Annotated in this window: 43 protein-coding genes, 1 tRNA gene and 1 other RNA gene (1 of these 45 running past the window's edge); 25 read left to right on the top strand and 20 right to left on the bottom strand. The window is 71.5% G+C overall.

Annotation, left to right across the window (positions count from 1 at the left end; all coding sequences use genetic code 11):
• The 6 genes from B7K25_RS13115 to B7K25_RS13090 form a co-directional block, all read left to right on the top strand.
• Positions 1-494, top strand: a 494-nt coding sequence (locus tag B7K25_RS13115) for a transposase (protein WP_144019016.1), incomplete at its 5' end; no start/stop codon positions are given.
• Positions 495-709: 215 nt separating this feature from the next.
• Positions 710-1,447, top strand: coding sequence for an ABC transporter ATP-binding protein (locus B7K25_RS13110; protein ID WP_084106628.1), 738 nt, complete (start codon positions 710-712; stop codon positions 1,445-1,447).
• Positions 1,444-2,178 carry an ABC transporter ATP-binding protein gene (locus B7K25_RS13105; protein ID WP_084106626.1) on the top strand — a complete coding sequence of 245 codons (735 nt, stop codon included), beginning with the start codon at positions 1,444-1,446 and terminating at the stop codon, positions 2,176-2,178. The genes B7K25_RS13110 and B7K25_RS13105 overlap by 4 nt, the downstream gene beginning before the upstream one ends.
• Positions 2,178-3,056, top strand: a complete 879-nt coding sequence (locus B7K25_RS13100) for a branched-chain amino acid ABC transporter permease (RefSeq protein ID WP_084106624.1) — start codon at positions 2,178-2,180, stop codon at positions 3,054-3,056. Before B7K25_RS13105 ends, B7K25_RS13100 begins: the two co-directional genes overlap by 1 nt.
• Positions 3,053-4,255: a branched-chain amino acid ABC transporter permease gene (locus B7K25_RS13095; RefSeq protein WP_084106622.1), complete on the top strand. Its 1,203-nt coding sequence runs from the start codon at positions 3,053-3,055 to the stop codon at positions 4,253-4,255. Before B7K25_RS13100 ends, B7K25_RS13095 begins: the two co-directional genes overlap by 4 nt.
• 3 nt (positions 4,256-4,258) lie before the next feature.
• Positions 4,259-5,587, top strand: coding sequence for an ABC transporter substrate-binding protein (locus B7K25_RS13090; protein ID WP_084106621.1), 1,329 nt, complete (start codon positions 4,259-4,261; stop codon positions 5,585-5,587).
• Positions 5,588-5,949: 362 nt separating this feature from the next.
• Here B7K25_RS13090 and B7K25_RS13085 read toward each other — a convergent pair whose 3' ends face one another.
• The 5 genes from B7K25_RS13085 to B7K25_RS13065 form a co-directional block, all read right to left on the bottom strand.
• Positions 5,950-7,530, bottom strand: a complete 1,581-nt coding sequence (locus B7K25_RS13085; protein ID WP_084106619.1) for a long-chain fatty acid--CoA ligase — start codon at positions 7,528-7,530, stop codon at positions 5,950-5,952.
• A gap of 56 nt (positions 7,531-7,586) precedes the next feature.
• On the bottom strand, positions 7,587-8,801 hold the full coding sequence (locus tag B7K25_RS13080) for an acyl-CoA dehydrogenase family protein (RefSeq protein WP_084106617.1): 1,215 nt from the start codon (positions 8,799-8,801) through the stop codon (positions 7,587-7,589).
• On the bottom strand, positions 8,801-9,838 hold the full coding sequence (locus tag B7K25_RS13075; RefSeq protein ID WP_084106615.1) for a phosphotransferase family protein: 1,038 nt from the start codon (positions 9,836-9,838) through the stop codon (positions 8,801-8,803). Before B7K25_RS13075 ends, B7K25_RS13080 begins: the two co-directional genes overlap by 1 nt.
• A 254-nt stretch (positions 9,839-10,092) precedes the next feature.
• Positions 10,093-10,500 carry a thioesterase family protein gene (locus B7K25_RS13070; RefSeq protein WP_084106613.1) on the bottom strand — a complete coding sequence of 136 codons (408 nt, stop codon included), beginning with the start codon at positions 10,498-10,500 and terminating at the stop codon, positions 10,093-10,095.
• 3 nt (positions 10,501-10,503) lie between these two features.
• Complete coding sequence (locus tag B7K25_RS13065) at positions 10,504-11,151, bottom strand: QsdR family transcriptional regulator (RefSeq protein WP_084106611.1); 648 nt, start codon at positions 11,149-11,151, stop codon at positions 10,504-10,506.
• Positions 11,152-11,262: 111 nt separating this feature from the next.
• On the opposite strand from B7K25_RS13065, the gene B7K25_RS13060 reads away from it, so the two are divergent.
• Both B7K25_RS13060 and B7K25_RS13055 read left to right on the top strand, forming a co-directional pair.
• A complete protein-coding gene (locus B7K25_RS13060; protein WP_084106651.1) occupies positions 11,263-12,498 on the top strand; it encodes an acyl-CoA dehydrogenase family protein in 1,236 nt (411 codons plus the stop codon).
• A gap of 76 nt (positions 12,499-12,574) precedes the next feature.
• Positions 12,575-13,789 (top strand): acetyl-CoA C-acetyltransferase, encoded by a 1,215-nt coding sequence (locus B7K25_RS13055; protein ID WP_084106649.1) that lies wholly within the window; start codon positions 12,575-12,577, stop codon positions 13,787-13,789.
• A 115-nt stretch (positions 13,790-13,904) separates the two neighbouring features.
• Here B7K25_RS13055 and B7K25_RS13050 read toward each other — a convergent pair whose 3' ends face one another.
• From B7K25_RS13050 to B7K25_RS13040, 3 genes are read right to left on the bottom strand one after another with little or no spacing between them, the layout of a single operon-like run.
• Positions 13,905-14,366 (bottom strand): MaoC family dehydratase, encoded by a 462-nt coding sequence (locus B7K25_RS13050; protein ID WP_084106609.1) that lies wholly within the window; start codon positions 14,364-14,366, stop codon positions 13,905-13,907.
• Positions 14,363-15,112 (bottom strand): SDR family oxidoreductase, encoded by a 750-nt coding sequence (locus B7K25_RS13045; protein ID WP_084106607.1) that lies wholly within the window; start codon positions 15,110-15,112, stop codon positions 14,363-14,365. Before B7K25_RS13045 ends, B7K25_RS13050 begins: the two co-directional genes overlap by 4 nt.
• On the bottom strand, positions 15,109-16,263 hold the full coding sequence (locus tag B7K25_RS13040; RefSeq protein ID WP_084106605.1) for a zinc-binding dehydrogenase: 1,155 nt from the start codon (positions 16,261-16,263) through the stop codon (positions 15,109-15,111). The genes B7K25_RS13045 and B7K25_RS13040 overlap by 4 nt, the downstream gene beginning before the upstream one ends.
• 393 nt (positions 16,264-16,656) lie before the next feature.
• Here B7K25_RS13040 and B7K25_RS13035 point away from each other — a divergent pair, with 393 nt between their 5' ends.
• Both B7K25_RS13035 and B7K25_RS13030 read left to right on the top strand, forming a co-directional pair.
• Complete coding sequence (locus B7K25_RS13035) at positions 16,657-18,597, top strand: glycoside hydrolase family 127 protein (protein ID WP_084106603.1); 1,941 nt, start codon at positions 16,657-16,659, stop codon at positions 18,595-18,597.
• Positions 18,598-18,626: 29 nt separating this feature from the next.
• Positions 18,627-19,619: a LacI family DNA-binding transcriptional regulator gene (locus B7K25_RS13030; RefSeq protein WP_084106647.1), complete on the top strand. Its 993-nt coding sequence runs from the start codon at positions 18,627-18,629 to the stop codon at positions 19,617-19,619.
• A 104-nt stretch (positions 19,620-19,723) separates the two neighbouring features.
• Here the strand turns inward: B7K25_RS13030 and B7K25_RS13025 are convergent, their stop codons facing one another.
• The 5 genes from B7K25_RS13025 to B7K25_RS13005 all read right to left on the bottom strand — a co-directional run bounded on the left by B7K25_RS13025 (position 19,724) and on the right by B7K25_RS13005 (position 25,216).
• On the bottom strand, positions 19,724-20,473 hold the full coding sequence (locus tag B7K25_RS13025; RefSeq protein ID WP_084106602.1) for a YesL family protein: 750 nt from the start codon (positions 20,471-20,473) through the stop codon (positions 19,724-19,726).
• Positions 20,470-21,816 carry an arabinan endo-1,5-alpha-L-arabinosidase gene (locus tag B7K25_RS13020; RefSeq protein ID WP_084106600.1) on the bottom strand — a complete coding sequence of 449 codons (1,347 nt, stop codon included), beginning with the start codon at positions 21,814-21,816 and terminating at the stop codon, positions 20,470-20,472. Before B7K25_RS13020 ends, B7K25_RS13025 begins: the two co-directional genes overlap by 4 nt.
• A 1-nt stretch (position 21,817) precedes the next feature.
• Positions 21,818-22,768 (bottom strand): carbohydrate ABC transporter permease, encoded by a 951-nt coding sequence (locus tag B7K25_RS13015; RefSeq protein WP_234988274.1) that lies wholly within the window; start codon positions 22,766-22,768, stop codon positions 21,818-21,820.
• 16 nt (positions 22,769-22,784) lie between these two features.
• A complete protein-coding gene (locus B7K25_RS13010) occupies positions 22,785-23,735 on the bottom strand; it encodes a carbohydrate ABC transporter permease (RefSeq protein ID WP_234988272.1) in 951 nt (316 codons plus the stop codon).
• Between the two features lie 68 nt (positions 23,736-23,803).
• Positions 23,804-25,216 carry a sugar ABC transporter substrate-binding protein gene (locus tag B7K25_RS13005; RefSeq protein ID WP_084106598.1) on the bottom strand — a complete coding sequence of 471 codons (1,413 nt, stop codon included), beginning with the start codon at positions 25,214-25,216 and terminating at the stop codon, positions 23,804-23,806.
• A gap of 427 nt (positions 25,217-25,643) precedes the next feature.
• On the opposite strand from B7K25_RS13005, the gene B7K25_RS13000 reads away from it, so the two are divergent.
• Genes B7K25_RS13000 through B7K25_RS12990 form a run of 3 tightly spaced genes read left to right on the top strand, consistent with a single transcriptional unit; the run spans position 25,644 to position 29,616 of the window.
• Positions 25,644-26,990 carry an alpha-galactosidase gene (locus B7K25_RS13000; protein ID WP_234988270.1) on the top strand — a complete coding sequence of 449 codons (1,347 nt, stop codon included), beginning with the start codon at positions 25,644-25,646 and terminating at the stop codon, positions 26,988-26,990.
• Complete coding sequence (locus B7K25_RS12995; RefSeq protein ID WP_084106594.1) at positions 26,987-28,495, top strand: alpha-N-arabinofuranosidase; 1,509 nt, start codon at positions 26,987-26,989, stop codon at positions 28,493-28,495. The genes B7K25_RS13000 and B7K25_RS12995 overlap by 4 nt, the downstream gene beginning before the upstream one ends.
• A 23-nt stretch (positions 28,496-28,518) precedes the next feature.
• Positions 28,519-29,616 carry an arabinan endo-1,5-alpha-L-arabinosidase gene (locus B7K25_RS12990; RefSeq protein ID WP_084106641.1) on the top strand — a complete coding sequence of 366 codons (1,098 nt, stop codon included), beginning with the start codon at positions 28,519-28,521 and terminating at the stop codon, positions 29,614-29,616.
• Between the two features lie 219 nt (positions 29,617-29,835).
• Here the strand turns inward: B7K25_RS12990 and B7K25_RS12985 are convergent, their stop codons facing one another.
• The gene (locus tag B7K25_RS12985) at positions 29,836-30,861 is read right to left on the bottom strand and encodes a LacI family DNA-binding transcriptional regulator (protein ID WP_084106592.1); all 1,026 of its coding nucleotides are present in this window, start codon (positions 30,859-30,861) and stop codon (positions 29,836-29,838) included.
• 205 nt (positions 30,862-31,066) lie between these two features.
• On the opposite strand from B7K25_RS12985, the gene B7K25_RS12980 reads away from it, so the two are divergent.
• The 4 genes from B7K25_RS12980 (at position 31,067) to B7K25_RS12965 (ending at position 36,209) form a co-directional block, all read left to right on the top strand.
• On the top strand, positions 31,067-32,380 hold the full coding sequence (locus B7K25_RS12980) for a sugar ABC transporter substrate-binding protein (RefSeq protein ID WP_084106590.1): 1,314 nt from the start codon (positions 31,067-31,069) through the stop codon (positions 32,378-32,380).
• 87 nt (positions 32,381-32,467) lie between these two features.
• Positions 32,468-33,379 carry a carbohydrate ABC transporter permease gene (locus tag B7K25_RS12975; RefSeq protein WP_084106588.1) on the top strand — a complete coding sequence of 304 codons (912 nt, stop codon included), beginning with the start codon at positions 32,468-32,470 and terminating at the stop codon, positions 33,377-33,379.
• A gap of 5 nt (positions 33,380-33,384) precedes the next feature.
• On the top strand, positions 33,385-34,278 hold the full coding sequence (locus B7K25_RS12970) for a carbohydrate ABC transporter permease (RefSeq protein ID WP_144019015.1): 894 nt from the start codon (positions 33,385-33,387) through the stop codon (positions 34,276-34,278).
• Positions 34,279-34,280: 2 nt separating this feature from the next.
• Positions 34,281-36,209: a beta-L-arabinofuranosidase domain-containing protein gene (locus tag B7K25_RS12965; protein WP_084106586.1), complete on the top strand. Its 1,929-nt coding sequence runs from the start codon at positions 34,281-34,283 to the stop codon at positions 36,207-36,209.
• A gap of 316 nt (positions 36,210-36,525) precedes the next feature.
• On the opposite strand, the gene B7K25_RS12960 is transcribed toward B7K25_RS12965, so the two are convergent.
• Positions 36,526-37,221, bottom strand: coding sequence for a LytR C-terminal domain-containing protein (locus B7K25_RS12960; protein ID WP_084106584.1), 696 nt, complete (start codon positions 37,219-37,221; stop codon positions 36,526-36,528).
• A 35-nt stretch (positions 37,222-37,256) separates the two neighbouring features.
• Positions 37,257-37,344: transfer RNA gene (locus B7K25_RS12955), tRNA-Ser, on the bottom strand.
• Between the two features lie 64 nt (positions 37,345-37,408).
• Here B7K25_RS12955 and ffs point away from each other — a divergent pair.
• From ffs to recR, 3 genes are all read left to right on the top strand, one after another.
• Positions 37,409-37,505, top strand: an RNA gene (gene ffs, locus B7K25_RS12950) — signal recognition particle sRNA small type.
• 71 nt (positions 37,506-37,576) lie between these two features.
• A complete protein-coding gene (locus tag B7K25_RS12945) occupies positions 37,577-39,796 on the top strand; it encodes a DNA polymerase III subunit gamma and tau (protein ID WP_084106582.1) in 2,220 nt (739 codons plus the stop codon).
• Between the two features lie 58 nt (positions 39,797-39,854).
• Positions 39,855-40,451 (top strand): recombination mediator RecR, encoded by a 597-nt coding sequence (gene recR / locus B7K25_RS12940; protein WP_084106580.1) that lies wholly within the window; start codon positions 39,855-39,857, stop codon positions 40,449-40,451.
• A 176-nt stretch (positions 40,452-40,627) separates the two neighbouring features.
• Here recR and B7K25_RS12935 read toward each other — a convergent pair whose 3' ends face one another.
• Together B7K25_RS12935 and B7K25_RS12930 are read right to left on the bottom strand one after the other, a co-directional pair.
• Positions 40,628-41,887, bottom strand: coding sequence for an ABC transporter permease (locus B7K25_RS12935; RefSeq protein ID WP_084106578.1), 1,260 nt, complete (start codon positions 41,885-41,887; stop codon positions 40,628-40,630).
• On the bottom strand, positions 41,884-42,822 hold the full coding sequence (locus tag B7K25_RS12930; protein ID WP_084106637.1) for an ABC transporter ATP-binding protein: 939 nt from the start codon (positions 42,820-42,822) through the stop codon (positions 41,884-41,886). The genes B7K25_RS12935 and B7K25_RS12930 overlap by 4 nt, the downstream gene beginning before the upstream one ends.
• Positions 42,823-43,031: 209 nt before the next feature.
• Between B7K25_RS12930 and B7K25_RS12925 the strand changes: the two genes are divergently transcribed.
• From B7K25_RS12925 to B7K25_RS12915, 3 genes are all read left to right on the top strand, one after another.
• A complete protein-coding gene (locus B7K25_RS12925) occupies positions 43,032-43,604 on the top strand; it encodes a TetR/AcrR family transcriptional regulator (protein WP_144019013.1) in 573 nt (190 codons plus the stop codon).
• 192 nt (positions 43,605-43,796) lie between these two features.
• The gene (locus B7K25_RS12920; RefSeq protein WP_084106574.1) at positions 43,797-45,068 is read left to right on the top strand and encodes an aspartate kinase; all 1,272 of its coding nucleotides are present in this window, start codon (positions 43,797-43,799) and stop codon (positions 45,066-45,068) included.
• A complete protein-coding gene (locus B7K25_RS12915) occupies positions 45,065-46,135 on the top strand; it encodes an aspartate-semialdehyde dehydrogenase (protein ID WP_084106572.1) in 1,071 nt (356 codons plus the stop codon). The genes B7K25_RS12920 and B7K25_RS12915 overlap by 4 nt, the downstream gene beginning before the upstream one ends.
• 102 nt (positions 46,136-46,237) lie before the next feature.
• Here the strand turns inward: B7K25_RS12915 and B7K25_RS12910 are convergent, their stop codons facing one another.
• Positions 46,238-48,016, bottom strand: coding sequence for an L-lactate permease (locus B7K25_RS12910; RefSeq protein WP_084106570.1), 1,779 nt, complete (start codon positions 48,014-48,016; stop codon positions 46,238-46,240).
• 101 nt (positions 48,017-48,117) lie between these two features.
• Positions 48,118-49,314 carry an ROK family transcriptional regulator gene (locus B7K25_RS12905; protein ID WP_084106568.1) on the bottom strand — a complete coding sequence of 399 codons (1,197 nt, stop codon included), beginning with the start codon at positions 49,312-49,314 and terminating at the stop codon, positions 48,118-48,120.
• A gap of 125 nt (positions 49,315-49,439) precedes the next feature.
• Here B7K25_RS12905 and xylA point away from each other — a divergent pair, with 125 nt between their 5' ends.
• Together xylA and xylB are read left to right on the top strand one after the other, a co-directional pair.
• Positions 49,440-50,630 carry a xylose isomerase gene (gene xylA, locus B7K25_RS12900; RefSeq protein ID WP_084106566.1) on the top strand — a complete coding sequence of 397 codons (1,191 nt, stop codon included), beginning with the start codon at positions 49,440-49,442 and terminating at the stop codon, positions 50,628-50,630.
• A 119-nt stretch (positions 50,631-50,749) separates the two neighbouring features.
• Positions 50,750-51,519, top strand: the 5' portion of a protein-coding gene (gene xylB / locus B7K25_RS12895) for a xylulokinase (protein WP_084106564.1). Its footprint extends 661 nt past the window's final position; the window shows 770 of its 1,431 coding nt (coding positions 1-770); it begins with the start codon at positions 50,750-50,752; its stop codon lies beyond the right edge, outside the window.

The raw sequence follows: 51,519 nt of genomic DNA, 5'->3' as shown, positions 1-51,519 counted from the left end.
AACCTGTCGCGACCGCGATCGCCCGCGCCGAAGCAGCCCGCCTGGCCAAAACCATCCTGGCCACCGACGCCGACCTCAAAGCGAATCAGGCACACATCACCAGCCTGTTGCCCGCCACCCCCGCAGCGGCTCTCCTGACCGAGACCGGCATCGGACCGATCACCGCAGCCGCGATCTATGTGTCGTGGTCCCACGCAGGCCGACTCCGCTCCGAGGGCGCCTTCGCTGCACTAGCAGGAGTCAGCCCCCTGCCCGCATCGTCAGGCAACACCACCCGCCATCGACTCAACCGCGGCGGCGACAGACGCCTCAACGCCGCCCTGCACACCATCACCCTGACCCGCATGCGGATCGATCAAGCCACCCGCGACTACATTGCCCGCCGCCAAACCGAAGGACTCACCCTCAAGGAAATCCGCCGCATCCTCAAGCGCTACATCGCCCGACACATCCACCGCACCCTCACCCACGCCACCGCCACCATGCCCACTTGACGAACATAGAAGCGTCACTTTCGTCGTCTCGACGGTGTTCACGATGAAAGTGGGCCCACTTTCGTCGAGGGGGGGTGGGGTGGGGTGGGGTGGTGTCCGTTCCGCGCGCTTGCGGGGGCGGTCGCTGGGCGGCTGGATCACGATTGTGCAACATCTACATACCGCCCGGTCGGTTTCTGCGCTACAGTGGCGTCAACCGACACGAAGAGGTGCCGATGTCCAGCGAGCGACCCACCGCCAACCGGCAGACGCCGCGCTTGAGCGTGAACGACCTGACCGTGCGCTTCGGCGGCCTCACCGCCGTCGATGCCGTGAGCTTCGAGGTCGGCCACGGCGAGGTGGTCGCGCTCATCGGCCCCAACGGCGCCGGCAAGACCACCGTGTTCAACGCCGTCTGCGCCCTGGTGCGCGGCGAGGGAGAGATCCTCCTCGACGGAGCGCCGGCGCCACGCCGTACCGCGCAGCTCGCCGGCCGCCGCGTCGCCCGCACGCTGCAGGGCCTCGGGCTCTTCGCGGGGCTGTCGGTCCGCGAGAACGTCGCCGTCCCCGTCGCGCGGGAGGCGGACGCGGCGACCCGAGTCGCGCAGCAGCTCGAGCGCCTCGACCTCGCCGTCGTCGCTGACCGCCCGGTGGCGGCCCTCGCCTACCCCGACCGCAAGCGGGTCGCGCTCGCTCGCGCGCTCGTCACCGACCCCCGCCTGCTGCTGCTCGACGAGCCGGCCGGCGGGCTCGGCGTCGACGACATCGATGGGCTCGCGGAGACCGTCCGGGTGGTGGCCGAGGGCGGCTGCTCGGTGCTCCTCGTGGAGCATCACGTCGACTTCGTCATGGGTGTCGCCGACCGCATCGTCGTCCTCGACTTCGGCAAGGTGATCGCGAGCGGGACGCCCGCCGAGATCCAGGGCGACCCGCGGGTCGAGGAGGCCTACCTCGGCGTCCAGGTGGCGTCATGAGCCAGCGCACCGCGACCGGCGTCTCCCTCGACATCGCCGGACTGACCGTCGGCTACGGCGGCGAGCCCGTGCTGCACGGCGTGGGCCTGACGCTCCGCCCCGGCGAGGTCGTCGCCGTGCTGGGAGCCAACGGCGCCGGCAAGACCACGCTGCTGCGCACGCTCGCCGGCCTCGTGCGGCCCACGGCGGGCTCGATCGAGCTGGGCGGAGCAGACATCCTGACGCTACGCACCGAGGACCGTGCGCGACGCGGCCTCGCGCTGGTCCCGGATGGCCAGAGCGTGGTGGCCGAGCTGACCGTGGACGAGAACCTGCGGCTCGGCGCGCTGTGGCGCCACCGCGGGGCCGCCCGTGAGCGCGCCATCGCCGAGATCTACGATCTCTTCGAGCCACTCGCCCGCCGCCGCTCCAGCGCCGGGCACCAACTGTCCGGCGGCGAGCGTCAGATGCTCGCGATCGGGCGAGCGCTCGTCGCGGAGCCCGCGCTGCTCGCCGTCGACGAGCCCTCCCTGGGGCTCGCGCCGCTGATCGTCGGCGACGTCATGACCGCCCTGCGCGACGCCGCCGCGAGCCGCGGGCTGACGGTGCTGCTCGCCGAGCAGAACGTCACGAGCGCGCTGTCGATCGCCGACCGCGGCGTGGTCCTGTCGCTCGGCACCGTGGTCGCCGACGCCCCCGCGGACCTGCTCGCCTCCGACGCCGACCTCCGACACGCCTACCTGGGGTTCTGATGGATCATCTGCTCTTCCTCATCGCCACGGGCCTCGCCCGCGGCGCGATCTTCGCGCTGTTCGCGCTGTCGCTCGTGCTCATCTGGCGCGCCGCCCGCATCATCAACTTCGCGCAGGGCGCGATGGCGCTCGTCGCCACGTACGCAGCCTTCGCCGTGACCGGGATGACAGGCTCGTACTGGGCCGGCCTCGGCGCGGGCATCCTCGCCGGCGCCGCCATCGGACTCGGCGTCGAGCGCGGGCTCATGCGCTTCACCCGCGACTCGCATCCGCTCGCCGGCATCATCGTGGCGATCGGCCTCGTGATGGTGCTCCAGGCCCTGCTCGGCATCTTCTTCGGCCAGCAGCACCGGCCCATGCACACGCCGTTCTCCGACAGCCCGCTCACCGTCGGCGGGGTCCCGCTGCTGTCGCCGTACGACATCTTCGTGCTCGTCGTCGCGCTCGCGGTGATGGGCGGGCTCGCGCTGCTGTTCAACCGCACGTCGATGGGGTTGCAGCTGCGAGCCTCGGCGTTCTCCCCCGAGGTCTCGCGGGTCCTCGGCGTGCGGGTCTCCCTCATGGTGACCGTCGGGTGGATGCTGTCGGCCGCGGTGGCCGCGCTCGCCGCCATGCTGCTCGTCCCCACCGAGCTCGGCCTCAACCCGCACTCCACCGACGTGCTGTTCGTCTATGCCTTCACCGTCGCGGTGGTCGGCGGGCTCGACTCGCCCGTCGGCGCGCTGCTCGGCGGCCTGGTGGTCGGCGTCGCGATGACGCTCGTGACGGGCTACCTGGGCGCGACGTTCGCGCCCATCGGCGTGCTCGTGCTGCTGGTGGTGGTGCTGCTCGTCAAGCCCGGAGGCATCTTCTCCATGAGGGAGGCGCGCAGCGCATGAACCGCATCGCCCCCTCGCTCACCGGAGCTCCCCGCACCATCGTCATGGGAGCCGTCCTGACGGTCGTCGCGATCGCCGCGACCTTCGGGCTCGACCCCTATCGCAACTTCCAGCTCGCGACGATCGTCGCCTACTTCTGCGCCGTCGCAGGGTTGACGCTGCTCGTCGGCCTCACCGGGCAGCTCTCGCTCGGCCACGCGGCCCTCATGGCGGTGGGCGGCTACGCCTACGCGCTCACGGCCTCGCTCGCGACCGACATGGGCCTCGATGGCCTGCCGCGGTTCCTGCTGGGCATGGCGGGGGCCATCGCGGCGTCCACGCTGCACGGGCTGCTGCTCGGGCTGGCAGGCGCCCGGCTCCACGGGCCCTACCTGGCCGGCCTCACCCTCGGCATCGCGATCGCGTTGCCCGCCGTCACCGCCCAGTTCTCCGGGGTGCTCGGCGGCGACCAAGGCCTGCGGATCGACCGCGACGACGTCCCCGCGGTCCTCAGCCGCCTCATCGTGGTCGAGCAGTGGCAGGCGTGGGTCGCGATCATGATCGCCGGCGTCGTCGTGACGGGCCTCGCCGCCGTCCGCCGCTCCAGCCTCGGGCTGCGGATGCGGGCCGTGCGCGACGACGAGACCGCCGCACGCCTCAGCGGCGTCCCCGCCGGGCGCGTCAAGGTCGTCGCGTTCACCCTGAGCTCGGTCGCGGCCGGCGCGGGCGGCGCGGCGCTGTGCTTCGTCACCCAGTCCGTGAGCCCCGGCGCGTACACGCTCGCCTTCTCCCTGCTCCTCGTGGTCGCGGCCGTGGTCGGCGGCCTCGGCAGCATCGGCGGAGCGGCGCTCGGCGCCGCGCTCATCGTGATGCTTCCGTGGCTGGTCGCCACCCTGACGGACCTCGTCGACATGCCCGCCGAGCTCGAGCAGCGCCTCAGCGGCAACCTCGGCCTGCTGGTCTTCGGCGCCCTGCTCATCATCGTGATGCTCGCCCGACCCGGAGGCCTCGCCGGCCTGCGCCGCGGGCGGCGTACCCGGCGCACCAGCGCCGAGGACCCGACGCCGCCGTCGGGACCCGATGCGGTCGCCGCCACCTCCCCGACCGGCGCCACCGCCGCCGACCCGGCACCCGCATCGGCGCTGCGCGAGATGCCGGCGAACGACCAGCCGCGCACGCCCCAGACCGTCCTGCAGTCCCCCACTGAAAGAGAGAGGTGACCCATGTCACAGCAGTTCACCGCACGCCGACTCGCGGCCCTGGCCGGCGCCTCCGCCGTCCTGGTCGGGCTCGTCGGCTGCAGCACGCCGGCCTCCGAGGAGGAGGCTCCGCCCAGCGCCAGCGGGGACGCCACGACGGCGCCCGTCGAACCGGGCGACTCGACCGGTGTCACCGAGGACACCGTCACCATCGGCACGCACACCCCGCTCACGGGCCCGGCGGCCGCCGGATACTCGTCGATCTCGGCGGCAGCCACCGCCTACTTCGCGTACCTCAACGACAACGGCGGCGTGCACGGCCGCTCCATCGAGTACATCGTCAAGGACGACGGGTACAACCCCTCCACCACGCAGACAGTGGTGCGCGAGCTCGTGCAGCAGGACGAGGTGTTCGCGATCGTCAACGGGCTCGGCACGCCCACGCACACCGCGGTGCTCGACTTCCTCAACGAGAACGAGGTCCCCGACCTGTTCGTCGCGTCGGGGTCGACCTCGTGGAACCTGCCGGAGCAGTACCCGTTCACGTTCGGCTACAACGCCGACTACGTCGTGGAGGGCGCCGCGCTCGCGCAGTACGCCGCCGACGAGCACCCTGACAAGAAGGTGTGCCTGCTCGGTCAGGACGACGACTTCGGCGACGCGATGATCGAGGGCGCCGAGCTGGTGTTCGGCACCGGCGGCCTCACCCACATCGAGCGGTACTCGGTGTCCAACCAGGACGTCACCGCGCAGATCGGCGCGCTGCAGGCCGCGGGATGCGAGATCAACCTGCTCGCCACCATCAACGGCTTCACGGCCCTGGCGCTCGGGACCTCGGCGCAGTTCGGGTGGTTCCCGATGTGGTTCTCGTCGTCCTCGGGCGCCGACTACCCGACGCTCGTGACGTACCTCGGCGAGGACGTGGGACCACAGCTCCTCCAGGGCCTCGTCGGCACCAACTACCTGCCGTCGCTCGGGTCCGAGGACGAGTGGGTGACCCTGTTCCGTCAGATCAACGAGGACTACAACGACGGCGCGCCCTTCGACGGCAACACCATCTACGGCATGAGCGTCGCGTACACGTTCGCGGAGGCGCTCGCCGCCGCCGGCGAGGACCCCACGCGGGAGAGCCTGCTCGCTGCCGTCACCTCCGGCGGGCTGACGGGCAACGGCATCGTGCCGCTGTCGTTCTCCGAGGACAACCACGCCGCCTACCTCGGGGTCGGCATCACGATGGTGGACCAAGGCGTCCAGGACTACCTGGGGGCGACGTACGCGGTCGAGGGCGGCACCGTGACCGCCGTCGAGGCCGCGCCCATCCCGCTCGAGAACGACGCGCTGCCGGCTGGCTGACGCTGAGCACCACGGGAGCGGGGGATGCCGGGAGGCATCCCCCGCTTTCGTCGTCTTCGGGGGCGACCGCCGCTCCAGGTGCGCGCCCTCGGTGCACGCTCGTCGGCAGCCGGCAAGCGCATCGGCCCGCCGTCGTGGGGCGCTGACTCGTGGGCGGTGGCCGGTCACGCCGGCAAAGGGCCGATGCGCGGGCGGGGTCACGCGGCTGTGTCACCGGCGGCGCGGCACTGGGACGCGGCACGGGGATGCGGCACTGGGACGCTGCACGGTGACGCGACGCAGTGGCGCGGAGAGCGCCCTGGACACGGCGAGGCGGGGAGGCCCGATGACCTCCCCGCCTCGCCGGGCCGGTTGAGAGCCTCTCAGGCCACCGGCGTGAACTGCTCGACCAGCACCCGCTTGAGCACCTTGCCGCTCGCGCCCAACGGGAACTGCGGGAGCACGTGGATCACGCGCGGGTACTTGTAGGCCGCGATGCGGTCGCGCACGAAGCCGATGACCTCGTCGGCGTCGAGCTCGTGACCGTCAAGGGCCACCACGGCCGCGTGGACCTCCTGGCCCTTGACGGGGTCGTCGACGCCGAACACCGCGGCGCCCGCGACGTCGGGGTGGCGCATCAGCGCGGCCTCCACCTCCGTGGGGTACACGTTGTAGCCGGCGCGCACGATCATGTCCTTCTTGCGGTCCACGATGGTGAGCACGCCGTCGATGTAGGTGCCCAGGTCTCCCGTGCGGAACCAGCCGTCGACGATGGCCTCGGCGGTCGCATCGGCCCTGCCGAGGTATCCCTTGAAGAGGTTGTGCCCGCGCACGACGATCTCTCCCAGGGCGTCCGGCTCGTCGAGCAGCACGATGCGGTCGTCGACCTCGGGGTCGGCGATCGCGGCGTCCACGCCCCACAGCAGGCGCCCCACGGTTCCGGGCCGGATCGGCTCGAACAGCGGGTTCGAGGACACGATGGGCGCGGTCTCCGTGAGCCCGTAGCCCTCGTAGACGTCGCAGCCGAAGGCGTCGCGGAAGGCTTCGAGCACCGCGACCGGAAGGGAGGCACCGCCGGACACGGCGTATCGCAACGGAGGCCGCGCGTCGGCGCGCCGGGCCGCCTCGATGAGGCCCACGTACATGGTCGGGACGGCGGTGAACACGGTCGCCTCGTGCGCGACCATCAGCGCGAGCGCGTCGTCGGGGTCGAAGCGGGGCAGCAGGATGATCGAGGCGCCCACGCGGAAGCCGATGTTCATCACGGCGGTCTGGCCGAAGGTGTGGAACAGCGGGAGGCCGCCGAAGACGATGTCGTCCTTGTTGAGGTCGAAGTTGTCGACCAGCGAGCAGTGGACCTGCTCGATGATGGACAGGTGGCTGCCGACGGCGCCCTTGGGCGTGCCGGTGGTGCCGCTGGTGTAGAGGATGGTCGCGGGGTCGGTCGGTCCGGTCGGGGTGTGCCGCACGATGGGCTCCGCCGCGGCGGCCTCGGCCTCGAGGCGCGGCAGGTCGACCCCGGCGTCCTCGGGCAGCAGCACGGTGACGATCGGCACGCCGGCCTGGGCCGCGGCCGGAGCGGCCTCGGGGAGCAGCGGCGCGGCCACGACCACCAGGTCGGCACCGCTGTCGCGCAGCACGTGCTCGATCTCCTCCGCCTTCAGCAGCAGGTGGACGGGCACCACGATCGCGCCCAGCGCGAGCGCGCCGTAGTACACCCGCGGGAAGTCCGGCACGTTCGGGACGATCATCGCCACGCGGGAGCCTGGCCCGATGCCGCGGTCGCGCAGCGCGCCCGCGTACGCGCGCGTCTGGTCCCAGAGCTCGCTGTAGGTGATGGTCGAGCCGGCGAAGTGCAGCGCGGGCCGTTCCGCGTGACGACGCGCGCTCTCGGCGAGGATGCTCGCGACCGACAGCGTGGCGTTGCCGTTGCGGCTGATGGCGGGGTCGGGCTGGTGAGTCATCGCGGTCTCCTTCGACTGATGATGATGGTGAGTGTGCCGCAGGTCGCGGCGGCGAGTCACACCTTGAGCTCGGCGCGGCCGAGACTCGCCAGGTGCACCTCGTCGGGTCCGTCGGCGATCCGGAGCGACCGGATGCCGGCGTACATCTCGGCGAGCGGGGTGTCCGAGGACACCCCGGCGCCGCCGTGAAGCTGGATCGCGCGGTCGAGGATCTGCTGCACCGCCCGAGGGACGGCGATCTTGATCGCCTGGATCTCGGTCATGGCGCGGCGGTTGCCCACCGTGTCCATGAGCCACGCGGTCTTGAGGACGAGCAGGCGCAGCGCCTCGAGCTGGATGCGGCTCTCCGCGGCCCACTCCCGGATGACGCCCTGCTGCGCCAGGGCGCGCCCGAAGGTGTGGCGCTCGTTGGCCCTGGCTCGCACGAGCGCGACCGCACGCTCCGCGGTGCCGAGGGCACGCATGCAGTGGTGGATGCGCCCCGGCCCGAGACGGGCCTGGGCGATGGCGAAGCCGTCGCCCTCGCCCGCGATGAGGTTCTCCGCCGGCACTCGCACGTCATCGAACGCGATCTCGGCGTGGCCGCCATGGTCGCGATCGTCGTAGCCGAACACGCTCAGCGGGCGCACGATCCTCACGCCTGGGGTGTCCCGCGGGACGAGGATCATCGACTGCTGGCGGTGGCGATCCGCGTCGGGGTCGGTCTTGCCCATGACGATGAAGACCGCCGCGTCGGGGCTCATCGCTCCCGTCGACCACCACTTCCTTCCGGTGACGACGTAGTGGTCGCCGTCGCGCCGGATGCGCGTGCCGATGTTGGTGGCGTCCGAGGAGGCGACGTCCGGCTCGGTCATGCAGAACGCCGAGCGGATCTCCGCTCGCAGCAGCGGCGCCAACCACCGCTCCTTCTGCTCCGGGGAGCCGAAGTCGTTCAGCACCTCCATGTTGCCCGTGTCGGGGGCGGCGCAGTTCAGCGCCACCGGTGCCAGGCGGATGCTCCAGCCCGTCGCCTCGGCAAGCGGCGCGTACTGGACGTTGGTCAGCCCTGCGCCGCCTGACGCCGCGGGGTCCCCGGGAAGGAACAGGTTCCACAGGCCCTCGGCGCGCGCGTGCTCCTGCAGCTGGCGGACGATCGGCCAGGTGCCCCACGAGGTCGGCGACGCGGCGAGCTGCTGGTCGAGGACGGCCTCGGCGGGGATCGCGTGGTCCTGCACGAAGGTCGTGACCCGCTCGATCAGGTCGCGCGTGGCGTGCGTGTGCGCGAAGTCCATCAGTGCACCTCCAGGCCCTGACGGGCGAGCGGCTCGACGAGGGCACCCATGCGCTCGTAGCCCTCACCCACGGTGTCGCCGGCGCGGTAGCGGAAGTGGATGCCCTCGAGGATCACGGCGAGCTTGAACGCCGCGAAGGCGCGGTACCAGCCGAGGTCGGGCACCGGCGCGCCGGCGCGTGCGGCGTAGGCGTCGACCAGCTCGGCGAAGCTCGGGTAGCCGGCGTCGGGGTCGACGGCGCTCGGCGTCGCGGCCGCGGACTCCGCCGGCAGCGCCGCGATGTCCCAGTAGAGACCCATGATGCCGAGGTCGACGAACGGGTCGCCGAGCGTCGCCATCTCCCAGTCGAGGATGGCCGAGATGCGCGGCTCGGCACCGTCCCCCACCACCAGGGCGTTGTCGAGGCGGTAGTCGCCATGCACGATCGCGCCGCGAGGAGACGTGGGGACGTCGGCGTCGAGCCCGTGCGCGAGCTCGTCGAGCAGCGGCGTCTCGCGCGAGCGGGATGCGTCGAGCTGCCGCCTCCAGGTCGACAGCTGGCGTCCGAGGTAGCCGCGCGGCCGCCCGAAGTCGCTGAGCCCGACCGCCTCCGGCTCGATCGCGTGCAGGTCGGCGAGGTGCTCGACCAGCTCGATGCTCAGCCGCCGCAGACCCTCGCGCGTGTACGCGCCGTTCTGGCTCCGATGCGCGAGCACCGTGCCGGGGGCACGCTCCATCACGAAGAAGGGCGTGCCGGTGACGGCGGCTGCCTCGGTGTCGTCGACGATGTCGACGGCCACCGGCACCGGCACATCGGTGGCCGCGAGCGCGGAGATCACGCGGTGCTCGCGGCGCATGTCGTGCGCGCTGGAGAGGACGTGGCCGAGCGGGGGCCGTCGCAGCACGAGCGGGGAGGAGGCTCCGTCGACCGCGTAGGTGAGGTTGCTCCGCCCGCCGGCGATGACCTCGACGTGCAGCGGGCCGCTGGAGCGCTCGGGGTGCTCGCGTGCGAGCCAGGCCTCCAGGCCTGCGACGTCCACGCCGGGAACCTCGGTCATCCTCGACCCGCCTTCGCTCTCGTCATCGGGAGGTGCAACGTCAGCATACCGGATGGTCGGTTTGTGTGGAAGCCGGGATCGGCGCGGGCCCAGGCGCCTGTGCGCGGTGCCCGTCCGCGGTGCCCGTCCGAACTCCCGACTCGCAATGCACGTCCGCGATGCGCGCTGCGACTGCACGGCGATCAGAAGGGCGATTCACGACACCCCTGCGCCGCCAGGGCGCGCGGGGAGCGCGAAGAGCGCCGCGACAGCGGCTAGGCCTGGAGCGACCGCTCGATCTCCGCGCGCATCTGCTCCGGGATGGGGGTCGGCCTGCGAGTGGCCTCGTCCACGAACACGTGCACGAAGCGGCCCGTCGCGATGGGCTCGTGCTCGCCGGCGCGCAGGATCGCGGGGCTCCAGGTGATGCTCGTCGAGCCCAGCCGCTCGAGGCCGACGCCCACCTCGAGCGGCTCCGGGAAGGACGCGGAGGCGGTGAACTCGCACGACGACGCGGCGCACAGCGCGATCACGTCACCCTGGGGATCGAGGCCTCCGTGCGCGATCATCCACGCGTTCACGGCGGTGTCCATCGCCTCGTAGTAGACGGTGTTGTTGACGTGCCCGTACTGGTCGTTGTCGCGCCAGCGCGTGGGGAACGGGTGACGCGTCAGGAAGTCCACGGCTCACCCATCCACGCGCAGCAGGAGGCGGAACGCGGTCGCGGCGCGCTCCGCGCTCGGGGTGTCGCCCGAGATGAGGTCCGCGTAGGTGAACGACTCCGACATCCGCACCAGCAGGTAGCCGAGCCCCGGAGGGTCGATCGCGCCGCCGAGGGGCTCCTCGCCCAGCTCGTCGCGCACGAGCCACGTCGCGGTCGCGACGTAGCGCCGCTGGATGGGGCTTTCCTTGGTCGTGAGCAGCCGCAGGGCGCGGGCGGGCTCGCGGCGGAGGAACTCTCGGAAGTAGTCGGCCGTGATGAGGTCGTCGACGAACCTCGTGAGGATGCCCGCGATGCGCTCTCCCCCGCAGGCACCTCCGACGGCCTGGTCCGCCTGCACGAGCGTCGGCATGGCCAGCGACCACAGCACCTCGCTGAGCAGCGCGTCGCGGTTGCCCACCCAGCGGAACAGCGAGGTGCGGTCGACGCCGAGCGATGCCGCGAGCGAGCCCATGTCGATGCGGCGCCCGTCGATGAAGATCTCCCGCGCGGCATCGAACGCGCGCTTGGCGTCCGGATGGGCGCCGTCGCGGAGCCGGTCGGACAGCCACGACGGCGCGGCGTCCACGCCGACGCTGGCGATGGTGACGACGTGCTGCGGCGCTGAGGTCATAGACGGCACTCTAGCGCCCGACAGCGCTGCTGGTGCAACGTTTCTGATTTTGTCGTGCAACATTTTGGGTTTTGATGCATACTCGTGGTGACACCGATGATCGGAGAGACGATGACGTCGACGACCACCCCCACCGCGTCCCTGCTCGAGGCGGCACCGGCCGACCTGCTCGACGTGGACTTCTACGAGTTCCAGCACCAGCTGACGGACGCCGAGCAGCGCGCGCTGCGCGGCATCCGCGCCTTCCTCGAGGAGGAGGTGCGCCCCATCGCGGACGACCAGTGGGAGCGCGCGGAGAGCCCCCGACACCTGGTTCCCCGGATCGCCGAGCTTGGGCTGTACGCCAACGCCTTCCCGGAGACCGCGCACTTCCCCAACAGCAACATGTACCGCGGCTGGGTGGCTCTCGAGCTCGCCCGCGTCGACGCGTCGCTCGCCACCTTCATCGGCGTCCACTCGGGCCTCGCGATGACCTCCATCGCGGTCGGAGGCTCAGACGAGCAGAAGGCCGAGTGGCTTCCGGTGCTCGCGCGGGGTGAGCAGGTCGCGGCGTTCGGCCTCACGGAGCCCGACCACGGCTCCGACACCGCGCGCGGCCTCGAGACCACCGCGCGCCGGCGCACCGGCCCCGACGGCCGCGACGAGTGGGTGCTCAACGGCGCCAAGCGCTGGATCGGCAACGGCGCCTTCGCGGACCTTGTCGTCATCTGGGCCAAGGACGTCGAGGACGACCAGGTCAAGGGCTTCCTGGTGCGCACCCCCGCCGTGGGCTTCAGCGCGTCCAAGATCGAGCGCAAGCAGTCGCTGCGCGCGGTCGAGAACGCGGACATCGTCATGAAGGACCTCGTGATCCCCGAGAGCGATCGCCTGCAGAGGATCGACGGCTTCCGCGACGTCGCGGTGGTGCTGCGCCTGACCCGGGCGGACGTCGCTTGGCAGGCCCTCGGCGTCGCAGTCGGGGCCTACGAGGCCGCGCTCGCGTACGCCAAGCAGCGCCACCAGTTCGGCAAGCCCATCGCCTCGTACCAGCTGGTCCAGGAGAAGCTCGCGCGGTCGCTGTCCAACATCACCGCGTCGATCGCGCTGTGCATGCGCGTCTCGCAGATGCAGGACGAGGGCATCCAGCGCGACCACCACTCCGCGCTCGCGAAGGCGTTCGTCACGGCCCGCATGCGCGAGACCGTCGCGCTCGCCCGCGAGATCACGGGCGGCAACGGCATCACCCTCGACCACGGCGTGGCCCGGTTCTTCGCTGACGCGGAGGCCGTCTACACGTTCGAGGGCACCTACGACATGAACTCGCTCATCGTGGGCAGGAAGATCACGGGCCTCACGGCCTTCGTCTGACCCGCACCGAGTCACCTTTCACCCCGTCCCGCGTCGCCGACGCGGGCGTCACCCCCTGCCATCGAGGAGGATGCGCATGCCCGAGGCGTACATCGTCGCCACTGCCCGCTCACCGATCGGACGCGCCTACAAGGGCTCGCTGACCGGCATCCGAGCGGACGACCTCGCCGCGCGCATGGTCGCGGCCGCCGTCGAGAAGGTGCCGGGGCTGGACCCGGCCCGGATCGACGACCTCATGATGGGCTGCGGCCAGCCCGCAGGCGAGCAGGGGTTCAACATCGCCCGCATCGTCGCGGTCCTGCTCGGCTGGGACGGCGTCCCCGGCACGACCGTCAACCGGTACTGCTCGTCGTCGCTGCAGACCACCCGCATGGCCTTCCACGCGATCAAGGCCGGCGAGGGCGACGTCTTCGTCTCCGCCGGCGTCGAGTCGGTGAGTCGATACGCGAGCGGCGCCTCCGACCTGCCCGACGCCGTGAACCCCGTGTTCGCCGATGCGCTCGCCCGGTCCGCGTCGCGGACCGCGGCTGGGGCGGACGGCTGGGTAGACCCGCGCGAGAGCGGCTCCCTGCCCGACCCCTACATCGCGATGGGCCAGACGGCAGAGAACGTCGCCCAGCTGCACGGCATCACCCGCGACGAGCAGGACGCCTTCGCCGCGCGCTCGCAGCAGCGCGCCGGGGAGGCGATCGCCTCGGGGTTCTGGGCGCGCGACATCACGCCGGTGACGCTCGACGACGGAACGGTGGTCGCCGCGGACGACGGCCCCCGGCCGGGCACGACGGTCGAGGTGCTCGCGGGGCTCGACCCCGTGTTCCGCCCGGACGGCACGGTGACCGCGGGCAACGCGTGCCCGCTCAACGACGGCGCGGCAGCCGTGGTCGTCGTGTCCGAGCGGGTCGTGGACGAGCTGGGCCTGAGCCCCCTCGCGCGCATCGTCTCGACCGGCGTGAGCGGGGTGTCGCCGGAGGTCATGGGCCTCGGCCCCGTCGAGGCCTCGCGACGTGCGCTCGCGCACGCGGGGCTCGAGATGGACGCGATCGACCTGGTCGAGATCAACGAGGCGTTCGCCGCGCAGGTCATCCCGTCGGCGCGCGAGCTGGGGATCCCCGACGAGCGCCTCAACGTCCACGGCGGCGCCATCGCCGTCGGACACCCGTTCGGGATGACGGGTGCCCGCATCACGTCCACCCTTCTCAACGGCCTCGCCGAGACCGGCGGCCGCTACGGGCTCGAGACGATGTGCGTCGGCGGCGGGCAGGGCATGGCGTTGGTGCTCGAGCGCCTCTGACGCACCACCTCGGACACGGCTCGGGCCCCGCGCACCTGCGCGGGGCCCGAGCCGTCGTCGTGGGGCGAGCGGCGGTCCGGCGCGTTGAGCCGTCGGCTCGACCACCGCATCGGCGCTACTGCGGCAGGGGCACGAACAGACCGATCGTGTCCGCGACCAGCGCTGGGCGCTCCGAGCCCTCGAGCTCCACGGTGGTGCGGGACGCCACGCGGTAGCCCTGCGCGGTCGCGTCGACCCCGGTGATCTCGGTCGCCGCTCGGACGCGTGCGCCGGCGGGCACCGGCTGCACGAAGCGCACCTTGTCGAGGCCGTAGTTCACCGACATCGCGACCTTGTCGACCTGGAGCAGACCCAGCTGCAGGTGCGGCAGCAGCGACAGGGTGAGGTAGCCGTGCGCGATGGTGGTGCCGAACGGGCCGGACGCCGCGCGCTCGGGGTCCAGGTGGATCCACTGGTGATCCTCGGTGGCGTCCGCGAAGGCGCCGATGCGCTCCTGGGAGATCTCGAACCAGTCACCCACGGCGGTCTGTCCGACGGCTCCGGGAAGGTCAGCGGGGGAGGCGACGACGATGCTCATGCCTTGGGCCCTCCCGCCACGTACAGGACCTGGCCCGAGACGAACCCGGCCTCCTCGGAGCAGAAGTACGACGCCGCGGCGGCGATGTCCTCGGGGACGCCGGCCCTGCCCACGGCGGCCTCTTTGGCCATGTGCCCGACGAAGTCCTCGAACGTCACGCCGATCCGCTCCGCGGTGGCGCGCGTCATGTCGGTGACGATGAATCCCGGTGCGATCGCGTTCGCGGTCACCCCGTAGCGCCCGAGCTCGATCGCGAGGGTCTTGGTGAACCCCTGCATGCCGGCCTTGGCGGCCGCGTAGTTCGCCTGGCCGCGGTTGCCCAGAGCGGAGGTGCTGGAGAGGTTGACGATGCGCCCCCACCCCGCCTCGACCTGGTGCTTCTGCACGGCCCGCGTCATCAGGAACGCCCCGCGCAGGTGCACGGCCATGACCGCGTCCCAGTCGTCGTCGGTCATCTTGAACAGCAGGTTGTCGCGCAGGATGCCGGCGTTGTTCACGAGGATCGTCGGCGCGCCCAGCTCCTCCGCGACGCGGTCGACGGCCGCGCTGACGGCGGCGGAGTCCGCCACGTCGGCGCCGACGGCGAGAGCGCGGCCCCCTGCGGCCTCGATGGCGGCGACGGTCTCGGCGCAGGACTCCGCGCTGAGATCGACGGCGGCGACGGCGTACCCGTCCTGCGCGAGTCTCAGCGCGGTCGCGGCGCCGATGCCGCGGGCGGCTCCGGTGACGATGGCGGTGCGGGTCATGCGATGTCCTCTCGGTGGGTGGGGTGGTCGGTTGCGGTGAGGTCGATGAGCTGGCGCAGCTCGGCCCCCGACGCGAGGCGGTCCATCGCCTCGGGCAGGTCGGCGAGGCCGATGCGCGCCGAGACGAGCCGCTCGAGCGGCAACCGCCCCTCGCGCCACAGCGTCACATAACGCGGGATGTCCCGCGCGGGCACGGCGGAGCCGAGGTAGCTGCCGACGACCGTGCGGGCCTCCGCGGTGAGGGTCAGCGGCGAGATGGCGGCGCGCGCATCGGGCGAAGCAAGGCCGACGGTCACCGTGGTGCCGCCGGGCGCGGTGAGCGCGAAGGCGGTCTCGAAGGCGCGGGCGGACCCGGCCGCCTCGATGACGACCTGACCCCGCACCCGGCGGGACGATGCCTCCTCGGGCGAGAGCGCATCGGCCGCCCCCAAGGACCGGGCGAGGGCGAGCTTGCCCGGAACGGGGTCGACGCCGACGACGTCGTGCCCCAGGGCGACGGCGACGAGCAGCGCCGCCATGCCCACACCGCCGAGACCGACGATGACGACGCGGTCGCTCGCGGAGGCGTGTGCCGCGTTCAGCACGGCGCCGCCGCCGGTGAGGACGGCGCAGCCGAGCAGCGCGGCGATGTCGGACGGGACGTCCGCGTCGACCGGCACGACGGAGGTGCGGCTGACGACCGCGTGAGAGGCGAAGGCCGAGACCCCGAGGTGGTGGTGGACGGCCTGCGGCTCCCCGTTCGGGTCGGTGCGACTCAGCCGCCGTCCGCCCCCGACGAGCGCGCCCTCCGCGTTCGCCGCGGATCCGGGCTCGCACGGGAGCCGGCCGTCCGTGCGGCAGCCGTCGCAGGCGCCGCAGCGCGGCAGGAAGGTCATGACCACGCGGGTACCGACGGCGACGTCGTCGACGCCGTCGCCGGTCGCCTCGACGATCCCGGCAGCCTCGTGGCCGAGCAGCATCGGCGTGGGGCGGACGCGGTTGCCGTCGACCACGCTGAGGTCGGAGTGGCACACGCCCGCGCACTCGAGGCGGACCAGGAGCTCGCCCGCCCGCGGGCCGTCGAGCTCGAGCTCCTGCACGGTGAAGGGACGCGACTCCACGAAGGGCGCCGGCGCGCCGGACGCCTCCAGCACAGCTCCCGTGATGCGCATGCGCGACCTCCTCGTCGGCGGCGCTGAGCGCGCCGCACGAGCAAGCATACCGACCGGGCGGTATGGTGTCACGCCCGCGAACTCGAGTTCGACGACCTCCCACCCCCGACAGTACGAACCATCGCCGCGGCGACACGCCGGGCGACACACCGCACCGAGGCGCGACACGCTGGCGTGTCGCCTCGGATTCTGGTTCAAACTGTCGGCGGGGACCGGGTAGTCGGCGGTCGGCGATCGGCGGAGCAGTGGGCACAGCAGCGCCGATGCGGTCGCCGGGTTCTCGCCTCGCTCACCCCGAGCGCACCGAGGGTGGCGCGCGACCCGGTAGGATTTACATCGTTGCAAAGACGCCGCCGGCGAGCCCCGTGCCCGCCCCAACCCGCGCGAGGAACGATGACCGACCAGCCCCGCACCGCGCCGATGCCCGCCGCCCGGACCCCGGCAGCGGAGGACCTCGCGCCGCTGCCCCTCACCGCGGTCACCCTCGCACCCGACAGCGAGCTAGGCGCCTGGCAGCGCCTCAACCGCGAGCGCACCCTGCCCCACGTCGTCGAGCGGCTCGAGACCAGCGGCGTCATGGACAACCTGAGGCGCGTCGCGGGGACGTCCTCGGCGGACTACCGCGGCTTCAACTTCGCCGACTCGGACCTCCACAAGACCCTGGAGGCCATCGCCTGGGAGGCCGCACGGGTTCCCTCGGACCAGCCGTGGGAGGACTTCGTCGAGTCCGCGGCCGCCCTGCTGACGCAGGTGCAGCGCGAGGACGGCTACCTCTACTCCCACGTCCAGGGCCACGACGACCAGGAGGCCTGGCGCGACATGCGCTGGGGCCACGAGCTGTACGTCCTCGGCCACCTCATCCAGGCCGCCGTCGCCCGCTCGCGCGCGACGGGCAACGATGACCTGCTCGCCGTCGCGCGGCGCTTCGCCGACCTCGCGGTGCGCGAGTTCGGGCCCAACTCTGCGCGAATGGACGGGTACTGCGGTCACCCCGAGATCGAGACCGCGCTCGTCGAGCTCCACCGCCACACGGGCGAGCAGGCGTACCTCGCGACCGCGAGCGCGATGGTCGAGCGCCGCGGCACTGGAGCGCTCGGAACCGGCCCCTTCGAGTCCGCGTACCACCAGGACCACGCCCCCATCCGCGACGCCCGCGAGGCGACGGGTCACGCGGTCCGCCAGCTCTACCTGAACGCCGGGGTCGCTGACGTCGTCGCGGAGAGCGCCGATGCGGGCCTCACCGCCGCGCTCGACGCCCAGTGGCGTACGGCTCACGGCTCGAAGGAGTACGTCACCGGCGGCATGGGCTCGCGCCACAAGGACGAGTCGTTCGGCGACCCGTTCGAGCTCCCGCCGGACCGTGCATACGCGGAGACCTGCGCCGCGATCGCGTCCTTCCAGTGGAACTGGCGGATGCTGCTGGCCTCGGGGCAGGCCCGTCACGCGGATGCGATGGAGCGTGCCCTGCTCAACGGCATCGCGTCCTCGACCGGCGTCGACGGCGTGCGGTTCTTCTACTCGAACCCGCTGCAGCTGCGCTCCGGACACGACGGCGCCAGCGAGTACTCGCCCTCGGAGCGGCTCGACTGGTTCGCGTGCGCCTGCTGCCCTCCCAACCTCGCGCGCCTTGTCGCCTCTCTCGGCGGGTACGTCGCGACGGGTTCGGAGAGGTCCGCGCGCGTGCACCTGTACGGCAGCGGCGAGATCCGCATCGGCGCCACCACCCTCACCGTCGACACCCGCTACCCGTGGGACGGCACGGTGCGCATCGCCGTCGCAGGTCCGCTCGAGACGCTCACCCTGCGTGTGCCCTCGTGGAGCACGGAGGCGACGGTCGAGATCGACGGCACGAGCGCATCGGCCCTGCCCGACGCGGACGGCTACGTCCGGGTCGGCGTGCACGACGGCGCCGTCGTGACGCTCGCGCTGCCGATGCCGGTCGAGCTGCTCGCGCCGCACCCGCGGGTCGACGCGGTGCGCGGCTCCGTCGCCCTGCGCCGCGGGCCGCTCGTCTACTGCATCGAGCAGACCGACCTGCCGCCGGGCGTCGCCGTCGAGGACATCCGGCTCGACCCGTCCACGCCCGTGCGCACCGGCCCCGCACTCGCCTCGCTGCGCACCGAGGTGACGCTGCTCACGGAGGCGATCGTGCGCTCGGCCGACGGCGAGCCGCTCGCCACCTTCGCGCCGCGGTCCTCGCATCGGGCCGATGCATCTGGCATGCTTCCAGGCAGAATCAACCTGCGCGCGATCCCGTACGCCCGCTGGGCCAACCGAGCGGCCGGCGCGATGCGGGTGTGGATCCCGCTCGACGAGGAGGCCACCCGCGCGTGAGCGAGACCACCGGCAAGGCGACCGTCACGATGACCGACGTGGCGAGGCTCGCCGGCGTGTCCGTGAAGACGGTCTCGAACGTGGTCAACGACTACCCGCACATCCGTCCGGCGACCCGCGAGAAGGTCCAGAAGGCGATCGACGAGCTCGGCTACCGGATGAACCTCGCGGCGCGGAACCTGCGCCAGGGCAAGACGGGGATCATCGGGCTCGCGGTTCCTGAGCTGTCGCTGCCGTACTTCGCGGAGCTCGCCGACTCGGTGATGCGCGCCGCGGAGTCGCGCGGGATGGTCGTGCTGATCGAGCAGACCGGCGCGAGCCGCCAGCACGAGCTCGACGTGCTCACCTCGGAGCGTCGCCAGCTCACCGACGGGCTGATCTTCTCCCCGCTCGAGCTGGGCCCCGACGACGCGGACGAGCTCAAGGTGCCGTACCCGCTGGTGGTGCTGGGCGAACGCATCTTCGGCGGCGACTGGGACCACGTAACGATGAACAACGTCGACGGCGCCCGTGCCGCCACGCAGCACCTCATCGACCGTGGCCGGCGGCGAATCGCGGTCGCGGGAGCCCACGCGGGCGAGACCATGGGCTCGGCGGCTCTGCGCGTGCTCGGCTACCAGGCGGCGCTCGCCGCCAACGGCATCCCTTTCGATCCCGACCTCGTGCTCGAGGGCGGGCTGTGGCACCGGTCGACGGGCGCGGACTGCGTCTACCGGCTGCTCGACTCCGGCACCTCGTTCGACGCCGTGTTCGGCCTCAACGACGCCCTCGCGATGGGCGCGCTCCACGCGCTGCATGCGCGCCGGGTGGACGTGCCCGGCGAGGTCGCCGTCGTGGGCTTCGACGACACCGAGGACGCCGCCTACTCCGCGCCGACGCTCAGCTCGATCGCGCCGGGACGCGAGCAGATCGCGGACACGGCGGTCGACCTCCTCGCCCAGCGCATCGCCGGCTCGACCGAGCCGTACCGCCGGGTGGTCGCGGACTTCACGCTCGCCGAGCGCGAGTCGACCGCCGGCTGACCGCGCGCCTGCGCCGGACGCCGCTCGCTCGTCGACGCTTGCTCGACCGCGTCACCCGCGCACTGCGCGCGGCTGCGAGGAGGGTGCGTCAGCGCATCGGTGGGTCAGCGCACAGCGGCGGCGCCTGGCTCGTCCTCGTCGTCCTCACCATCGTGACGCGAGTCGACCTTGTCGAGGAAGCGGTCGACGAGCAGCCCGGTGAGCAGGACGGGCACCGCCAGGCCGACGAGGACCAGCAGCAGCGGGAACCGCAGCCCGATGACGAGCAGGGCCACCCCCGTCACCATGCAGCCGAGCGCCGTGAGGGGCGACACGAGCGGGCCCACGAGCACGAACCTGGCGGTCCGCAGCGCCGGGTCCGCGTAGCGGCGCAGCACCGAGGGCGCGTACGAGAGGTAGGCGATCGCGTACAGCCCCACCGCGGCCGATGCGCCCGTCAGGATCGCGGTCAACGCGCCCGACCCGTACGCCTGGAGCACAAGCAGCTCGTACCAGACGAGTCCAAGCGCGAGGATCGCGGGCGCCGTCACGAGGACCGCCCGGCGCCACTGGGAGCGGTACTCGGCCCAGAAGTCGTGCCACAGCGCATCGGAGGCGTCTCCCGACCGCAGCCGCGCGAGCAGCGCGGCACCGGACGTGAGCGCGGGGCCGAGCCCGGCCACGACGAGCCCGAGCACGGTGCCGGCCAGCATCAGGAGCTGGATGGCGACGAGTTGAGCGGCGACCCGCAGCCACACCATGATGCGGCCCGACCAGCCCGGGATCTCCTGCGCGTCCGCCGGAGCGCCCTCGAGGGGCGCGACACCCTTGCGGTCGCGTGCGGGTCTGCGCTCGGTCGCCACGGTCGTCATCATCCCACCCGCGTACCGACGATGACCGTGCCCGCGGGCCCGCGAGCGGCGAAGCTCAGCGTCGCGCGGTCGCGCACGGCGTCCCACGCGGGGAACACGACCGCGTCGACGGGCGCGTCCCCGCCGCGAGTGAAGCGGCCCTGGCCGTGGGCGACCAGGCCCGCGAGCGCATCGGCCGTCACGACGACCTCGCGCGACGAGGCGACCTCCTGCGTGGGTCCTGCCCAGTCGAGGATCTCCCAGGTGCCGATCAGTTCTGCCGCGTCGCCGGGCCACTGGCCCTCGTCGTCGACCTCGCGGTCGCCGGCCCAGGGCTGGACCGCGACGAGGGGCCAGCCACCGTGCGTCCACACGAGCCGGCGCACCTGGACCTCGTGCTGGCGAGGGTCGTCGGGGAAGCGGGTGTGGTGCACGAGCAGCTGGCGGCCTGGCTCGGTCAGCACGGACGCGTGTCCCGGCGCCAGCAGGCCCCGGGCGCCGTCGAGCCGGTGGCTCGCGAGCACGGTGAGGCCGGTGACCTCGGGATCGCTGTCGAGGTCCGTGAGGTCGCGACCCTCGTGGTCGCGGTAGGGGCCGTAGAGGTCATCCGCGACCGCCACGCGCACGTGGTACGTCGACGCGAGCGAGTCGTAGGAGACGACCAGCGCCCATCCGCCGCCGGGACGCGGGATCACGTAGGGGCCCTCGATCGCGGTGTCGACCGAGCGGGGCCGGCGCGCGATGAGGGTGCCGAGCGACGCCGCGGGCGTGCCAGGAGAGGGCGCGTCGAGGGCGAAGCCCGTCGCCGGGTCGATCTCGAGCGCATGCAGGCCGCCGAAGAACGAGCCGTAGATGAGGTGATGGCGCTCGCCGTCGACCACGAGCTGTGCGTCGATCGCGTTGTGCCCGTCGCGGTCGTGCTGCGTGGCGACGACGATCCCAAGGTCGGTCCACGGGCCGCGCGGGTGCGCCGCGACGGCGAGGCCGATCGCGGACGTGCGCGAACCAAAGGTCGACGCCGAGTAGTACATGCGCCACTGGTCGCCGGACTCCGTCGACACCCGCACCACGTCGGGTGCCCACAGCCCGTCGGCTCCGCTCCACTCGCGCGCCGGTCCCGGGACGCCGTCGAGCGCCCACCCGGCGAACTCCCAGTCGACCAGATCCGTCGAGCGGCGCACCTGCGTGCCGGCCCCGGGGAGGGGGCCGTCCGCGTTCGCGTCGGTCGAGAACAGCCAGTACACGCCGTCGTCGTCCCTGACCGCGGTGGGGTCGTGGGCGTTGCGCGCGCCCCAGGTGGTGACCTCGTCGGGCAAGGCCTGCCCTGGCCCCTGCGCGGTGCGCGGGGCCGGCTCGATGCTCGTCATGTCACACCTTGGATCCGGTGAGCGCGACGGACTCGATGATCTGGCGCTGGAAGATCAGGAACACCACGAGGATCGGCAGCACCGAGATGACCGATGCGGTCATGATCAGCGGGTAGTCACGCTGGGTCGCGTACTGCACGTTCATGTTCGCGATGACGACCTGGAGCGTCTGCTTCTCGGGCGAGTTCAGGTAGATGATCGGCGCGAGGTAGTCGTTCCACACCGCCATGAACCACAGGATGAACTGGGCGGCGATCGCCGGGCGGATCAGCGGCAGGATGATCGTCCAGAAGATGCGCAGGTAGCTCGCGCCGTCGATCTTCGCCGCCTCCACGAGGCCGTCCGGCACGTTGTGCAGGTACTGGCGCAGGAAGAAGATCATGATCACGTTGCCGAGGATCACCGGGACGATGAGCGGCAGCAGCGTGTCGACCCAGCCGATGTTCGCGAACATCACGAACTGCGGGATCATCAGCGTCGGGAAGGGCACCATCATCCCTGACAGCAGGACGATGAAGATGAAGTTCTTGCCCGGCAGCCGCATCTTCGCGAGCGCGAAGGCGGCGAGCGAGGAGAACACGGAGCCGACGATCGTCACCGACAGCGCGACGATGAGGGAGTTCTTGATGCCGGACAGGACGAAGGTGTCCTCGAAGACGCGCACGTAGTTGTTCCACACGAACGGATCGGGGATCCACTCGGGCGGGAGCGCGTAGACGGCCTCGGTGGTCTTGAGCGAGGTCGAGACCATCCACAGCAGCGGCGCCGCCATGAAGATCGCACCGATCGACAGGACCGCGAACAGGACCCAGTTGACGGCCTTGTTCTCCTGCGAGCCGCTGCGTGCGGCGAACGGGTTGCGGTCGAACTTCGGGATCGTCCGGTTGGTGCGGGCGAGACGAGCTGACGTGGTCGCCATCCGCGTCGTCGCGGGGTTGGAGGTGATGCTCATGATGGATCTCCTGGGCTCACTCGATCGAGAAGTCGTTGCGGCGGTTGAGGCGGAACTGGATCACCGTCACGATGAGCACCAGGATTCCCAGCACCAGGGCCATCGACGTGGCGTAGCCCATGGAGAGGTTGCGGAAAGCCTGATTCCAGATGTACCAGACGAGGGATGCCGTGCTCCACGAGGGTCCGCCGGTGGGCGTCATGATGTTGATCTCGGTGAAGATCATGGAGCCGGCGATGATGTTGGTGACCACGAGGAAGAAGGTCACGGGGCGCACCATCGGAAGCGTGATGGTGCGGAACCGCTGCCAGGCGTTCGCGCCATCGAGCGCGGCAGCCTCGTAGAGAGACCGCGGCACCGCCTGGACGGCTGCGAGGTACAGGATGGTCGAGTACCCCAGCCCCTTCCAGATCGCCATGATGATGAGCGCCGGCTTGGACCAGGTCGGGTCCATCAGCCAGTTGGGACCGTCGATCCCGAAGATCGCGAGGAACTGGTTCACCAGTCCGAAGTCACCGTTGTAGGCCCACTGCCACAGGATCGCGATCGCGGCGAGCGACGAGATGACGGGGATGTAGTAGACCGTGCGGAAGAAGGTGCGGCCCGGGATCCTGCGCGCCAGCGCGAGCGCCAGCAGGAGCGACAGGGTCAGGCCGATCGGGATGCCGATCATGTAGAAGACGGTGTTCCACAGCGCCTTCCAGAAGTACGGGTCGTTGATCAGCCTGACGTAGTTGTCGAGGCCGATCCAGCTCATCGCGCCCAGGCCGTTCCAGTTGGTGAACGAGGCGTAGACGGAGAAGCCCAGCGGGAACAGCAGGAACGCGAGCCATCCGACGATGGGCGCGGCCATGAAGATGGCTGCCCACGTGTACTCCTTGCGGTGGAGCTTGCGGTTGGCCTTGCGCGAGGCCTTCCGTCGCTCCTTGGTCCAGGAGCCTGCGGTGGTGTCGACGTCGATCGCCACGGTTCTGTCCTTCCCTGAGAGGTCGTGGGGGCCGGCGCTCAGGCACCGGCCCCCACGAGCTCAGATCACTAGCCCTGCGCCTTGGCCTGGTCGGCCGAGACCCACGACTGGTCGAGCAGCATCTGCATCTCGGTCTGCTTCGCAGCGACGTAGTCCGCGGCGGACTGGTCACCGGTGTCGACGACGCTCTCGATGCCGACCCAGAAGTTGTCGTACCACTCCGGGGTGTAGGTCCAGGTGCCCGGCAGCGGGCGACCCTTCTCCTGCGCGATCTCGACGAACGCCTTGGTGTTGGCGGGCCAGCCGGCGGCCGGCGCGTCCGTCTCGAGCCACTCGCCCGTCGCGTAGTCGATCAGGTTCGGGATCTGCACCTTGTTCTCGGCGAGGATCTTCTGCGCCTCGAGGTCGGTCGACAGGTAGGTCGCGAGCTGCGCCGCGAGCTCCTTGTTCTTGGAGTTCTCCGACACGGCGATGCCCAGCGAGCCGATCCAGGTCGCCCAGTCGTCGCCCTCGTTCGCCACGGGGTACGGGATGACGTCGTAGCCGAACACGTCGGGGTTGTCAGCGGCGACCTGGTTGTAGGTGCCGATGTCCCACGGAGCGACCGGGAAGAAGCCGATCTCGCCGGCCATCCACCGCTGGTAGGTGTCGAGGGTCTGCGCCTGCTCGGCGGACGGCGTGACGCCCTCCACGAGGCCCAGGTCAGCGAACCACTGGAGCGCCTCGGCGAACTCCGGGGTGTCGACCGTGACGGTCTTCTGGTCCTCGGAGATCCAGTCGGCGCCGGCGCCCCACACGAACGCCTGCGAGTTCCACACGACGTTGAGGCCGGTGCCCCACTGGTCGAGCTCGCCGTCGCCGTCCTTGTCGACCGTGAGCTGCTTGGCGAGCTCGGTGAACTCGTCGAACGTGAGGGGCTCGTCGGGCGACGGAGCCTCGAGACCCATCTCCTCGAACATCACGGTGTTGTAGCCGAAGCCGAACGGGCCGACGTCCTTGGGCAGCGCGTAGAACGGGTCGCCGTCCTGGCCGCGCTCGCCGCTCTCGACGTCGAAGCGGTAGGCGTCGACGCCGAAGTCCCAGATGTTGTCGATGACCGACTGGTCGACGTACTCGGTGAGGTCCGCGAGGACGTTCGCGTACACGTAGCCCTGGATGCGGCCGGGCTCGACGTAGAACACGTCGGGGACCTGGTTGCCGGCGATCGCCGCCTGGAGCTTGGTCGCGTACTGGTCGGCGTCCGTGATGATCATCGTCACGTCCGCGCCCGTCTCCTCCTCGAAGGCCGCGATCGCGGTCTCGTACGCGAGCTTGTCGTACTCGCCTCCGCGGAACATGAACGTGAGCTCGTTGGGGGCGTCGCCACCCGAGGTGTCGGGCTCCTCGCTCGCGTCGCCGCTGGAGCCGTCGGAACTGCACGCGGCGAGCAGGAGGGCTCCTGCCACCGTCACGGCCGCGGCCGCCATACCCTTCTTACGCATCTGCCTGCCTCTCTGATCATCGTTGATGAGTGAGGTCCAGTCTCTGACCGCTCCGCGGGCCCGCTCTCGCGGTCCGCCTCCCAGTCTGGTCTTCCTTGACCCCAGGCTCGTGAGGTTGACCCGGCGCCAACCTCTTTACAACGATGGAACTGTGACACAGATCTCTCGGGACGGTCAAGTCGAGAACGGTCACAAAACGGTGACGGTGCGTATCATTGCCCATCTATCAGGTATTTTGTTCTCTCGCGGCTCAGTTCCTGGGCTTCCGCCCCCGCGCGTCGCGCTCAGCCGCCGGGCGACCGTGCGTGCCAACGCGCCGCCAGGATTGCGCGAAAGTTGACGAAATGCCCCTCAACTCGGCACCATTTCGTTACAACGTTGTAGACAACGCCGCCTGAGACGATGCGGCGAAGGAGGCTGCTCGACGATGCGCGCTCTCACTCCCCCGATGGGGTGGAACAGCTGGGACTGCTACGGCACCACCGTGACCGAGGCGGAGGTGATGGCCAACGCTGCGGTCATGGCCGAGCGCCTCCTGCCCCACGGCTGGGACACGATCGTGGTGGACATCGCCTGGTACGACCCGACCGCGCGGTCCCACGGCTACAACGCAGACGCGCCGCTCGAGCTCGACGACCACGGCCGGCAGCTGCCGGCGCCCAGCCGATTCCCGAGCGCCGCTGGAGGCAACGGGTTCGGCCCGCTCGCCGAGGCGGTCCACGCGCTCGGGCTCAGGTTCGGGCTGCACGTCATGCGCGGCATCTCCCGCCTCGCGGTCGAGCGCGACCTCCCCATCCTCGGCACGGACTTCACGGCGCGCGACGTCGCCGACCTCGACCACGTCTGCGCCTGGAACCCCGACAACTACGGGCTCGACCACGACCATCCGGGCGCGCAGGCGTACTACGACTCCCAGGTGGCGCAGTTCGCGGCGTGGGGCGTGGACTTCATCAAGGCCGACGACATGCAGGCGCCCTACTTCGAGCGCGAGATCGCGGCGTACGCGCGCGCCATCGAGCGCAGCGGCCGCGACATCACCCTGTCCCTGTCGCCGGGTACCCACCTGTCCACGGAGCACCTGCCGCACCTGCGGGAGCACGCCCAGATGTGGCGCATCTCGGACGACCTGTGGGACCGCTGGGAGGACGTCGCGGCCCAGTTCGCGCGGCTCGCGCGCTGGGCGCCCTTCCAGCAGGCGGGCGGCTGGGCCGACGCCGACATGCTGCCGCTGGGGCGCATCGGCATCCGTGCCGAGCGCGGCGAGCCGCGCGACTCGCGCCTGACGCCCGACGAGCAGCGCACGCTGCTCTCGTTGTGGGTGATGGGCCGCTCGCCGCTCATGCTCGGCGGCGACCTGCCGTCCACCGACGAGGACACCCTCGAGCGCCTGACGAACCCGCATCTCGCGGCCGTGCTCGCGCACAGCGAGGACAACCGGGAGCTGCTGCGCGAGCCGCTCGACGGCGGCGAGCTCATCGTGTGGTCGGCACGCGCCACGGACCACCCGGGACGCGTCTACGCGGCCGTGTTCTGGACCGGCGACGCGAGCCACGAGGCGCGGGTCGAGCTCGCGTCGGTCCTCGGCACCGGCGTGCGCGCGGCCGCCCGCACCGATCTCTGGCCAGGCCAGAGCACCGCGGCCGCCGACGGCGTTCTCGCCGCCCAGATCCCGCCTCACGGGGTCGCGTGGGTCGCGCTCGACGTCGACACGACCACACCCTCCACTCCCGCCGCCGCAGGCACCACCGCCACCCCACCGAAGGACCACCGATGATCCACGCCTCCCTCACCCTCGATCCCGCGTTCCGCGTCGGGCCGGTGCGCCGGCGCACGTTCGGCTCGTTCGTCGAGCACCTCGGCCGCTGCGTCTACACCGGCATCCACGACCCGTCGGCGTCCACCGCCGACGAGGACGGCTTCCGCACCGACGTCATCGAGCTCACCCGCGAGCTCGGCGTCTCGACGGTGCGCTACCCGGGCGGCAACTTCGTGTCGGGCTACCGGTGGGAGGACGGCATCGGGCCCGTCGCCGACCGTCCGCGCCGGCTCGACCTCGCCTGGCACTCCACCGACCCGAACACGGTGGGCGTCGACGAGTTCATGCGCTGGTCCGCGAAGGCGGGGGTCGAGCCGATGATGGCCGTGAACCTCGGCACCCGCGGCATCCAGGAGGCGCTCGACCTCCTCGAGTACTGCAACGTCCCCGGCGGCACGCATTGGTCCGACCGGCGCCGCGCCAACGGCGCGCAGGACCCCTACCGGATCTCCATGTGGTGCCTGGGCAACGAGATGGACGGGCCGTGGCAGATCGGCGCCCGCACCGCGGACGAGTACGGCCGCCTGGCGGCGCGGACCGCGAGCGCGATGCGCATGATCGACCCGGACCTCGAGCTGGTCGCGTGCGGCTCGTCCTCGTCCGCGATGCCGACGTTCGGCGCGTGGGAGCGCACCGTGCTCGACCACACCTACGACCAGGTCGACCTCATCTCGGCCCACGCGTACTACTACGAGGACGAGGGCGACCTCACGAGCTTCCTCGCCTCGGCGGTCGACATGGACCACTTCATCGGCTCCGTGGTCGCGGCGGCGGACCAGGTCCGCGCGGCGCACAAGTCCGCCAAGCGCATCAACATTTCGTTCGACGAGTGGAACGTCTGGTACCAGCGGCGGGCCGAATCCAAGCCGCCGTCGGGCGACGACTGGCCCGTGGCCCCGGTGCTGCTCGAGGACCACTACAACGTCGCGGACGCCGTCGTCGTCGGCAACCTGCTGATCTCGCTGCTGCGCCACACCGACCGCGTGCACGCGGCATCGCTCGCCCAGCTCGTCAACGTCATCGCGCCCATCATGACCGAGCCGGGTGGTCGGTCCTGGCGCCAGACGACCTTCCACCCCTTCGCCCAGGCCTCGCAGCTCGCCAAGGGCGAGGTGCTGCGCGTCGAGGCGAGCTCGCCCACCTACGAGACCGAGCGCTTCGGCGCCGTGCCCGTCCTCGACGCCGTCGCCACGCACGACGAGGAGACCGGCGAGGTCGTCGTGTTCGCCGTCAACCGCTCGCTCGACGAGGAGCTCGGCCTCTCGGTCGACCTCCGCGGTTTCCCCGGGCTTCGCGTCCTTGCCGCGACCAGCCTGTCCAACCCGGACCACACGTGGACGGCGACGGCAGACGATGACGCGTCGGTCGCGCCCGTGGCCAACGCCTCAGCCGCCGTCGCCGACGGCACGCTGACCGCCGCTCTGCCGCCGGTGTCGTGGAACGTCGTGCGGCTGGGACGCTGATGGCGCGCGAGGATGAGGTCACGATGACGGAGGACAGCACCACGAATGGCGCCGATGCGCACGCTGGCTCGCACGCGGGCCGCTGGCTCGGCCTCGCGGCGGCGGGCCTGGGCCTGGTCGCGGTCGGGGCGGGGCTGGTGTGGTGGTCCCCCTGGGACGGCGGTGAGGCCGCCGCCACCCGCATCGGCGTCACCGGCGACATCCGCACCCACGACCCTGCGCTCGTCGTGGGCGACGAGGGCGAGGACTGGTACGTCTACTCGACCGGCGACGTACGGGTGGGCCTCGGCGCCCCGCAGATCAGGCGCTCGTCCGACGCCGGCGAGACGTGGGAGATGGTCGGCACCGCATGGGACGCCCAGACCCGCCCCGAGTGGGTCTACGAGGAGGTGCCCGGCGTGCAGAACTTCTGGGCGCCCGAGCTCTACGAGCACGACGGCACCTGGTACCTGTACTACTCGGCGTCCACGTTCGGCTCGAACCGCTCGCTCATCGGGCTCATGACCTCGCCCACCCTCGACGTCGACGACCCGGCGTACGGGTGGACCGACCAGGGCGAGGTGTGGCGCTCGACGCCCGGCGAGACCAACTACAACGCGATCGACGCCGGCATCGTCGAGGACGAGGACGGCACGCCATGGATGGCCTTCGGGTCCTTCTGGGGCGGGATCCAGATGGTCGAGCTCGAGTGGCCGTCAGGCAAGGCCGCGGCGGGCACCGAGCCCATCTCCCTCGCCACGCGCAACGACTCGCTCAACGCGATCGAGGCGCCGTACGTCTTCGAGCGCGACGGCTGGTACTACCTGTTCGTCTCGCGCGACAAGTGCTGCTCGGGCCTCGACTCGACGTACTCGATCGCCGTGGGCCGCTCCGAGTCCGTGACCGGCCCCTACCTCGACAGCCTCGGCAACGACATGCGCTACAACGGCGGCGACGTGGTGCTCAGCTCGCGCGGGGACATGGTCGGACCGGGCGGGCAGTCGCTCTCCCATGGCTACCTGGGGCTGCACTTCTACGACGCGAGCCTGGGCGGGGAGTTCCGCCTCGACATCCGCGACCTCGCGTGGACGGAGGACGGCTGGCCCGTGGCCTGGACCGCCGAGGAGCTCGAGGACAGCTGAGGCGGGCGCGGGCTGGGAAGCCAGCCCGCGCATCGGCCCTCCGGCGGCCCGGGAGTCCACGCCGTCCACCCGACAGTTCCGAACGTCGAGGAAGCGACACGCCGCGCCGTTGAGCGCGCACGCGCCCCGAACTCGGCGTGTCGGATCGCAGATGTTCGAGACTGTCGGCGGGGACGCGCCTGGGCAGCGCCGATGCGCCCGCTGGGTCCTCGGGGACCGTCACCTGCGCGCGATGGTCGACCCCCGGATGACCAGCTTCACGGGCAGCCGTTCCACTCCGGCCGGAGCGGGGTCGCCGTCGATGGCCGCGAAGATCGCACGGGCAGCCGTTCGCCCGAGCTCTTGGAGGTTCGCGTCGACGCTCGTCAGCTCGGGGCGGGAGTTGGTGGAGAGCACCTGCCAGTCGTCGTAGCCGACCACCGCGACATCCTCGGGGACCGAGCGACCGAGGTCGCGAGCGGTCTCGAGGACTCCGCGAGCGATCTGGTCCGAGCCGCAGACGATGCCGTCGACGTCGGGGTGGCGGGCGAACACCTGCGCGGCGGCGTCCCGACCCCACTGCTCGCTCCACGCGCCGAACAGGGGAGCGCCGAGCGGTGCGAGCCCCGCATCGGCGAGTGCGGCCTGAGAGCCCTCGACACGATCGGTCGCGGCCGCGTAGGAGGGATCGCCGGAGATGTGGGCGATGCGCGTCCGGCCGCAGTCGAGCAGGTGCTGCGTCACGATGCGGCCTCCCACGACGTTGTCAGGCGTGAACGACACGTCGTCGGGGTCGTCCGAGGGTGCGTAGGCGTACACGACCGGGACGGAGAGGTCCTGACCGAGTGACGGACGAGGATCCGTCTGCCGGCCGACGACGATGATCCCGTCGACGCGGCGGTTGAGGAGCGCCTTCAGGTGGTGCTGCTCGCGGATCGCGTCGCCGCGAGCGTCGCACAGGAACACGTTGACCTGGCCGGCGCCGAAGGCGTCCTCGGCTCCCATGAGGATGGGCAGCACGAAGCGCCCCTCGAGGTCGCTCGTGAGCAGGCCCACAGTCCCGGTCTTGCCTTCGAGCAGGCTGCGCGCGAGGGCGTTCGGCGTGAACGACAGGCGGTCGGCGGCGGCCTGCACGCGCGCCCGGGTGGCGGGAGCGACCTGCGCCCTCCCGTTGAGCGCCTTCGAGGCTGTCGACAGCGACACCCCGGCAGCCTCGGCCACCTCGCTGAGCGTCGTGACGCGCCCCGCGCCGTGCGTTCGTGGCACTCCGTCTCCTCCCGCAACCGTTATCGGAATGTAACAGGTGATGACCTGTGACAGGCAAATGTTAACGTGCTACAGTCCCGAAAGGGTTTTCGGTCGCTTTCGCAAGGCGGCGACCACGACCTCTGTCGGGCAGCGACGTCCGGCATGGCTGGCCTCGGCCGGCCCCGGGCACACGCCCGCTCAACGACGAGCACTAGGAGAGAGCATGACCAGCATCCTCAGGAGGCCACGCAAGGTCGCAGCGGGACTCGCCGCCGCCACCATCGCGATCGTCTCGCTTGCCGCCTGCTCCAGCAGCGGCGACGACTCCGAGCCGGGCGGCAGCGCCGGCGAAGCGCCCGAGATCTCGGCCGAAGGCGTCGACGACGGCACCACCCTGACCCTGTGGACCCGCGCGCCCATGGAGAAGCAGGCGAACCTGCTCGTCGAGGCGTACAACGCGAGCCACGAGAACCAGGTCGAGCTGACGGTCGTCCCCAACGACGACTACGTGGCGAAGGTCGGCGCCGCGGCGGGTTCGGACGGTCTGCCGGACCTGTTCGCCGCCGACATCGTCTACGTCCCGAACTGGGTGCAGCAGGGCCTGTTCCAGGACATCTCGACGAGCATCGACGCGCTGCCGTACAAGGACGAGATCAACAAGGGCCACCTGTCCGCGGGAACGTACGAGGGCTCCGAGTACGTGCTGCCCTTCGTGCTCGACCTGTCGATGCTGTTCTGGAACAAGGAGCTCTTCGAGGAGGCCGGGCTCGACCCCGAGGTCGCCCCTGCGAACCTCGCCGAATACGCCGATGCCGCCAAGGCGATCCAGGACCTCGGCAAGGACGGCGTGTACGGCACCGCGACCGGCCTCAACTGCGGCGGCTGCCTCGTCTTCACATGGTTCCCGTCGATCTGGGCCGACGGCGAGGAGGTCCTGAGCGACGACGGCATGGAGTCGCTGCTCGCATCGGACACCGCCAAGGACGTCTACGCCACGTGGCAGGACCTCTGGGCCTCGGGCGCCGTGCTCCCCGCGTCGCAGGACGAGACCGGGGCGACGTGGACCCAGCAGTTCACCGAGGGCAACATCGGCCTGATGTTCTACCCCGCGACCCTGCTGTCGTCGACTCCCTTCGACGCCGGCGTCGCCGGGATCCCCGGACCCGAGGGCGGCGCGTCGACGTTCGTCGGCGGCGACGGCATCGGCATCTCCAAGGACTCGGAGAACGCTGACCAGGCGTGGAACTTCCTCACCTGGCTCATGTCCGAGGAGGCACAGGTCGAGGTGCTCGCGAAGAACAACGACGTGGTCTCGCGTTCCGACTTCGCCAACAACGAGTACGCGGCCACCGACCCGCGCCTGGTCACGATCAACGAGGTGGCCGGCAACGGTGACACCCCAGTCGCGATCAACTTCCAGCAGGCGTTCAACGCGCCGACGAGCCCCTGGCTGGAGCTGGTGCGCAACGCGGTGCTGAACGACACCGGCACGGTGGACGCCGACAACGACGCCATCACCGACGTCCTGTCCCAGTGACGGACGCCCCGTCGGCGGCCGCCACGTCACTCTCGGCCGCCGACGGGGACCCCCGCCCCCACCCCTTCCCCTGAGAGGTCTCGCGCCATGGCCTTCGCCACCGCCGCGCGCGAGAGGCGCCGCTCGACCATGTCGAGCCGCCGCCGGTCCGCACTGACCGGTTGGCTGTACGCGTCTCCGCTCGCCGTGTTCGTCATCGTCCTGTTCATCCTCCCGCTGGGCCTCGTGCTCCAGATGTCGGTCTCCGACTGGCCGCTCCTGGGCGGGAACCAGGGAGTGAACTTCCCGGACAACTACGTCAACGCCATCGACAACCGCTTCTTCGTCGACTCCGTGATCTTCACGCTCAAGTACACGGTCGCCGCGACGGTCCTGCTGATCGGCCTCGGGCTCGGCCTCGCGATGCTCGTCCAGGAGTCGACGCGCTGGAAGGGCTTCCTGCGGTCTTCGTTCCTCATCCCGTCCGCCCTGGGCCTCGCCTCCGCTTCGCTGCTGTTCTACGTGCTCTACTCGCCGTCGGCGGGACCGTTCGCCGACTTCATGGAGCGCACCGGGATCACGTTCCTCGGCACGCCCACCGGAGCGCTGTGGTCGACGGTCTTCCTCATCGTGTGGCGCTACGCGGGCTTCTACATGCTGCTCATGCTCGTGGGCCTCCAAGGCATCCCGGACGAGGTGTACGAGGCCGCGCGCATCGACGGCGCCAGCCGCTGGCAGATCTTCCGCCGTGTCACCCTGCCGCTGCTACGGCCGACGTTCGCACTCACGGTGGTGCTGTGCGTCACCGGCTCGCTGCTCGCGTTCGAGCAGTTCTACATCCTCACCAAGGGCGGCCCCGACAACAGCACCATCACCGTCGTCCAGCTCATCTACAACATGGCCTTCCAGGGACAGAACGACCTCGGCATGGCCGCAGCGCTGTCCATCATCGTCCTGGGTGCGCTGATCGTCATCAACATCTTCCAGCTGCGTGCGTTCCGCAGCCCCGACGAGGAGTGAGAGCCATGACTGCGATCTCCGAGCGCTCCGGCACCGACGCGTCCGAGCTCCACCCCGCCGGCCAGGTCCGCCGCCGCGCGCCGCGCGCCCTCGCTCAGCGCATGCCGTTCTGGGTGTTCACCGGCGCCCTCGCGCTCATCTTCATCTACCCGCTGCTGTGGACCGGCGTGGCCTCCTTCTCGCCGCAGCCCGGCACCGCCCAGGCTGAAGGCTGGGGCGTCGGCAACTACGTGACGCTCGCGAACTACCAGGCCGGCATCTGGCAGTACCTTGCCAACTCGGCGTTCATGTCGCTGCTGACCGTGCTGCTGACCGTGGCGATCTCGCTGCTGGGCGGCTACGCCTTCGCGCGCTTCGACTTCCCCGGCAAGAACGTGCTGTTCCTCGCGACGCTCGCGATCCTCATGGTGCCGTACGCGACCCTGCTGATCCCCCTGTACGTGCTCCTCAACCAGGTGGGCCTCGCGAACTCCCTCGTCGGCGTCTCCCTGGTCCTCACGATGTTCCAGCTCCCGTTCTCGCTGTTCATGATGCGCATCTCGTTCGAGTCGGTGCCCCGAGCGCTCGACGAGGCGGCTCGGGTCGACGGCTGCAACTCGTGGAGCGTGCTGTGGCGGGTGCTGGTGCCCGCGGTCAAGCCCGGGCTCATCACCGTGGGCCTCTTCGCGTTCCTCACCGCGTGGAACGACTTCATCGCCCCGCTGATCCTCATCACCGACACCAACCGGATGACGCTGCCGCTCGCCGTCGCCAACCTCCGGGTGCAGGTGCAGGGAATCGTCGACTACGGCGCCACCGAGGCCGGCGTGGTGATCCTCGCGCTGCCGTGCATCCTCCTGTTCCTGATCCTCCAACGCCACTACGTGCGCGGGTTCATGTCCGGCGCCCTGAAGGGATGACCATGACCACGACTCACACGCCCGTCGCGCCCGTCGCACCCAGCTCCTCGCGGCTGCGCCCGCTCGGGGTCGACGAGGTCACGATCACGGGAGGGTTCTGGGGCCGTCGGCAGGACATCAACGGCTCCGCCACCCTCGCGCACATCAAGGGCTTCCTCGACTCCGAGGGGTGGCTGCGCAACTTCGATCTGGTCGCCGGCGGCGGCATCAGTGCCGGGCGGCGCGGGCGGGAGTTCTCGGACTCGGAGGCCTACAAGTATCTCGAGGCGGCGGCATGGGAGCTCGCGCGCCGACCGGATCCGCAGTTGGAGGCGACCTTCACGGAGACCGTGGCGCGCATCGGCGCCGCGCAGGACCCCGACGGCTACCTCCACACGAACTTCGGCCACGAGGACCAGCCGGCGCGCTGGACCGACCTCGAATGGGGGCACGAGCTGTACTGCATGGGCCACCTCATGCAGGCCGCCGTCGCTCGCGGTCGCACGGCGCCCGGGGCCGACGACGGGCTGGTCGCGATCGCGACGCGTGCGGCGGACCTCATCTGCGACACCTTCGGGCCTGACGGGATCCCGAGCATCTGCGGCCACGCCGAGATCGAGCTCGGGCTCACCGAGCTCGCGCGCCTCACGGGCGATGCCCGGTACGCGCGACAGGCGAAGCTGTTCGTCGACCGCCACGGTGACGGCACGCTCGCGGACATCGAGTGGGGTCGCGCGTACTTCCAGGACGACGTCGCGCTGCGGGACGCCACGGCCCTGCGCGGGCACGCGGTGCGCGCCAACTACCTTGCCGCCGGAGCGGTCGACGCGGCGGTCGAGACAGGGGACGGAGCACTGGTGGACGCGTTGCGCGCGCAGTGGGCCCGCACCGCGGAGCGCCGGACCTACGTCACCGGTGGCCAAGGGTCGCGGCACCAGGACGAGGCCTTCGGCGACGACTGGGTCTTGCCACCCGACCGCGCGTACTCGGAGACGTGTGCGGGCATCGCCTCCGCGATGTTCAGCTGGCGACTGCTGCTGGACAGCCCCGCCACGGAGTACGCGGATCTCATCGAGCGCACCTGGTACAACGTGCTCGCGACGTCACCCGCGGCTGATGGCACCGCCTTCTTCTACGCCAACACCCTTCACCAGCGTGTGCCGGGCACGGTGGCGGCGCCAGACGAGGTGTCGCCGCGCGCGCTGTCCTCTCTCCGGGCCCCGTGGTTCGAGGTCTCGTGCTGTCCTCCCAACGTGGCGCGCACGCTCGCGAGCCTCGCGTCCTACGTCGCGACAGCAGATGGCGAGGGCATCCAGGTGCACCAGTTCGCGCCGTGCCGCATCGAGACGGTCGTCGGAGCGAACCGGGTGCGCGTCGACGTCGAGACCGCCTATCCCGACGACGGCACCATCACCGTGACCGTCGTCGAGGCCCCCGCGGAAGGCGTCGCCCTCTCGCTGCGCGTCCCCGCGTGGGCCGACGGCGCCACGCTCACCACGGCCGACGGCACCGTCGCTGCGGCGCCCGGCACCTACGCCGAGCCCTCGGCACCGCTGGCGAAGGGAGCCGTCGCGGTGCTGGACCTTCCGGTGAGCCCGCGGTTCACGACGCCTGACCCGCGCATCGACGCCGTGCGCGGGACGGTCGCGATCGAGCGCGGTCCGGTCGTCTACTGCATCGAGTCCGTGGACCTCGAGGCCGCGGGCATCTCGGCTCGCGACGACGACCTGTCGCTCATCCGCATCGACCCCTCCGCTGGTGTCGCCCTCGACGATGGCGAGGTGGTCGCCTCCGTGCTTCGCGAGGCCGAGCCGGAGCACGGCTGGCCGTATCGAACGTCCGCCCCCTCAGGCGAAGCGCCTGGCGCGGCGCGGCGGGTCCGGATGACGCCCTATCACTCGTGGGCCAACAGGGGACCCTCGACGATGCGGGTGTGGATCCCCACCGCCTGACCCCGGGACGGCACGGGCAGGGCCGGTGGCCGCGCGCGACGCGGCCGCCGGCCTCGTCCGTTCACGCCCACACCCCGAGCGCGACGCGACGGGGACGCCCTGCCCAGCCCGCGCATCGGCCCTCCGCCGGTCCCGCCGTCCACGCAGTCCAGGCCGTCCACCCGACAGTTTAGAACGTCGGCGCCGCGACACGCCGTGCCGTTGGGCGCGCACACGCCACGAAGGCGGCGTGTCGGATCGCAGATGTTCGCGACTGTCGACGGGGACGCGACTGAGCAGCGCCGATGCGCCCGCTGGGTCCGCGCGGACCCTCGACTCAGCCCTCGGGCGAGGGCGACGGGCTGGGGCTGGCGGTGGCGAGCGGGTTCTCCGGCAGCGTGCGAGGCGCCGGCACGGCCACGACCAGGTTGGCCGGGCGGCACTCGCCGTCGGCGGTCAGCGGCAGGGTCGGCGACAGCTCGGGGGCGAGGGGCTCGCGAAGCTGCGGCGACTCGCCGAACTCCTCACCGAGCACCAGGTCGAGCGTGATGTCGGGGCGGTTGTCGAGGACGAGCCTGGCGTCCGTGAACTGGCGAGCGAGCGTGTACGCGTGCTGCACGCCGGCGGAGCCGAAGTAGATCTCGACGTTGCCGTCGTAGGAGCGCGGCCAGTTGGTGGTGCCGACGACGACGAAGCCTCGGCCCTCGAGCGTGTCCGCCGTGGTGCCCGCGAGGCCAGGCACGTCGGTGCTGTTGTCGACGCGCACCACGACCGCGCTCGGGTCGAGCGGGAGGCTCGCCTCCTCGCCCACCGGCGGGCAGACGAGGTCGACCTCGTCGAGGTCCGCGGCCGGCGACTTGAACTCGGAGGCGAAGGGACCCTCGACGTCGCCGTTGTAGATGGCGGACGCCATGAACACGACGGCGGCGATGGCGATGATGATGACGCCGAAGACGACGATCTGGCGCTCGCGACGGTGTCGACGCACGGCCTTGCGGCGCTTGGGGTCAGGACCCGTCTGCGACTGACTCACGAAACCCCCGACTCGAACGCGGCATAGGTCACTCTTGGCGGAGGATAGGGGATTCGAACCCCTGAGGGCTTGCACCCAACACGCTTTCCAAGCGTGCGCCATAGGCCACTAGGCGAATCCTCCAAGCCCGTAGATGGTACCCGAGCATGGGCGTCCTGGCTAAATCCGCATCGACGCTAGACTTGACGGCGACCCCCCACGTGGCGATATCTCGCCCAACTCCCCCAGGGCAGGAATGCAGCAAGGGCAAGCGGGCTCTGTCGGGTGCGTGGGGGGTCCTCTCATGCCCGCACCCTCGTCGTGGGGTCTGTGGAGGGCCGATGCGCGTGTCACCGGGCGCCGTTAGGCTCGCCCTGTGAGCACCGCCCTGTACCGCCGCTATCGCCCGGACGCCTTCGCCGATGTCGTGGGGCAGGAGCACGTCACGACGCCGCTGATGCAGGCCCTGCGCGCGGATCGTGTCAACCACGCGTACCTGTTCTCGGGCCCGCGCGGCTGCGGCAAGACGACGTCTGCGCGCATCCTCGCGCGCTGCCTGAACTGCGAGCAGGGACCCACGGACACCCCGTGCGGCACGTGCGACTCGTGCGTCGAGCTCGCGCGCGGCGGCGCCGGCTCGGTGGACGTGGTCGAGATCGACGCCGCGTCGCACAACGGCGTCGACGACGCCCGCGAGCTGCGTGAGCGCGCCGCCTTCGCCCCGGCCCGCGATCGCTACAAGATCTTCATCCTCGACGAGGCCCACATGGTCACGACGCAGGGCTTCAACGCGCTGCTGAAGCTCGTCGAGGAGCCGCCTCCGCACGTGCGCTTCATCTTCGCGACCACGGAGCCCGAGAAGGTCATCGGCACCATCCGCTCCCGCACCCACCACTACCCGTTCCGGCTCGTCCCGCCGGCGGTGCTCATCGACTATCTCGGCCAGCTGTGCGAGGCCGAGTCCGTGCAGGTCGAGGGCGGAGTGCTGCCCCTCGTCGTCCGCGCTGGCGGGGGCTCCGTGCGCGACACCCTGTCCGTGCTCGACCAGCTCATGGCGGGCTCCGACGAGGCCGGCGTCACGTACGAGCGTGCGATCGCCCTGCTCGGCTTCACCGACGCCACGCTGCTCGACGACGCCGTCGACGCGATCGCCGCCGGAGATGGCGCGTCGCTGTTCGACGTCGTGGGCCGCGTGATCGGCACCGGGCACGAGCCGCGCCGCTTCGTCGAGGACCTCCTCGAGCGTCTGCGCGACCTCATCCTGCTGTGCGCCGCGGGCGTCGACGGCCTGAAGGCGCTGGGCGAGATCCCGTCCGACCAGCTGGACTCGATGAAGGACCAGGCTCGCCGCCTGGGCCTCGCGCGCGCCTCGCAGGCGGGCGACCTCGTCAACGACGCTCTCACCCACATGGTCGGCGCCACCTCGCCGCGCCTCCACCTCGAGCTGCTGTGCGCGCGCCTGGTCGCCGCTGCGACCGGCGCCGGTGCGCCGCCCGCCGCTCCCGCGGTCGCTGCGGCTCCCCCTGCCGGCGCAGGGACGTCGGCACCCGCAGCGAGCGGCACCGGACCGGGAGGCGCCGGCGCGGACGCCGCTACGGGCGCCGCGAAGGCCCGTGCAGCGGTCGCTGCCGCGCGAGGCGAGGAGCCTCAGCCAGCAGCACCCTCACGAGCAGCCACTGAGGCCGCCAGCGTCGCGCCGCCCGCCGCGCCCGCGGCTCCCCCGACCCCATCCGCCACGGAGGCAGAGTCGACCGCGGCCGCTAAGTCGACCGCGGCCGCTGAACCCAGCGGCGACGCTGAGTCGAGCGGGGGCGCGACGGCCGCAGCCGAGCCCCCACGCGCGCCCGAGCCCACTCCTGAGCCGCAGCGGGCCGAGGAGCCAGCGGCCGCATCGGCGCCACCAGCGTCCGCTGCGCCCGCGACGCCTGCACCCCCACAGCCCGCTCCAGCCGAGCCGGAGCCCGTGCGCGCGCCCACCGGGGACGTGGCCGGGGGCGCCGAGGATGCCGAGCTGGTCCGTCGCCGGTGGCCCGAGGTGCTCGGCACGCTCGAGCGTCGCCGCGTCACGTGGTCGATGGTGAGCCAGAGCGCGCAGGTCGCCAGCGTCAGCGGAGGAGTCCTGACGCTGGCCTTCGACAACGGCGCGCTCGCCTCCCGCTTCACGGGCAGCGCCCACGCGGAGAACGTCGCGCTCGCGGTCCGCGAGACGCTCGGCCTGCACGTGCGCGTCGAGGCCATCCAGGGGCCTGGTGGCGGGCGCCCCGCCACGACACCGGCCGCGGCGCCTGCGCCGCAGCGCGCTCCTTCGGTCGCCTCCCCGCCCCGCCCGGCTTCCGCGCCTGCCGCAGTCGCCGCGAGCGGTGCGGCCGTCGCGGGCGCTGTCGCCGCGAGCGCGGCCAGCGACGAGCCACCGCCGTGGGACGAGCCGCCCCCCGAGGACGAGCCCTCCGAGGACGCGCCGTCGCGGGCCGCGGCCGGCGGTGCGAGCGACGACCACGAGGACATGTCGCCCGACGATGAGCAGGCCCCCGACGCGCAGCTGAGCGGCGCGGACGTGGTGGCGCAGCTGCTCGGCGGCACCATCATCGAGGACTGACGCATCCGCGGCTCGGCGGTGCGCGCCGGCGTCGGTGGCGCCGCCTACGCTTGAGCCCATGTACGACGGCGCAGTTCAGGATCTGATCGACGAACTCGGGCACCTGCCCGGCGTGGGCCCCAAGAGCGCCCAGCGCATCGCCTTCCACCTGCTCGCCGCCGACGCCACCGACGTCAAGCGCCTCGCGGACGCCATCACCACCGTGAAGGAGAAGGTGCGCTTCTGCGAGACCTGCGGCAACGTCGCCGAGTCCGAGCAGTGCCGCATCTGCGCGGACCCGCGCCGCGCCGAGGACCTGCTGTGCGTCGTTGAGGAGCCCAAGGACGTCGTCGTCATCGAGCGCACCCGCGAGTACCGGGGCCGCTATCACGTGCTCGGCGGCGCGATCGATCCGATGAACGGCGTCGGGCCCGACGACCTGCGCATCCGGGAGCTGCTGACGCGCCTCGGTGACGGCGCGATCCAAGAGGTCATCATCGCGACCGACCCCAACATCGAGGGCGAGGCCACCGCGACCTACCTGACGCGCATGCTCGTGCCGATGGGTGTGACGGTGTCGCGGCTCGCCTCGGGGCTGCCGGTCGGCGGCGACCTCGAGTACGCCGACGAGGTCACGCTCGGCCGCGCCTTCGAGGGTCGCCGCCAGGTCTCCTGACGCGTCCCTCGAGGCGCCGAGCGCGCATCGGCCCTCCGGCGGCCGCGCACCGCGCTCCCCGCCCCTCCCCCTCGCCTTCACCACGAAAGTGGACCCACCTTCATGCTCTACCGCGGGTAGGCGATGAAAGTGGGCCCACTTGCGGAAGGGGGGGGGCGGGCCGATGCGCTTGCCGGCTAGGCGACGCGGGTGCCGGTCCTCAGCTTCTTGTAGGGCACGCGCAGCCGGCGGATGACGATCCACATCGAGCCCACCAGCAGCACGCCGGCCACCGACAGACCCAGCCACGGAGCGCGCTCGAGGTTCGCGAGCTCCTGCTGGCGCTCGATCCAGCGGTTCTCGTCCTCGGCCCACATCGCCTCGAGCTCCTCCTCGGACATCTCGGACGCCTCGGCCTCCTGGAACAGCTGCGCGCACTCGTCGTACGCGATGTAGTCGTCGAGCTCGTCGTCGGGCCCGAGCCGCGCGTCCGAGACCATCGAGTGGATGTTCGCGAACAGCCCAGGCGCGGCGCGCCCGTCTTCCTCCCAGGTCTCGGGGTCCACGATCGGCGCCGTCTCCGTGATCATCACGGCCGGGTTGGTCAGCAGGATCCACGCGACGTGCTCCGTGTGGGCGATGGTGTACGCCCACTCGGACTCCACGCACTGGTAGTCGTCGGGGTCCAGCGCGGAGAAGTCCCCGGTCATGTACGCCTCGTTGAGCGCCTCCTCGGCCTCGGGCGCCAGGGTCTCCCAGTCGATGTAGCGGTCGCGCTGCGTGGCCTCCTCGGTGAACAGCAGCGTCGAGACGCCGAACGCGATGAGCGTGCCGATGAGGAAGAAGCCGGTCGTCAGATGGGCGAGCGCCACCGACGCGACGGCGCGCGCCGCGATCGACGACCACGCGAGGCCCACCGCGGTGAACGCGAGCACCACGAGCAGGATCGCGCCGATGGTCGTCAGCATCTCCACCACCGTCCAGCCGGAGCTGAGGAACGTGTAGATGAGGAACGGCGACAACGCGACCAGCGCGAACACCGAGACGGTCCACGACGCGAGCAGCTTGCCCATCGCGATGTCACCCGCGGTCAGGTGCGACATCTGCAGCGGCGCGAGGACTCCCTCGCCGGAGTCGCCGTTGATCGACGTCGCCGACAGCGACGGCGCGATGAGCATGCCGACGCCCAGCACCATGATGAGGACGATCTCGAAGTTGGTCGAGGACAGCTGCGGCGGCGTGAAGATGGCCGCGGCGAGGCAGATCGCGATGACGATCGCGAACAGGATGCCGTAGAGGACGTAGCCCTTGGTCGAGGGGCGCCGGCGGCGCAGCTCGATGCGGGTCATCAGCCCGACGCCGTGGAAGGACGGCAGCCAGGGGTTGCCCTTGCGCGCGGGCGGGTCGACGGGGACGTCGGCGCCGGCGGGGTGCTCGTGCAGAGTGTCCGTGGTCATCGCCGCTCCTCGTTCATCGCCATGTAGGTCTGCTCGAGCGCCGAGCCCGCGGGGCCGAAGCGGTGCACCTGCACGCCCTGGCGGATGAGCCAGGCGAGGGCCTGCGCCGCGTTGGCCTCGTCGGCGATGCGCGTGATCGCGCCCGTCGCGGTGGGCTCGAACTCGACGCCCCCGCGGCTCAGCGCCTCCTGGAGCGCGGCGGGGTCGAGGGCGTCGACCCTGTACTTGAGGCGCGCGTCGGCGACCATGGCCGCGGCGTGCTCGCCCATCGTGCGGCCCTTCGACATGAAGACCGCGTCGTCGACCATCTCGTCGAGCTCGGCGAGCACGTGACTCGACACGAGCACAGCGCGGCCCTCGGCGGCGAACTCGCGGACGAGGTCGCGCAGCTCGACGCGCGAGCGCGGGTCGAGGCCGTTGGCGGGCTCGTCGAGCAGCAGCACCGCGGGGTCGTGCACGAGCGCGCGGGCGAGCGACAGGCGCTGCTTCTGCCCGCGCGACAGCACGCGCGCGGGGCGGTCCGCGAACTCCTCGAGGTGGACGCGGTGCAGCAGCGCCATGCCCCGGGCCCGGGCGGTCGCGCGCGGGATGCGGTACGCCTCGCCCATGAGGGTCAGCGTCTGCAGGCACGTGAGGTTGTCCCACGACCCCAGCTGGTCAGGCATCCAGCCGATCTCCGCGCGCACCGCAGCGGCGTCCGTGCGGGGATCGTGACCGGCGATCGCGATCTCGCCAGCGTCGGGACGCAGCAGCCCCGACAGCATGAGCATGAGCGTGGTCTTGCCGCAGCCGTTGGGGCCGATCAGCGCGGTCACGTGGCCGCGTGGGACGGTCAGCGTCGCGTCCTCGACGGCCTTGACCGATCCGAAGGAGCGCGACACCCCCTCCACCGTGATGGCGTCCGTCCTGACGGGCGCGTCCTGAGTGAGCGTCATGCACCATTCCCTCTGCATCGAGGCGGCCTCGCCGCCGCGGTCGGGCGCAGGGACCTGCGCCGTCGCCATCGGGTTCAGTGTGGCAGGGGCGCGAGCCCCCAACCATGAGGGACATCCCTGATTCTGGGGCGTGTCGCCGTCAGGGGTCGACGCCGGCCCCGCATACTAGTGAGCGTCCTAGATACATAGTCGATGCCCTGGAGGCTCGCATGCCCCGTCCCGCCACCGACAAGCGTGAGCGCCTCACCGCCGCCGCGGCCTCCCTCGCGCACACGCGCGGCCTCGAGCGCACCACGCTGGGCGACATCGCGGCCGAGGCCGGCGTCGCGCCGGGCTCGGTCTACTACTACTTCAAGACCAAGGACGACGTCGGACTGGCCGTGGTCGAAGCGTTGCTCGAGCGCTACCGGTCCCGCTTCGAGGACTGGAACGGCGCGGAGGACCCGCGCGACAGGCTGTCCGCCTACATCGACTCGTACGTCGCGGACGAGCCAGCGATCCGAGCCTCGGGCTGCCCCGTCGGCACCCTCGCCACCGAGGCGCGCAAGCTGAGCGAGGACCTCGGTGACGCCGCGGCAAGCGTGCTGCGGATCACCATCGACTGGGCAGCAGAGCAGTTCGAGGAGCTCGGCTTCGCGCCCGAGGCCGCCCGCGCCCGCGCGCTGCACCTCGTCACCGGCATCCAGGGCGCCGCCACGCTCGCCAACGCGCTCGGCGAGGCCGAGCCGCTCGAGCGCGAGGCCGCCCACCTCAAGCGCTGGGTCGCGAACACGTCGGCGTAGACCCAGCGAGCGCATCGGCCCTCTGGACGCCGCCCTCCCCGCCCCACGGCGTGAAAGTGGGCCCACCTTCATGCTGGAGAAGGTGCGACAACGAAAGTGGGCCCATTTTCTGGAAGCCAGGGGCGGGCACTAGACTGTGTCACCGTGCCCGCGCGGGCGCGCCCACCCCGGTCGAATTCCTGGAGCTCACGCATGCCTCTCGTGGTGCAGAAGTACGGAGGGTCCTCCGTCTCGGACGCCGACGCCATCAAGCGCGTCGCCCGACGCATCGTCGAGACCAAGCGCGCGGGCAACGACGTGGTCGTGGCCGTCAGCGCGATGGGCGACACCACGGACGAGCTCATCGACCTCGCGACCGCCATCACGGACGATCCCGCCCCTCGCGAGATGGACATCCTCCTCACCGCGGGCGAGCGCATCTCGATGGCGCTGCTAGCGATGGCGATCCGCGAGCTCGGCGTCGGCGCGCAGGCGTTCACCGGTCCGCAGGCCGGCGTCATCACCACCGAGCACCACGGCCGCGCGCGCATCATCGACGTCGCGCCCGGTCGTCTCCAGAAGGCCGTCGAGGACGGCGACGTCGCCATCGTCGCCGGCTTCCAGGGGCTGCACCCCGACACCCAGGACGTCACCACCCTGGGCCGCGGCGGGTCGGACACCACGGCCGTCGCACTCGCCGCAGCGCTCGCCGCCGACGTGTGCGAGATCTACACCGACGTCGATGGCGTGTTCACCGCGGACCCGCGCATCGTGCCGTCGGCCCGCAAGCTCGACCGCGTCTCCTACGAGGAGATGCTCGACCTGGCCGCCTCCGGCGCGAAGGTCCTCATGCCGCGCTGCGTCGAGTACGCGCGCCGCTTCGACGTGCCTATCCACGTGCGCTCGTCGTTCTCCGGTCTTGAAGGGACCTGGGTGACGAGCGACACTGACGAGGGAGAAGAGATGGAAGACCCGATCATCGCCGGCGTCGCGCACGACCGCTCCGAGGCCAAGATCACGGTCATCGGCGTCCCGGACGTGCCCGGCTCCGCCGCGCGCCTGTTCGAGGCCGTCGCCACGGCCGACGTCAACATCGACATGATTGTCCAGAACGTGTCGGCGACCGTCACCGGCGTCACGGACATCTCCTTCACGCTGCCGGGCGACTCCGTGCCGCGCGCGACCGCGGCCATCGAGGCCGACCACGACGCGATCGGCTACGCCGAGCTGCGCACGGACGACACCATCGGCAAGATCTCGCTGATCGGCGCCGGCATGCGCTCGAACTCCGGAGTGTCCGCGAAGTTCTTCGCGGCGCTGCGCGACGCGGGCGTCAACATCGAGATGATCTCCACCTCGGACATCCGCATCTCGGTCGTGACCCGCTCGGAGAAGCTCGACGACGCCGTGCGCGCCGTCCACACCGCCTTCGAGCTGGACTCCACCGAGGGCGAGGCCGTCGTGTACGGAGGGACCGGACGATGACCATCACCATCGCCGTCGTGGGAGCCACCGGCCAGGTGGGCACCGTCATGCGCGAGCTCGTCGCGGACCGCTTCCCCGAGGCCAACGTGCGCTTCTTCGCCTCGTCGCGCTCCGCCGGAACCGTGCTCGAGCACCTGGGCGCGGACATCACGGTCGAGGACATCGCCTCGGGCGACTACGCCGGTATCGACATCGCGATCTTCTCCGCAGGAGGCGGCCCTTCCAAGGAGTACGCCCCGCAGTTCGCCGCCGCGGGCGCCGTGGTGGTCGACAACTCGTCCGCCTGGCGCATGGACCCCGAGGTCCCGCTCGTGGTGTCCGAGGTCAACCCGGACGCGCTCGACGAGATCCCCAAGGGCATCGTCGCGAACCCCAACTGCACCACCATGGCCGCGATGCCGACGCTGAAGGCCCTGCACGAAGAGGCCGGCCTGGTCCGGCTCATCGTGTCGACCTACCAGGCCGTGTCCGGCTCGGGCGTCGCCGGCGTCGCCGAGCTGGGCGGCCAGGTGCGCGCCGTCGCCGGTGAGGCCGATGCGCTCGCCAGGGACGGCCGTGCCGTCACCCTTCCGGACCCTCAGGTCTACGTGGAGCCCATCGCGTTCAACGTGCTGCCGTTCGCGGGCGACCTCGTCGGCGACGACTCGAACGAGACGGTCGAGGAGCGCAAGCTCATCGACGAGTCGCGCAAGATCCTCGGGCTGCCCGAGCTGCGCGTGTCCGGCACCTGCGTGCGCGTGCCGGTCTACTCGGGCCACTCGCTGTCGGTCAACGCGGAGTTCGCGTCGCCGCTGTCCCCCGCGCGCGCCTACGAGCTCCTCGCTAACGCGCCGGGCGTGGTCGTCGACGAGATCCCGACGCCCCTCAAGGGCGCCGGTCGCGACGAGACCTTCGTGGGCCGCATCCGCCAGGACCAGGGCGTCGACGACGGCCGCGGGCTCGCGCTGTTCATCGTGGGCGACAACCTGCGCAAGGGCGCGGCGCTCAACGCGGTGCAGATCGCGGAGCTGCTCGCGGCACGGATCGAGGCCCGCGTGGCCGCGACGGCGCCCCAGCTCGGCGCGTAGGCGAGGCGGGCGCGGCGCCCAGCCGGCGCATCGGCCCTCCGACCGCCTCCTGGAGCCCGTCTTCCGCTCACCACGGCCTCAGAGGACCCACCGCGGGAGCGGCTAGACGATCACCCACGTGATCGCGCCCAGGATCACCAGGCACACGGCCGCGACCGGCAGCGCCCGCGTGAGCACCTGGCCCTCGCGGCCCGACAGTCCCACCGTCGCCGCCGCGGCGACCACGTTGTGAGGGCAGATGATGTTACCGATCGCCGCCCCGGCGCCCTGGGCGCCCAGCAGGGGCAGCGGGTCGAGCTCCGCGGACAGCGCGGTCTGGTCCTGGAACTCGGTGAAGAGGATGTTCGACGCCGTCGCGGACCCCGTCATGAACGTGCCGAGCGCACCGACGAAGGGGCTCAGCACGGGCCACAGCGCGCCAGTCGCGGCCGCGGCGACGGCGAGCTGCTCGGTCATGCCTGCCTCCGACATGGTGAACGCGACGGTCACCATCGCCGCGAGCGCCGCGAACACGGGCACGACCTGCAGCGTGGCCTTCTGGAACGCGATGCCCACGTCGCGCCACGCCGCGTGCTGCCACACCGCGCCTGCCACGAAGGCGATCGCGAGGAGCGCGCCCGGGTGGTACAGCGGCTGGATCGACTCGGAGAACGTGCCATAGAGCTCCCAGCTGATGGTCCACGACTGCGTGAGCTCCTTGACCGGCGTGATGAGCCGCGTGACGAGCACGAGCACCACCAGCACGAGGTACGGAGCGGTCGCCGCGAGGAACGACATGCTGGGTGGGGCCGTGACGGCGGCCGATGCGCGCGCGGGGGACAGCGCGCCCGTCGCCTCGGTGGCGGGTGAGCGGGCGGCGGAGGCCGCCGCGCCGCCCGCGGACGGCTCGCCGACCGTCGCGCTGTAGCCGGCGACCGGGCTCGCCGCGGTCGCCCCTGGGGACGGCAGCGCGGGCGCCGTCACGTCGCTCGAGCCCGCCGGAGACCCGGGGTCGGCAGGCGTATCGGTGTCGGGCGCGGTGGTGTCGGGTGCGGTGGCGCTGAGGTCGCCAGTGGCGCTGCCGGGGCCGGGCCGTGCGCTCGCGCGCCGGTTGAGGGCCCATCTCACGACGGCGACGAACACACCGGCGCCGGCGATCGAGCCCACGAGCGACGGCAGCTCGGGACCGACGAACCGCGCGATGAGCAGGTACGGGGTGAAGAACGCGACGTAGGCGACGGCCATCCACTTCCACGGCGCCCCGGCCGTGGGCATGAGGGTGCCAACCATGCGCGCCACCATGAACGCCAGGACCAGGCCGACGGCCGCCATCAGCGGCGCGGTGGCCCACGACAGCTCGAGCGGGTCGTAGTCGACGATGGCGAGCTGCGCGAGGGTAGGCGTGCCGACCGCGGCGAAGGGCACGGCGGACGCGTGCCCGAGCATCGCGGCGACCACGGCCGTGACGGGCTTGAACCCGGCCGCGACGAGGAACGGTGCCGCGAGCGCCACAGGCGTACCGAATCCCGCCGCACCCTCGATCAGCAGGCAGAAGAACCACACGATGAGCAGGGCCGCGACGCGCGGATCGGGGGTGATGCGCGACAGCCCGGCCTCGAGGGCGGACGTCGCCCCCGTGCGCTGCTGGAGATGGTGGATGCCCAGCGCCGGGCCGATGATGAGCATCACCGTGAGGGCGACCCAGCCCGCGCGCGCAAGGACGCCGATGATCCCCTCGAGCTGGCTGAACGGATCGTCCTCGCCGCCGAACTCGAAGGCCGTGATCGCGAGCACGATCGCGCCGAGCGCCGCCGCCGTGCCCGCGAGCACCGCGGACCACTTCGCGACCACCATCAGCAGCAGGATCGCGAGGATCGGCAGCGAGGCGAGCAGCGTCAGCATGGGCGCTCACCCTCAGCGGCGCGACGGACGACGGGAACCATGACCCCAGCGTGCCATGCCTCGCCCGGGTCGCGCAGGGTCGAACGGGACGACGTGCCTGGTCAGGCGGCGGAGCCGGGGTCCGCCAGCAGCTCCTCGAAGCCCAGCTCGGCCGCTCCCACCATGAGCAGCTCGTCGCCCAGCTGCGCAGGCAGCACCTCGACGCTGTCCGCGAGCGGAGAGAACGCCATGTCCTGCAGAGTGTCCGTGAGTCGCGCCGTGCGCAGGGCGTGGAGGGCGCTGAGATAGCCGCCGAGGACGACCGCCTGGGGGTTGAAGGCGGACACGAAGGACGCCATCGCGCGGCCCAGCACGTCGACCTGGCGGTCGATCTCCTCCGCGAGCGCGCCAGAGTCCTGTGCCCGGAGGCTGGCCTCGACGTCGTCGTGGTCGATGGCCTCGGTGGCGGCGGCCTCGAGGCGCTGCAGGTTGACCTCGGTCTCGAGGCAGCCACGCCGTCCGCAGTGGCACCGCTCGCCGTCCGCGCGGATGATCGTGTGCCCGAGCTCGCCGGCGAACCCGTCCGCGCCGCGCAGGATCGCGCCGTCGGTCAGGAGCGACCCGCCGATGCCGGAGACGGAGCCGTTGAGGTACACGACGCTGCTGCGTCCCCTTGTCGCGCCGAACAGCGTCTCCGCGACGAGCGCCGCATTCGCGTCGTTGTCGACCGCGACGGCGACGCCGAGCGCTGCCGCGAGCGGCCTCGCAAGATCCTCGTCCTGCCAGCGCAGGTGCGGCGCGCGTGCGACCACGCCGGTACGGACCCTCACGAGGCCCGGCACCGCGACGCCAGCGCCCACGACGCGGCGCTCGGGCACGCCCGGGGCGCCGACGAGAGCGCGCGCATGCTCGGTGACGGCGGAGACGACCTCTGCGGCGGTCGGCACCGAGGCGAACTCGACGCGCCGGCGCGCGTGCACGACGCCGCCCAGGCCCACGACGCCCAGCACCACCGCGTCGACGTCGGGGCTCACCGCGATGGCCACCACATCGGGATTGGGCACGACCACCGGGCTGGGCCGGCCGACGCCGCTCGCCTCGGGCGCGCGCTCGCTCACCAGACCCGCCCCGACGAGGTCGGCGACCAGCAGCCCGATGGTCGAGCGGTTGAGCCCGGTCGCGCGCGTGAGGTCCGCGCGGGACATGCCGCGGCCGTGGTGCACGAGGGACAGGACCGTCGACAGGTTGTGCCGCCGGGTCGACTCGTTGCGGCTGCCGCGCCCCGGGGTGAGGGTCCGTCCCGGCGTGTGGTCGAGCATCGTCGCTGTCTCCTCTCGCTGACCTGTCGGCATATTTTGACAGGTCACCGCCACAGGCTTATGTTGTTGCCAACAACCTAACAGATGTGCCCACCCACGCATCAATGACGATCGGAGCAACACCCATGGCACCCACGCCCACCCGCGAGGACAAGTTCTCCTTCGGACTGTGGACCCTCGGCTGGCAGGCCCAGGACCCCTTCGGTTCCGCCACCCGCCCCCCGCTCGACACGGTGGAGGCCATCCACGGCCTCGCCGAGGCCGGCGCGTGGGGCATCACGTTCCACGACGACGACGTCTTCCCGTTTGGCTCCTCCGACGCGGAGCGCCAGAAGGCCATCGACGACCTCAAGGGCGCGTGCGACGCGACCGGCATCGTCGTCGAGATGGTCACCACCAACCTCTTCACGCACCCCGTGTTCAAGGACGGCGGGTTCACCTCCAACGACCGCGGCGTGCGCCGCTTCGCGCTGCGCAAGGTGCTGCGGAACATCGACCTCGCGGCCGAGCTGGGCGCCACGACGTTCGTCATGTGGGGCGGCCGCGAGGGCGCCGAGTACGACTCCGCGAAGGACATCCACGCCGCCCTCGAGCGCTACCGCGAGGCCGTCAACCTGCTCGGCGACTACGTCACCGACAAGGGCTACGACATCAAGTTCGCCATCGAGCCCAAGCCCAACGAGCCCCGCGGCGACATCCTGCTGCCGACCGTGGGCCACGCGCTCGCGTTCATCGACTCGCTCGAGCGCCCCGAGCTCGTGGGTCTCAACCCCGAGACGGGCCACGAGCAGATGGCGGGCCTGAACTTCACCGCGGGCATCGCCCAGGCGCTGTACCACGGCAAGCTCTTCCACATCGACCTCAACGGGCAGCGCGGAATCAAGTACGACCAGGACCTCGTGTTCGGTCATGGCGACCTGCACAACGCCTTCTCGCTGGTCGACCTCCTCGAGCACGGCGGCCCCAACGGCGGCCCGGCCTACGACGGCCCCCGCCACTTCGACTACAAGCCCTCGCGCACCGAGGACAGCAAGGGCGTGTGGGAGTCCGTGCGCGCGAACATGGCGACGTACCTGCTCCTCAAGGAGCGGGCACAGGCGTTCCGCGCCGACCCCGAGGTCCAGGAGGCCCTGCAGGAGGCGAAGGTCCTCGAGCTCGGCAAGCCCACGCTGAACGACGGCGAGACCTACGCGGACCTGCTCGCGGACCGCTCCGCGTACGAGGACTTCGACGCCGAGGCGTTCTTCGGCGGCAACGGCTTCGGCTTCGTCCGCCTCCAGCAGCTGGCCACCGAGCACCTCATGGGCGCCCGCTGACCGTCTGAGCTCTCCTCCCCCATGCGCCGCCCGTCCTCGCGTCCTCCTTCGCGCGGGACGGGCGGCGCGCTCCTTCCTCTACCTCCCCTGAACCCCACCCCCTCCAGAGAGGACGCGCGATGACGCTCGTCGCCGGGGTCGACTCCTCGACCCAGAGCTGCAAGGTGGTCGTCCGCGACCTCGACACCGGCGAGGTGGTCCGCTCGGGCCGCGCGTCCCACCCGGACGGCACCTCCGTGCCGCCCGCCGCGTGGTGGAGCGCGCTGCGCACCGCGCTCGACGAGGCCGGCGGGCTGGACGACGTCGCCGCCGTCTCGATCGGCGGCCAGCAACACGGCATGGTCGCCCTCGACGCCGACGGCCGCGTCATCCGCGACGCCCTGCTGTGGAACGACACCCGCTCGGCCGGCGCCGCGGCGGACCTCATCGCCGAGCTCGGCGCCGACGAGCTCGCCACCCGCACCGGCCTGGTGCCCGTCGCGTCCTTCACCTCCACGAAGCTGCGCTGGCTGCGCGACGCCGAGCCCGACAACGCCGCGCGGGTCGCCGCCGTCGCGCTTCCCCATGACTGGCTCACTTGGCGCCTGCGGGGCTACGGACCCGCGGACGAGGCGCCGCTCGGGCCCGTCCTCGACGAGCTCACGACGGACAGGTCCGATGCGTCGGGCACCGGCTACTGGTCGCCCACCAGCGGCGAGTACGACCGCGAGCTGCTGATCGCCGCGCTCGGCCACGACGCCGTCCTGCCACGTGTCCTCGGGCCCGGAGACAGCGCGGGCACGGGCGCCGTCGGGTACTCGGCGAGCGCATCGGCCGTCGTCGTCGGCCCTGGGGCCGGAGACAACGCCGGCGCGGCGCTCGGCCTGGGCGCGGCCGCCGGCGACGCCAT

The organism is Demequina sp. NBRC 110056 (assembly GCF_002090155.1).
In the GTDB taxonomy this organism is placed as follows: Bacteria; Actinomycetota; Actinomycetes; order Actinomycetales; family Demequinaceae; genus Demequina.
Note: the sequence above shows the minus strand (reverse complement) of the source record. Positions and strands in the feature narration are given on the sequence as shown.

Excerpts from the sequence above, each read along its gene's own strand:
- B7K25_RS13110 (WP_084106628.1), top strand. The coding sequence starts at position 710 with ATGTCCAGCGAGCGACCCACCGCCAACCGGCAGACGCCGCGCTTGAGC.
- B7K25_RS13105 (WP_084106626.1), top strand. The coding sequence starts at position 1,444 with ATGAGCCAGCGCACCGCGACCGGCGTCTCCCTCGACATCGCCGGACTG.
- B7K25_RS13100 (WP_084106624.1), top strand. The coding sequence starts at position 2,178 with ATGGATCATCTGCTCTTCCTCATCGCCACGGGCCTCGCCCGCGGCGCG.
- B7K25_RS13095 (WP_084106622.1), top strand. The coding sequence starts at position 3,053 with ATGAACCGCATCGCCCCCTCGCTCACCGGAGCTCCCCGCACCATCGTC.
- B7K25_RS13090 (WP_084106621.1), top strand. The coding sequence starts at position 4,259 with ATGTCACAGCAGTTCACCGCACGCCGACTCGCGGCCCTGGCCGGCGCC.
- B7K25_RS13085 (WP_084106619.1), bottom strand. The coding sequence starts at position 7,530 with ATGACTCACCAGCCCGACCCCGCCATCAGCCGCAACGGCAACGCCACG.
- B7K25_RS13080 (WP_084106617.1), bottom strand. The coding sequence starts at position 8,801 with ATGGACTTCGCGCACACGCACGCCACGCGCGACCTGATCGAGCGGGTC.
- B7K25_RS13075 (WP_084106615.1), bottom strand. The coding sequence starts at position 9,838 with ATGACCGAGGTTCCCGGCGTGGACGTCGCAGGCCTGGAGGCCTGGCTC.
- B7K25_RS13065 (WP_084106611.1), bottom strand. The coding sequence starts at position 11,151 with ATGACCTCAGCGCCGCAGCACGTCGTCACCATCGCCAGCGTCGGCGTG.
- B7K25_RS13060 (WP_084106651.1), top strand. The coding sequence starts at position 11,263 with ATGACGTCGACGACCACCCCCACCGCGTCCCTGCTCGAGGCGGCACCG.
- B7K25_RS13055 (WP_084106649.1), top strand. The coding sequence starts at position 12,575 with ATGCCCGAGGCGTACATCGTCGCCACTGCCCGCTCACCGATCGGACGC.
- B7K25_RS13050 (WP_084106609.1), bottom strand. The coding sequence starts at position 14,366 with ATGAGCATCGTCGTCGCCTCCCCCGCTGACCTTCCCGGAGCCGTCGGA.
- B7K25_RS13045 (WP_084106607.1), bottom strand. The coding sequence starts at position 15,112 with ATGACCCGCACCGCCATCGTCACCGGAGCCGCCCGCGGCATCGGCGCC.
- B7K25_RS13040 (WP_084106605.1), bottom strand. The coding sequence starts at position 16,263 with ATGCGCATCACGGGAGCTGTGCTGGAGGCGTCCGGCGCGCCGGCGCCC.
- B7K25_RS13035 (WP_084106603.1), top strand. The coding sequence starts at position 16,657 with ATGACCGACCAGCCCCGCACCGCGCCGATGCCCGCCGCCCGGACCCCG.
- B7K25_RS13030 (WP_084106647.1), top strand. The coding sequence starts at position 18,627 with ATGACCGACGTGGCGAGGCTCGCCGGCGTGTCCGTGAAGACGGTCTCG.
- B7K25_RS13025 (WP_084106602.1), bottom strand. The coding sequence starts at position 20,473 with ATGATGACGACCGTGGCGACCGAGCGCAGACCCGCACGCGACCGCAAG.
- B7K25_RS13020 (WP_084106600.1), bottom strand. The coding sequence starts at position 21,816 with ATGACGAGCATCGAGCCGGCCCCGCGCACCGCGCAGGGGCCAGGGCAG.
- B7K25_RS13015 (WP_234988274.1), bottom strand. The coding sequence starts at position 22,768 with ATGAGCATCACCTCCAACCCCGCGACGACGCGGATGGCGACCACGTCA.
- B7K25_RS13005 (WP_084106598.1), bottom strand. The coding sequence starts at position 25,216 with ATGCGTAAGAAGGGTATGGCGGCCGCGGCCGTGACGGTGGCAGGAGCC.
- B7K25_RS13000 (WP_234988270.1), top strand. The coding sequence starts at position 25,644 with ATGCGCGCTCTCACTCCCCCGATGGGGTGGAACAGCTGGGACTGCTAC.
- B7K25_RS12995 (WP_084106594.1), top strand. The coding sequence starts at position 26,987 with ATGATCCACGCCTCCCTCACCCTCGATCCCGCGTTCCGCGTCGGGCCG.
- B7K25_RS12990 (WP_084106641.1), top strand. The coding sequence starts at position 28,519 with ATGACGGAGGACAGCACCACGAATGGCGCCGATGCGCACGCTGGCTCG.
- B7K25_RS12980 (WP_084106590.1), top strand. The coding sequence starts at position 31,067 with ATGACCAGCATCCTCAGGAGGCCACGCAAGGTCGCAGCGGGACTCGCC.
- B7K25_RS12975 (WP_084106588.1), top strand. The coding sequence starts at position 32,468 with ATGGCCTTCGCCACCGCCGCGCGCGAGAGGCGCCGCTCGACCATGTCG.
- B7K25_RS12970 (WP_144019015.1), top strand. The coding sequence starts at position 33,385 with ATGACTGCGATCTCCGAGCGCTCCGGCACCGACGCGTCCGAGCTCCAC.
- B7K25_RS12965 (WP_084106586.1), top strand. The coding sequence starts at position 34,281 with ATGACCACGACTCACACGCCCGTCGCGCCCGTCGCACCCAGCTCCTCG.
- recR (WP_084106580.1), top strand. The coding sequence starts at position 39,855 with ATGTACGACGGCGCAGTTCAGGATCTGATCGACGAACTCGGGCACCTG.
- B7K25_RS12935 (WP_084106578.1), bottom strand. The coding sequence starts at position 41,887 with ATGACCACGGACACTCTGCACGAGCACCCCGCCGGCGCCGACGTCCCC.
- B7K25_RS12930 (WP_084106637.1), bottom strand. The coding sequence starts at position 42,822 with ATGACGCTCACTCAGGACGCGCCCGTCAGGACGGACGCCATCACGGTG.
- B7K25_RS12925 (WP_144019013.1), top strand. The coding sequence starts at position 43,032 with ATGCCCCGTCCCGCCACCGACAAGCGTGAGCGCCTCACCGCCGCCGCG.
- B7K25_RS12920 (WP_084106574.1), top strand. The coding sequence starts at position 43,797 with ATGCCTCTCGTGGTGCAGAAGTACGGAGGGTCCTCCGTCTCGGACGCC.
- B7K25_RS12915 (WP_084106572.1), top strand. The coding sequence starts at position 45,065 with ATGACCATCACCATCGCCGTCGTGGGAGCCACCGGCCAGGTGGGCACC.
- B7K25_RS12910 (WP_084106570.1), bottom strand. The coding sequence starts at position 48,016 with ATGCTGACGCTGCTCGCCTCGCTGCCGATCCTCGCGATCCTGCTGCTG.
- B7K25_RS12905 (WP_084106568.1), bottom strand. The coding sequence starts at position 49,314 with ATGCTCGACCACACGCCGGGACGGACCCTCACCCCGGGGCGCGGCAGC.
- xylA (WP_084106566.1), top strand. The coding sequence starts at position 49,440 with ATGGCACCCACGCCCACCCGCGAGGACAAGTTCTCCTTCGGACTGTGG.